General features: G+C 40.2%; 55 protein-coding genes and 1 riboswitch (1 of these 56 running past the window's edge). Of the genes, 35 read left to right on the top strand and 20 right to left on the bottom strand.

Annotated elements, in window-relative coordinates; all coding sequences use genetic code 11:
- On the bottom strand, positions 1-127 hold the beginning of the coding sequence (locus FC85_RS08240; protein WP_057865055.1) for a nucleoside hydrolase. Its footprint begins 830 nt before the window's first position; the window shows 127 of its 957 coding nt (coding positions 1-127); the start codon lies at positions 125-127; the stop codon falls past the left edge of the window.
- Between the two features lie 153 nt (positions 128-280).
- On the opposite strand from FC85_RS08240, the gene FC85_RS08235 reads away from it, so the two are divergent.
- Positions 281-1,360: a PrsW family intramembrane metalloprotease gene (locus FC85_RS08235; protein WP_057865054.1), complete on the top strand. Its 1,080-nt coding sequence runs from the start codon at positions 281-283 to the stop codon at positions 1,358-1,360.
- Between the two features lie 11 nt (positions 1,361-1,371).
- Entirely contained in the window at positions 1,372-2,382 is a 1,011-nt protein-coding gene (locus FC85_RS08230) for an NAD(P)/FAD-dependent oxidoreductase (protein WP_057865053.1), read from the top strand.
- A gap of 314 nt (positions 2,383-2,696) precedes the next feature.
- Here FC85_RS08230 and FC85_RS08225 read toward each other — a convergent pair whose 3' ends face one another.
- The gene (locus FC85_RS08225; RefSeq protein WP_057865052.1) at positions 2,697-3,494 is read right to left on the bottom strand and encodes an ion transporter; all 798 of its coding nucleotides are present in this window, start codon (positions 3,492-3,494) and stop codon (positions 2,697-2,699) included.
- A gap of 14 nt (positions 3,495-3,508) precedes the next feature.
- Positions 3,509-5,644, bottom strand: coding sequence for an LTA synthase family protein (locus tag FC85_RS08220; protein WP_057865051.1), 2,136 nt, complete (start codon positions 5,642-5,644; stop codon positions 3,509-3,511).
- A 279-nt stretch (positions 5,645-5,923) separates the two neighbouring features.
- Between FC85_RS08220 and FC85_RS08215 the strand changes: the two genes are divergently transcribed.
- The 3 genes from FC85_RS08215 to FC85_RS08205 all read left to right on the top strand — a co-directional run bounded on the left by FC85_RS08215 (position 5,924) and on the right by FC85_RS08205 (position 7,995).
- Positions 5,924-6,580, top strand: a complete 657-nt coding sequence (locus tag FC85_RS08215; protein WP_057865050.1) for a histidine phosphatase family protein — start codon at positions 5,924-5,926, stop codon at positions 6,578-6,580.
- A gap of 407 nt (positions 6,581-6,987) precedes the next feature.
- Complete coding sequence (locus FC85_RS08210; RefSeq protein ID WP_057865049.1) at positions 6,988-7,416, top strand: GNAT family N-acetyltransferase; 429 nt, start codon at positions 6,988-6,990, stop codon at positions 7,414-7,416.
- A gap of 204 nt (positions 7,417-7,620) precedes the next feature.
- Positions 7,621-7,995: a hypothetical protein gene (locus FC85_RS08205; protein ID WP_057865048.1), complete on the top strand. Its 375-nt coding sequence runs from the start codon at positions 7,621-7,623 to the stop codon at positions 7,993-7,995.
- On the opposite strand, the gene FC85_RS08200 is transcribed toward FC85_RS08205, so the two are convergent.
- The 3 genes from FC85_RS08200 to FC85_RS08190 all read right to left on the bottom strand — a co-directional run bounded on the left by FC85_RS08200 (position 7,992) and on the right by FC85_RS08190 (position 13,108).
- Positions 7,992-9,032 carry an acyltransferase gene (locus FC85_RS08200; protein ID WP_225427567.1) on the bottom strand — a complete coding sequence of 347 codons (1,041 nt, stop codon included), beginning with the start codon at positions 9,030-9,032 and terminating at the stop codon, positions 7,992-7,994. The genes FC85_RS08205 and FC85_RS08200 overlap by 4 nt on opposite strands.
- A 292-nt stretch (positions 9,033-9,324) precedes the next feature.
- A complete protein-coding gene (locus tag FC85_RS08195) occupies positions 9,325-9,798 on the bottom strand; it encodes a C40 family peptidase (protein ID WP_057865046.1) in 474 nt (157 codons plus the stop codon).
- A gap of 598 nt (positions 9,799-10,396) precedes the next feature.
- Positions 10,397-13,108 (bottom strand): MMPL family transporter, encoded by a 2,712-nt coding sequence (locus FC85_RS08190; RefSeq protein WP_057865045.1) that lies wholly within the window; start codon positions 13,106-13,108, stop codon positions 10,397-10,399.
- 298 nt (positions 13,109-13,406) lie between these two features.
- Here FC85_RS08190 and FC85_RS08185 point away from each other — a divergent pair, with 298 nt between their 5' ends.
- The 9 genes from FC85_RS08185 (at position 13,407) to trxA (ending at position 21,949) form a co-directional block, all read left to right on the top strand.
- Complete coding sequence (locus tag FC85_RS08185) at positions 13,407-14,387, top strand: linear amide C-N hydrolase (protein ID WP_057865044.1); 981 nt, start codon at positions 13,407-13,409, stop codon at positions 14,385-14,387.
- A gap of 162 nt (positions 14,388-14,549) precedes the next feature.
- Positions 14,550-15,209 (top strand): glycoside hydrolase family 73 protein, encoded by a 660-nt coding sequence (locus FC85_RS08180; RefSeq protein WP_225427566.1) that lies wholly within the window; start codon positions 14,550-14,552, stop codon positions 15,207-15,209.
- A gap of 200 nt (positions 15,210-15,409) precedes the next feature.
- A complete protein-coding gene (locus FC85_RS08175; RefSeq protein WP_057865043.1) occupies positions 15,410-15,940 on the top strand; it encodes a hypothetical protein in 531 nt (176 codons plus the stop codon).
- Positions 15,941-16,018: 78 nt separating this feature from the next.
- Positions 16,019-16,702 carry a response regulator transcription factor gene (locus tag FC85_RS08170; protein ID WP_057865042.1) on the top strand — a complete coding sequence of 228 codons (684 nt, stop codon included), beginning with the start codon at positions 16,019-16,021 and terminating at the stop codon, positions 16,700-16,702.
- Positions 16,692-17,684 carry a sensor histidine kinase gene (locus FC85_RS08165; RefSeq protein ID WP_057865041.1) on the top strand — a complete coding sequence of 331 codons (993 nt, stop codon included), beginning with the start codon at positions 16,692-16,694 and terminating at the stop codon, positions 17,682-17,684. Before FC85_RS08170 ends, FC85_RS08165 begins: the two co-directional genes overlap by 11 nt.
- A 91-nt stretch (positions 17,685-17,775) precedes the next feature.
- Positions 17,776-18,537, top strand: coding sequence for an ABC transporter ATP-binding protein (locus tag FC85_RS08160; protein WP_057865040.1), 762 nt, complete (start codon positions 17,776-17,778; stop codon positions 18,535-18,537).
- Positions 18,537-20,456, top strand: a complete 1,920-nt coding sequence (locus FC85_RS08155; RefSeq protein WP_057865039.1) for an FtsX-like permease family protein — start codon at positions 18,537-18,539, stop codon at positions 20,454-20,456. Before FC85_RS08160 ends, FC85_RS08155 begins: the two co-directional genes overlap by 1 nt.
- Before the next feature lie 427 nt (positions 20,457-20,883).
- The gene (locus FC85_RS08150) at positions 20,884-21,642 is read left to right on the top strand and encodes a TerC family protein (RefSeq protein WP_057865038.1); all 759 of its coding nucleotides are present in this window, start codon (positions 20,884-20,886) and stop codon (positions 21,640-21,642) included.
- Positions 21,620-21,949, top strand: a complete 330-nt coding sequence (gene trxA / locus FC85_RS08145) for a thioredoxin (protein ID WP_057865037.1) — start codon at positions 21,620-21,622, stop codon at positions 21,947-21,949. The genes FC85_RS08150 and trxA overlap by 23 nt, the downstream gene beginning before the upstream one ends.
- Here trxA and FC85_RS08140 read toward each other — a convergent pair.
- Positions 21,946-22,335: a hypothetical protein gene (locus FC85_RS08140; protein ID WP_057865036.1), complete on the bottom strand. Its 390-nt coding sequence runs from the start codon at positions 22,333-22,335 to the stop codon at positions 21,946-21,948. The genes trxA and FC85_RS08140 overlap by 4 nt on opposite strands.
- A gap of 90 nt (positions 22,336-22,425) precedes the next feature.
- Between FC85_RS08140 and FC85_RS08135 the strand changes: the two genes are divergently transcribed.
- From FC85_RS08135 to FC85_RS08120, 4 genes are all read left to right on the top strand, one after another.
- Complete coding sequence (locus FC85_RS08135; protein ID WP_057865035.1) at positions 22,426-22,971, top strand: GNAT family N-acetyltransferase; 546 nt, start codon at positions 22,426-22,428, stop codon at positions 22,969-22,971.
- A 603-nt stretch (positions 22,972-23,574) separates the two neighbouring features.
- A complete protein-coding gene (gene nhaC / locus FC85_RS08130) occupies positions 23,575-24,975 on the top strand; it encodes a Na+/H+ antiporter NhaC (protein WP_057865034.1) in 1,401 nt (466 codons plus the stop codon).
- A gap of 206 nt (positions 24,976-25,181) precedes the next feature.
- The gene (apf, locus tag FC85_RS08125) at positions 25,182-25,799 is read left to right on the top strand and encodes an aggregation-promoting factor (RefSeq protein ID WP_476737548.1); all 618 of its coding nucleotides are present in this window, start codon (positions 25,182-25,184) and stop codon (positions 25,797-25,799) included.
- Positions 25,800-25,955: 156 nt separating this feature from the next.
- Entirely contained in the window at positions 25,956-26,519 is a 564-nt protein-coding gene (locus tag FC85_RS08120) for a GDSL-type esterase/lipase family protein (protein WP_057865033.1), read from the top strand.
- 18 nt (positions 26,520-26,537) lie between these two features.
- On the opposite strand, the gene FC85_RS08115 is transcribed toward FC85_RS08120, so the two are convergent.
- On the bottom strand, positions 26,538-26,954 hold the full coding sequence (locus tag FC85_RS08115; RefSeq protein ID WP_057865032.1) for an OsmC family protein: 417 nt from the start codon (positions 26,952-26,954) through the stop codon (positions 26,538-26,540).
- Positions 26,955-26,968: 14 nt separating this feature from the next.
- A complete protein-coding gene (locus FC85_RS08110; RefSeq protein ID WP_057865031.1) occupies positions 26,969-28,618 on the bottom strand; it encodes a peptide ABC transporter substrate-binding protein in 1,650 nt (549 codons plus the stop codon).
- Between the two features lie 519 nt (positions 28,619-29,137).
- Between FC85_RS08110 and FC85_RS08105 the strand changes: the two genes are divergently transcribed.
- Positions 29,138-29,578 (top strand): GNAT family N-acetyltransferase, encoded by a 441-nt coding sequence (locus tag FC85_RS08105; protein ID WP_057865030.1) that lies wholly within the window; start codon positions 29,138-29,140, stop codon positions 29,576-29,578.
- A 484-nt stretch (positions 29,579-30,062) separates the two neighbouring features.
- Here the strand turns inward: FC85_RS08105 and FC85_RS08100 are convergent, their stop codons facing one another.
- Positions 30,063-31,034 carry a GMP reductase gene (locus FC85_RS08100; protein WP_057865029.1) on the bottom strand — a complete coding sequence of 324 codons (972 nt, stop codon included), beginning with the start codon at positions 31,032-31,034 and terminating at the stop codon, positions 30,063-30,065.
- 131 nt (positions 31,035-31,165) lie between these two features.
- Positions 31,166-32,455 carry an adenylosuccinate synthase gene (locus tag FC85_RS08095; RefSeq protein WP_057865028.1) on the bottom strand — a complete coding sequence of 430 codons (1,290 nt, stop codon included), beginning with the start codon at positions 32,453-32,455 and terminating at the stop codon, positions 31,166-31,168.
- Positions 32,456-32,687: 232 nt separating this feature from the next.
- Between FC85_RS08095 and purB the strand changes: the two genes are divergently transcribed.
- The 5 genes from purB (at position 32,688) to FC85_RS08070 (ending at position 37,128) form a co-directional block, all read left to right on the top strand.
- Positions 32,688-33,983 carry an adenylosuccinate lyase gene (gene purB / locus FC85_RS08090; protein WP_057865027.1) on the top strand — a complete coding sequence of 432 codons (1,296 nt, stop codon included), beginning with the start codon at positions 32,688-32,690 and terminating at the stop codon, positions 33,981-33,983.
- Positions 33,984-34,260: 277 nt separating this feature from the next.
- Positions 34,261-35,049, top strand: a complete 789-nt coding sequence (locus FC85_RS08085; protein WP_057865026.1) for a hypothetical protein — start codon at positions 34,261-34,263, stop codon at positions 35,047-35,049.
- A 126-nt stretch (positions 35,050-35,175) separates the two neighbouring features.
- The gene (locus tag FC85_RS08080) at positions 35,176-35,430 is read left to right on the top strand and encodes a hypothetical protein (RefSeq protein ID WP_057865025.1); all 255 of its coding nucleotides are present in this window, start codon (positions 35,176-35,178) and stop codon (positions 35,428-35,430) included.
- Positions 35,431-35,900: 470 nt separating this feature from the next.
- On the top strand, positions 35,901-36,350 hold the full coding sequence (locus FC85_RS08075; protein WP_057865024.1) for a LytTR family DNA-binding domain-containing protein: 450 nt from the start codon (positions 35,901-35,903) through the stop codon (positions 36,348-36,350).
- 4 nt (positions 36,351-36,354) lie between these two features.
- Positions 36,355-37,128: a LiaF transmembrane domain-containing protein gene (locus FC85_RS08070; RefSeq protein ID WP_057865023.1), complete on the top strand. Its 774-nt coding sequence runs from the start codon at positions 36,355-36,357 to the stop codon at positions 37,126-37,128.
- A gap of 225 nt (positions 37,129-37,353) precedes the next feature.
- Here the strand turns inward: FC85_RS08070 and FC85_RS08065 are convergent, their stop codons facing one another.
- Positions 37,354-37,620: a type II toxin-antitoxin system YafQ family toxin gene (locus FC85_RS08065; protein WP_147008510.1), complete on the bottom strand. Its 267-nt coding sequence runs from the start codon at positions 37,618-37,620 to the stop codon at positions 37,354-37,356.
- A 1,323-nt stretch (positions 37,621-38,943) separates the two neighbouring features.
- On the opposite strand from FC85_RS08065, the gene FC85_RS08060 reads away from it, so the two are divergent.
- On the top strand, positions 38,944-39,795 hold the full coding sequence (locus tag FC85_RS08060; protein ID WP_057865022.1) for an alpha/beta hydrolase: 852 nt from the start codon (positions 38,944-38,946) through the stop codon (positions 39,793-39,795).
- Here FC85_RS08060 and FC85_RS08055 read toward each other — a convergent pair.
- On the bottom strand, positions 39,773-40,429 hold the full coding sequence (locus FC85_RS08055) for a YczE/YyaS/YitT family protein (RefSeq protein WP_057865021.1): 657 nt from the start codon (positions 40,427-40,429) through the stop codon (positions 39,773-39,775). The two genes, FC85_RS08060 and FC85_RS08055, sit on opposite strands and share 23 nt — an antisense overlap.
- Before the next feature lie 132 nt (positions 40,430-40,561).
- On the opposite strand from FC85_RS08055, the gene FC85_RS08050 reads away from it, so the two are divergent.
- Positions 40,562-41,182, top strand: a complete 621-nt coding sequence (locus FC85_RS08050) for a hypothetical protein (protein ID WP_057865020.1) — start codon at positions 40,562-40,564, stop codon at positions 41,180-41,182.
- A 492-nt stretch (positions 41,183-41,674) separates the two neighbouring features.
- Here the strand turns inward: FC85_RS08050 and FC85_RS08045 are convergent, their stop codons facing one another.
- Positions 41,675-41,881 (bottom strand): hypothetical protein, encoded by a 207-nt coding sequence (locus FC85_RS08045; RefSeq protein ID WP_057865019.1) that lies wholly within the window; start codon positions 41,879-41,881, stop codon positions 41,675-41,677.
- Positions 41,882-42,036: 155 nt separating this feature from the next.
- Here FC85_RS08045 and FC85_RS08040 point away from each other — a divergent pair, with 155 nt between their 5' ends.
- Both FC85_RS08040 and glpK read left to right on the top strand, forming a co-directional pair.
- Positions 42,037-42,279 (top strand): hypothetical protein, encoded by a 243-nt coding sequence (locus FC85_RS08040; RefSeq protein ID WP_057865018.1) that lies wholly within the window; start codon positions 42,037-42,039, stop codon positions 42,277-42,279.
- Between the two features lie 190 nt (positions 42,280-42,469).
- Positions 42,470-43,990 (top strand): glycerol kinase GlpK, encoded by a 1,521-nt coding sequence (gene glpK / locus FC85_RS08035; RefSeq protein ID WP_057865017.1) that lies wholly within the window; start codon positions 42,470-42,472, stop codon positions 43,988-43,990.
- A gap of 527 nt (positions 43,991-44,517) precedes the next feature.
- Here glpK and FC85_RS08030 read toward each other — a convergent pair.
- The gene (locus FC85_RS08030; RefSeq protein ID WP_057865016.1) at positions 44,518-45,471 is read right to left on the bottom strand and encodes an L-lactate dehydrogenase; all 954 of its coding nucleotides are present in this window, start codon (positions 45,469-45,471) and stop codon (positions 44,518-44,520) included.
- Positions 45,472-45,824: 353 nt separating this feature from the next.
- Between FC85_RS08030 and FC85_RS08025 the strand changes: the two genes are divergently transcribed.
- Positions 45,825-46,145: a hypothetical protein gene (locus FC85_RS08025; protein ID WP_057865015.1), complete on the top strand. Its 321-nt coding sequence runs from the start codon at positions 45,825-45,827 to the stop codon at positions 46,143-46,145.
- 580 nt (positions 46,146-46,725) lie between these two features.
- On the opposite strand, the gene FC85_RS08020 is transcribed toward FC85_RS08025, so the two are convergent.
- Positions 46,726-47,160, bottom strand: a complete 435-nt coding sequence (locus FC85_RS08020) for a hypothetical protein (protein ID WP_057865014.1) — start codon at positions 47,158-47,160, stop codon at positions 46,726-46,728.
- A 34-nt stretch (positions 47,161-47,194) separates the two neighbouring features.
- Positions 47,195-48,577 (bottom strand): 23S rRNA (uracil(1939)-C(5))-methyltransferase RlmD, encoded by a 1,383-nt coding sequence (rlmD, locus tag FC85_RS08015; RefSeq protein ID WP_057865013.1) that lies wholly within the window; start codon positions 48,575-48,577, stop codon positions 47,195-47,197.
- A 343-nt stretch (positions 48,578-48,920) separates the two neighbouring features.
- On the opposite strand from rlmD, the gene FC85_RS08010 reads away from it, so the two are divergent.
- Together FC85_RS08010 and FC85_RS08005 are read left to right on the top strand one after the other, a co-directional pair.
- A complete protein-coding gene (locus FC85_RS08010; protein WP_057865012.1) occupies positions 48,921-49,814 on the top strand; it encodes a FlxA-like family protein in 894 nt (297 codons plus the stop codon).
- A gap of 409 nt (positions 49,815-50,223) precedes the next feature.
- Positions 50,224-50,511 carry a helix-turn-helix domain-containing protein gene (locus tag FC85_RS08005; RefSeq protein ID WP_057865011.1) on the top strand — a complete coding sequence of 96 codons (288 nt, stop codon included), beginning with the start codon at positions 50,224-50,226 and terminating at the stop codon, positions 50,509-50,511.
- 139 nt (positions 50,512-50,650) lie between these two features.
- On the opposite strand, the gene FC85_RS08000 is transcribed toward FC85_RS08005, so the two are convergent.
- Positions 50,651-51,499, bottom strand: a complete 849-nt coding sequence (locus tag FC85_RS08000; RefSeq protein ID WP_057865010.1) for an aldo/keto reductase — start codon at positions 51,497-51,499, stop codon at positions 50,651-50,653.
- A 234-nt stretch (positions 51,500-51,733) separates the two neighbouring features.
- Positions 51,734-52,216 (bottom strand): GNAT family N-acetyltransferase, encoded by a 483-nt coding sequence (locus FC85_RS07995; RefSeq protein ID WP_057865009.1) that lies wholly within the window; start codon positions 52,214-52,216, stop codon positions 51,734-51,736.
- Positions 52,217-52,469: 253 nt separating this feature from the next.
- Here FC85_RS07995 and FC85_RS07990 point away from each other — a divergent pair, with 253 nt between their 5' ends.
- The 4 genes from FC85_RS07990 to thiE all read left to right on the top strand — a co-directional run bounded on the left by FC85_RS07990 (position 52,470) and on the right by thiE (position 56,332).
- Positions 52,470-53,327, top strand: coding sequence for an oxidoreductase (locus FC85_RS07990; protein ID WP_057865008.1), 858 nt, complete (start codon positions 52,470-52,472; stop codon positions 53,325-53,327).
- A gap of 41 nt (positions 53,328-53,368) precedes the next feature.
- Positions 53,369-53,476, top strand: a riboswitch (TPP riboswitch).
- Positions 53,477-54,038: 562 nt separating this feature from the next.
- Positions 54,039-54,827, top strand: a complete 789-nt coding sequence (thiM, locus tag FC85_RS07985) for a hydroxyethylthiazole kinase (protein ID WP_057865007.1) — start codon at positions 54,039-54,041, stop codon at positions 54,825-54,827.
- A gap of 15 nt (positions 54,828-54,842) precedes the next feature.
- Complete coding sequence (gene thiD, locus FC85_RS07980; protein ID WP_057865006.1) at positions 54,843-55,676, top strand: bifunctional hydroxymethylpyrimidine kinase/phosphomethylpyrimidine kinase; 834 nt, start codon at positions 54,843-54,845, stop codon at positions 55,674-55,676.
- On the top strand, positions 55,676-56,332 hold the full coding sequence (gene thiE, locus FC85_RS07975) for a thiamine phosphate synthase (RefSeq protein ID WP_057865005.1): 657 nt from the start codon (positions 55,676-55,678) through the stop codon (positions 56,330-56,332). The genes thiD and thiE overlap by 1 nt, the downstream gene beginning before the upstream one ends.
- A gap of 412 nt (positions 56,333-56,744) precedes the next feature.
- On the opposite strand, the gene FC85_RS16135 is transcribed toward thiE, so the two are convergent.
- A partial coding sequence (locus FC85_RS16135; RefSeq protein ID WP_235807832.1) for a transposase occupies positions 56,745-57,671 on the bottom strand: 927 nt, incomplete at its 5' end.

Raw genomic sequence — 57,671 nt, 5'->3', positions numbered from 1 at the left:
CGTAAACATTGCCATAAGAACCAATGATGCCAATTAGGTCAACGTCTGGATCAGCAACCGCATAAGCAATTGCCATTGCGTCATCAATCCCGGTATCAAGATCAAGAATCATTTTTTTCTGAGCCATTAAAAATTACCTCCGTTAATGTTGTTATATCAATAATGAAAACCCTTTACCTAATCATAACCGAAATTGACGTGAAACTCAATTCCAAATCTAACTTGAAACCGGCAATTTTGTAAGTTAACCTTAGAGTATCAAGACTTAGGAGTAATTTAAATGAAAAATAGAACAAGGAGATTGGGCAGAAACTTTTTCTCACTGGTTTGGACCGGTGTCCGTCGAAATTATGACAATTTAGATGATAATATTGCCAAACGATTGGGCGAAACGGATGCTGATAACCCGGTTGAAATTCATCTATCGCGAATGTTTTCCGAAGTGTTTCAGCGACACACAAAAGATCAGGCAGATCGGTTATTTATTGTGGGAACCCGGACAACCACACCGAGTTTAAAAAAAGTATCCAGTCGGCCGGTTAAACCATGGTTTTTTTCGCGGATTTTTCTGGTCCTGGCAATGAGTTTTGCAATGCTCATGCTATTGTTGTATATTTTCAAAAGTAATAAGGCGATTCCCGGACTAATTTTTATTGGTTCATTGGCAGTCCCGTTTTCGCTACTGATGATGTTTTTTGAAATTAATGTTTATCAAAATATTTCGGTGTTACAGATGCTGACAACCTTCTTGATGGGTGGGATTTTGTCGCTGTTGGTGACAATGACATTTTACATGATGCTGCCAATTCGAACCTCGGTCAGCATTGAGTCGGCACTGATTGTCGGGGTGGTTGAGGAATTAGCAAAATGTGTTGTGATAATTATTTTTATTAATTCGTATAAACTCAATTACATCTTTAATGGCGTCTTAATTGGGGCGGCAATTGGGGCCGGCTTTTCAGTGTTTGAAAGTTCGGGTTATGTTAGTGAATATGGGTTGGCAACAATTTTCACCAGGAGCTTTCAGGCAATTGGGACGCACACAATTTGGGCAGCAATTATGGGTGGTGCGATCATTCTCGGTAAAACCCGGAAGAAGCCGTTTGTGCTTAAAGACTTTTTCACCAGGCCTAAATTTTATGTGTTCTTTTTAATTGTGATTGCACTTCACACATTTTGGGATTGGGATATTCCCAATACTGGTTTGGAAGTCTCACTGCTTCAAGAAGCGATTGATGTCGTGATCGGCTGGTTTCTGATTTTTATCATGATTGATGCCGGCTTGCGTGAAGTCAAGACACTTCAGGGGCAACAAATTATTATTCATCGCAAAAAGAAAAAAGAAATTAAGAAACGTTAGGAGGCTCTTTCATGGCTGAGACAGATTCAAATTATGATATTACGATTATTGGTGGCGGACCCGCAGGGATGTTTGCCGGGTTCTACGCTGGATTAAGAAACGCGAAGACTCAGATTATCGAAAGTTTGTCGGAATTGGGTGGTCAGGTAGCTGCATTATATCCGGAAAAGACGATTTTAGACGTTGGTGGCTATCCACAGATCAAAGCGAGACAATTAGTCGATCAATTGGAGAAGCAGCTTCAAGACGCTAAGACGACTGTTAAATTAAACCAAACGGTAATTGATGTGGCTAAAGACGAAAATGGTTACCAAGTGACGACCAACAAAGGGACAACCACAACTAAAGGAATTATCATTGCTACTGGTGTTGGGGCGTTTAATCCTCGTAAATTAGCGGTTAAGAATAGTGATGATTTTGAGGGGAAAAGTCTTTTTTACAGTGTGAAGAACCTGGCCCAATTTAAGGATAAAACAGTTTTAGTTGCTGGTGGGGGTGATGCGGCCATTGATGAAGCACTCCTATTGAAGTCAGTTGCTAAAAAGGTTTATTTGCTGCATCGGCGTGATAAATTCCGGGCAATGGAGAGTAGCGTTGATAAATTAATTCAGTCGGCGATTGAACCGGTCACGCCGTATCTTATTAATGGGTTGACCCAACTGGATAACGGTCAAGTAAAGGTTGAAGTTAAGAAGATGAAGACTGATGACATGAAGGATTTAGTTGTCGATAAAATCGTGGTCAACTATGGGTTTATCGCTCAGGATGATGCTTTGAATAAGTGGACGAATCATCCGGAAACAAGTCGGGGAACGATTAATGTCACGGCGAGTGGCTTAACGGATCTGGACAATGTGTATGCAATTGGGGATGTTTCAAAGTATGAAGGAAAGCAGCCCTTAATTGCAACAGCGTTTGGGGAGGCACCAATTGCGGTAAATGCCATTATGAAGCACATTTATCCGGACAGACGTGGGCCGGTACATAGTACATCAATGCAGAGTGCAAAAAGCCGCGGTTAGCTTCCAGAATATAAGGCACTTAGGCGATATCCCTGGTCTGGGGATATCGCCTAAGTGCCTTATATGGCCGAAAGCTGCGGCTCTTTTGCACGTTTCAGCCATATAGAATCAGCGATTTGCAGTTGAAAAAATTGAGACCGGTGCCTTATATGGCCCAAACATGCGGTCCAAATAAGCGAGCCAACTAAAAGCGGGGCTGGACAAAAACAATTTGTCTCAGTCCCTTTTTGTGGTATCACAATTATTACCGAGTGAAAACGTGAGGAAAAATCAACCCTTACAATCTGGAAGCTAAGCATTTTTTCCTCACTTTACTATTTTGAAACTTTATGTTGCTTGTGTTTCCTTCCCGATTCCCTTTGTCGGGTTTGTTCAGGCCCCAAACTCTTTTGTAATTGACTAACCTGTTTGGAAAGTTGTGAGACTTGTTTTGATAAATGTCGTAAGGTTTCTTTTTGCTCGTCCTGGCTGTCTTCCTTAGTGAAGAAGTCAGTAATTGTAGAAGTTAACAAACCTAGAAAACCGATACCGCCGAGCATCAAAACAGCAGCGACAATCTTACCACCATCTGTCTTGGGGGTGACATCACCGTAACCAACAGTTGTCGCGGTGGTAATGGCCCACCAAAGTGAATTTTCAAGTGAGTCATGTTCGAATGAGGCGAATAACAGTGAACTGAAGATGAGAATCACCAGACTAATTGATAGTAAGTAAATAAAGCCGGTGTCATACAAAAAACGATGAAGGGACTGGGTTAGCTTTCCTGACCAGCCAAGTTTCCAAAGCAGATTGTAATACCGGATAATTGCGACAATTCTTGCAATCCGGAAGAAGATGAAAATGGGGTGGGAAGGAATCAATGCAATTAAGTCAAATAAGTTGGAAATTAGAAAATCTTTCTTGGATTTAGCAGACATAAATCTGACCAGATAATCGATCAGAAAGAATCCCCAAATTAACATAAAAGTCCATCTGAAAAGGCCACTGTGAATGGTAATTGTGCCAACCAGATCAAAAATTGCCAAGGCAAATGAAGCAAGTGCCAACGTGACAACCAGCAAGTTATAAAACAAAATTATTAATTTTTGGATGTCTTGATCGAATCGATCCATATTGTCATCCCCGTTTAACGTTTACTGTCGTTATTGGCATCTGGATTGGTAATCTTGATTCGGTTGGAATCAGTTGACTTATGATGAATTTCAGGCGCGTCAGTCTTGTAATCTTTTTCGGTGTTGCCCTCTTTAGAATACAAACTGGTTGACTTTTTACCCTTTTTGGCAATGATTCGTTTTTCTTTTTCGTATTCATCGGCGTAATTATATTTACGAGGATCAACACTTTCAAATCCTTTGGGGTGGTAAAAGCGCAGCAGGTTTTTTTCGTTGAGTGAATCGGATAGCGATAGTTCTTCAGTGACCCGATCCTTATCTTTTTTGACCTGGGCTTGCTGTCGCTTAGTAAGTTTCATTAATTGACCGGTCCGATTGGAATAAATATCACCGCTGACTGATGTGAAACTTGGGCTGACCCAATCCTGGTTTCTAAAGGCAACAACTTGATCATGTTGCTTAGAGAAAATATCGGTTCCAAATTGAACATACCGTTTTGTACTTAATCCTAACAGATGCATGATCGTTGGTAAAACATCGATTTCGCCAGCGTATTTCTTTGAAACGTAACCGTCTTTGCGGCCGGGAAGGTTAATCATAAATGGTACCCGTTGAAGCTGGGCATTATCGTAATCATCCCAGGTGTCTGGATCACGATTCAGGGCTTTAGCCAAGTTCTTATTTTCAGAATCAGAAATGCCATAATGGTCGCCATACAAAATAATCATTGAATTCTTTAATAAACCGGTTTTTCGGAGATAATTGTAGAATTCATGGACAGCTTGATCAAGATAGTGAGCGGTTAGGAAGTAATTATCGACGACCTTATCTTGAGTGTCGGTTGTCTTGAAATTAGTATCTTCCTTATCAAGATCATAGGGAAAATGGTTCGTGACGGTAATATATTTTGCGTAAAATGGCTGTTGAAGGGCCTGAAGGTATTTAACCGAATCTCTGAATAATAGTTTGTCCTTCAAACCATAACCCAACGAGCGATCTCCCGAGGTGTCATAGTAACTGGCATCAAAGAAGTACTGATAACCCATATTTTTATAAACGTTGTTTCGGTTCCAGAAGCTGGCGATGTTACCATGAAAAACAGCACTGGTATAATTGCGCCGTTGTTTAAGAATTGCCGGAGCGGCCTGAAAGGTATTGTCACTGCCAAGCTGGGCAAATAGAGAGCCTTGTGGCAAGCCGTACGTACTGGTTTCCAACATGTTTTCAGCATCGGATGTTTTACCTTGACCAACTTGGTGGAAAAAGTTCTTAAACGCGTAGGTTGAGTGACTGCGGTAAAGCTTGTTTAGGAATGGGGTGACTTCACGGCCATTAATTTTTTGACCGATTAAAAATTGCTGGAAACTTTCCAAATGAAGAATAATGACGTTCTTACCTTTAGCAATGCCATAGTATTTTTTATTAGGTTTTGCGTAATGTTTATGGGTGAATTTGAGGACGTCGTTTAACTCGGATTTGGTAGCAGTTGCCCGCATGTCGTTGTTATGCTGGGACTTAATCCCATCGTAAACCGTAAAGGCGTCCAGACCCAAGTATTTGACAATATAGGTCCGGTCAAAAGTCCGGGTAAGCAATTGTGGCCGATCCATTTCACCTAATGATAGATTAACCGCGAAAAACAAGAGTGAAAATGAGGTGACTGCCAAGCCGATTCGCCGGTTTAACGGTCGACGATCAATTTTAATTTTGCGGGTAACCAATAGGCCGATAATAACGACTAAATCAATCCAATAAACGATATCATGAATATTGGTTAGCGCCAGGGAACTGCCACTAAGTCCCTGGTTGACTTTGGAATACCCGGTCATTGTGCTGACCGTCATAAAATCAGTAAACTCCCGAAAGTAAATGACGTTTAAATAAAGTAAAACAGTATTTGCAATAGCGATCAGGAGCGCAACCGGGTAAAAGATCCGGCTGCTTTTAAAGTAAAGGGCGATTCCAAGTAGTAGACAAGTGGTTGCCAGGGGATTAATAAGGACGATAAAGAATTGAAATGGGTTGGTGATTCCCAGCCGAAAGTCAACAAAATAGGCGACCATCGTTTTTACCCAGAAACAAATTACGAGTAAAACCAAGAATCCCCGACGGGTACTGCATTTTTCAAGAATTGAGTTAACGTATTTCAAAACGACGACTCCTTGTAGTATGACTGTTTAGAATGGTTTAGACTAATCGATAAATCAATCATATCGGTTAATTCGGTGTGGTTTGGAAATGTGGGCATTTGATTTGATCAGTTAGTCTTTGCACACTTTTATTATCATATCAGATAAATTTGAAGAATAATCTAAAGTTAAGGGATTTTGTGCGAATCTTAAAAGACACTTGCGAATAATCCAACTTTTACATTTGGAATACGATGGATTTGGTATACTAAAACTATTAAAAGCAAAGGATGTGGCGTTATGAGTAAATTTACATTGTACATGGTTCGACATGGACAGACTTATTTCAACATCTACAATAAGCTTCAGGGATGGAGTAATTCGCCGTTAACGAAGAAGGGTGTTCAAAATGCTGTTGACACTGGTGAAAAGTTAAAAAATACAAGGTTCGCTGCTGCTTATTGTAGCGATACGACGCGTGCGGAGCAAACTGCTCAAATGATTTTGGATAAGAACGTTGTTTCGGATGTCAAAGAGCCGATTGTTGCGCCATATTTTCGCGAAGAATTCTACGGTTACTATGAGGGAAATGATATGGACCAGGCTTGGTATTTGGCGGGGGCTCCTCATGGTTTGCCAACCTTTAAGGATATTGTTGAGAAATATTCGATTGGTAAAGCTAAGGATTATTTAAAGGAAGCGGATCCGTTTCACCAAGCGGAAAATAATGAGGAATATTGGCAGCGGTTGGATCAAGGATTTGATTTAATTAAGCGTAATGACAAGATTAAGGATGGCGACAATGTTTTGCTGATTAGTCATGGTAATACGTTGTTGAGTGTTGTCGAACGATATGGTGAGGGGCAATTTGACATTACAAAGCGTCCGGCGAATGGTTCGATTACAAAGTTGGAAATTGATGGTGACAGGGTGAGAGTGACGGCGTTTGGAAAGTAGCAGAGTGTGAAAGCAAGCGGTTAGATCCCAGAATATATGCCCTTTAACCGAATATTCCTGGTTTTGGAATGTTCGGTTAAAGGGCATATATGGCCGGGATCTGCTTGCTTTCACACGTTTCGGCTAGGTAAAAAGCTCATGAATATTCCCGGTTTTGGAATATTGGTTGGAAGGGCTTATATGGCCGGGAGCTGCGGCTCTTTCACACGTTTCGGCTAGGTAAAAAGGCCATGACTATTCCTGGTTTTGAAATGTTCGGTTAAAGGGCATATATGGCCGGGATCTGCTTGCTTTCACACGTTTCGGCCAGATAAAAATTCCAGACAGTTCCTGTCCTCGCATTAGTCATGTTTTTATACGTTTCGCCCAGATTCATTTAGATATTAAACAAAGTAGGTAAAATACTCTTGGAATTTAAAAAATCAACTCAGCTTAATACAATTTATCATGATGCACGAACAATTCGCCGCCACGTTTTTGTCGAAGAACAGGGAATTGCTGAAAGCCTGGAATTTGATGGTAGTGATGACGGTGCCACATTTTTTGTTGCGTATGAAAATGGTCGACCAGTTGCAACGGCTCGAACAACCGCCACGGCGGCCGGCGTTCATATCCAACGGGTTGCAACGGAGAAAGCTGCCCGCCATCAGGGTTATGCAAAACAATTGCTGCAATATTTATTGGCCGATCCTCAGTTTAAGGGGACAAAGCGATTTTACTTGGGTGCCCAGCAAACGGCTGTTGGATTTTATGAAACGCTGGGGTTTAAAGTGTTTGGAAAACCGTTCATTGAAGTTGGCATCAAGCATGTTAATATGGAAAAAGTGATTAGATAAGTTATCTATAAGTCCGTTTGCCTCATCTTAAATGATTGGGTAAACGGGCTTTTCCTGTATTACAGCGTCTAAAAGTGACAATTTTGCGAAAGAGTTGTGATGATTTTGAGAAGGTTTTCGAGGGGCCTTGAAACATTTCCACGTGTCTTGTAATCTACAGATATCATTATTTTTCTGATATTCGCAAGGAGGCCTTTAAAAAATATGAAGAAATCATTAGTTGCCATTTTCATAACCGCCACGTTAGTCTCTTCTATTGCAGCAGGCGAAGTTAGACATGACACGACTGTTAACGCGAGTTCAAAAACGTATCATCTAACCAACCATAGTCAGACATTTAAAAACGAAAAGACTTATCACCCTAATCAGGCCAACCCCAAAGTTTATCGTGCAACCCTCCACGACGATGGTGAGATGGTAAGTTACACCCCTAAGACGACGTTAAATGTCGGCGAAACTTATCACGTGCTCCGGAAAACAGCGGTGAAAGATCATTCAAAAAAGATTGCAACGTTCCTATATATTGCTGAAAAAGCGGGATGGGTAAAGAGTAACCAGCTTGATGAAGGTATCGGTTAGCTAACCGATTTGAATATTGAAATAATTGCAACTTGTAATCGATGCCATCCCCAATGAATAGTGAATGCTGACGCGAATGATAAGCACCAAGTTCCCACGTAAACGGCTAAGATACCAAGCAAGGGATGTTGAATGGTTAAGGACTTTCCAAATGACAGCCAAAGAAGCTGATCCCAAAAGACGTTCGATAGGAATGCTTTATAAGCGAAGTTGGCAAATAAATGAACCAGGTTAGTCATGTAATGGTGACGGTCGATTTGGTACCTGGCAATCGCGGCAATTAATAAGATAGCTGACAAGTCATAAATCAACATGGATGGCTTGTAGTAGGGTGCGTTGGTCAGCTTAACGGGAAATTGAAATGAAAATAGTTCTTGGTTGGTCCAGTAAAAACTGATTAAAAGTGCCAGGATCAATAGTGGCCACCAACGTTTGAGCCAATAGTTAAACCAACAGCGAAATTGCCAAGCCAGGGTGCCAAAAACGCCGAAAATAATAAAGCTTAAAAAGAACCGGTCCAGTAAATACCAATCATGCATGTGTGGGCCGTGAAAAACTTGCTGATCATAGAACAACAGCCAGCTGACAGCAATGACGGTTGTTAAAGCAGCCATTGTGATCCCACGACGCGAGCTTTTAACGCTAAAATGACCAATTTCCCAAAATACCGGCATCAGCACGATAAATTGCAGCATCATTGTGTTGTACCATAAATGAGGCGCGGCGTTACCATTTATAAATTGCCAGCAAAATTCTGCCAAATGGTGATAGTGATTGACCTGTTGCAGCCAGGGCATAACGAGCAGGTAAATACTTGTCCACCAGATTGTCGGAACAAAGGAAGCGTGCCATTGCTTTCGAAGATAATGAGCATATGTAATGTCACTGTTAATTGTGGTCCGGGTAGTTGTGTAAAGAATGCCGAAGATGAAGGCTGGTGCCGTAAATTTAACCAGGTTGTAGGTGATCCCGATCCGCATCTGGGTTTTTATTGTCGGATTAGTCTGCAGACACAGGCTAAGAATGGTTTGGAGCATGACTGCCGTACAAGCAATCAATTTTAAGTAATCACCGATATCTGCCGATTCATTTGAAAGATCATTTTGGTTTGTCACAATATCACTCGATTCTATCTAAATTAGGCATGGTTATATTGTAAGAGAAAACGACTGTTGGTTGCAACGAGCTGCTTATCGGTAGCTACCTTTATCTCACGATTTCACTTTGTCATAGTCGTGATGATACAAAAATGGCTGAGACAAAATTACTTTTGTCTCAGCCATTTTTGTGATAGTTAAATTGAGTTGTTGATTGTAAATTATGTGTTAATCAATCTTGATCAAAATCGGTAACGTGAGCACCGCCAACGTAATGCCACCATGGGGCCTTGACATTTTCAGTAATGACGCCACGATTTTGAGCATCGATCATTTTACCATTACCAACATAAAAGCCAACATGTGAAATGGCAGAAGCGTTTGAACCAAAGAATACTAAATCGCCCTTTTGAAGGTTACTATATGAAACCTTCTTAGCTGCATTGTATTGTGCTTGGGCAGTTCGTGGAATTGAAATTGAAGCACCTTTTTTGTAAACGTAGCTTGTAAAGCCAGAACAATCAAATGATGAAGGACCAGTAGCACCCCAAACATATGGTTTGCCAAGGTTTTGCTTAGCGACGTTATACACAGCAGAATAATCAGGATCAGCATCTGCTTTGGATGCTTGAGCATTCACAAATCCGCCAGTCAATAATGAGAAAAATGCAACTAATGTCAAAAGAACTTTATTATGTAATTTCATGCTTTTCAACAACTCCCTATCAAATTTACAAAGATAATCTTAACAATTGTATATTGCAGGACTGTGACAAACAATTTGCAATGCAGTTAAAAGCAAATTATGGCATGAAACATTGTACGCAATCGTTTGAAATGGCGGCTTGTAAACGTTAGCCTCAAGGCTTTTATTTGTGCGTACAAATAAAGAATAATTGATATATTTGAGACATTTTAAATTGAAATAAAAGCAAAATAACGGATTTTGATGGAAAAACTACCGATTTTTGACTTGTAAAGTTACAATGCCTTTACAAAATCTTATGAATTTTGGCTAAAATCAAGTTTGAAACTTTGAAAATAGTCGCAAATTAACAACTAAATTGAGAAAAAATGTTCAAATTCAAGTGCTGGTATCCCAGAGAGAACTGAATGTTAAATGCAGTTTCGGTTAAGTTGAATCAGACAATCAAACTTAACTGCGTGTGATCCTGGATCCTATTGAGTGAAAAAGTGAATCAAAAAAAGGCGGTCGGTTTCCAAATTCTGAGGAAACCGGCCGCCTTTTTGATCTTGATTCTAAGGTTATTGCGACAGTTATATTGCCTTTCAGCGACTGTACACTATTTATTCTTTAATAGATTCTTTTTGTTGGGAAGCGTGATTGCCAATTTGCCCATTGATGATACGATCATCGGCAGAATAAGATAATAAACACAGCCGGTAAAGATAACAATGAGGGCAATTTCAATCATTGCATAAGAGGCACCAAAGGTTAACGCAACTGCGAGAGCAACGACAACCAGCATAATGTAGCGCATCATCTGTCCCCAGCTAGCCATTGTTGGTCTGATCCATTCCAGCAAAGATAGTTCCGTGTATCTAAATGACAGCCCCAATGCGATAATCTGCCAAGCAGCCACAGCCGTTAAAATGGCCACAGCAATCAATGGCACTTGCCAGTCAAACTGTTTAATACCAGCAACAAAATGCATCGTTAAGTAAGTCAGTTGAAAACCGGTAATGGCGGACATAATGAAGGCAACCGTCCAATACAACGGTTGTAAAATTGAGCGGCTGACAGCGAAAACAGTGAGTAAAACGCCAGCAATCAAAAGAATTAGTAAGGTTCCAAAATGATGGTTCATCTTTGACTGGTTAATCGATTGAATCATGGGCTCACCTGTAAAAGCAACTTTTGCCTTTGATAAGGGTGTGCCTCTTAGTTGTAAGCTAACCTGATTTTGCAACTTAGTCATTTGTTTAAGATTGGATTTACTTGAAGGTGCATTTTTAAGGACAACTTGGATTGTCGTAATCTTTTTGTCCTTACTGGTGTAATTTAACATGGTTTGCAGAAAATCGGTATCGGATAATTGGGCTTTTGTAATGTAATAAACGTTAGCTGCGCCTGATTTTTGCAGCCCATTCAGGTAATCGTAAATGCCATTCAATTGGTTGGTTGACGAATCGACTTGGTTGCTGACCTTTTTTAGCTGCTTTTGAACAGCACTAATTTGTTGACTGTAACTTTGTAAATTGTTGTAGCTGTTTTGACCGTAGTTTTGGATGACATTTCCTTCTGAGGCCAATTGTCCCAGTCCGGATGAGACGGATTGAAGTGATTGGTTCAGTGCGTTGATTTGACGTTGGTAACTTTGAACCCGCCTTGAGGCATTTCTTTGGACTGATATGTTTGAGTTAGCTGCGGCACTGTTAACCTGTGAAGCAAGGTTGCTGCTATCCCGGATAATCTGATTACTTCGCTGGACTAATTTTGCCATATCTTTAACTTGTTGTTTTAGAGCAGCTAAGTTGAGCGACTTTGAGTTGGTCTGGATACCATTTGAAGCTTGAGATAACTGGCCCGTGGCTTGTTTAGTGCTAACACCAATAGCGGCCAGTTGGTTTGATACGTAGTACTTATCAATTGGCATGCCACCAGGTTGGGTTAATGAATAAACGGCGCTAACCCCTTGGGTATGTTGCAGCTTATTGGTTAACGCATCAATGTGTTGCAGATATTTTTCGTTATCAAGTGGCTGATTACTCTTTAAATAAATGGTTACCGGAGTTGCTTTACCTTGAGAAAAGTGGGCTTGAAGAACACGAGCCCCTTTAGTCGCTTGATTGGTTTCCGTTAAGTTGGTCATTGGTGAAAAGTTCAAACTATTGTGGTAGAAATAGATAAATGGCAGAGTAATATATAAAACGACTAAGAAACTAGCGATCGGCTGCCATAATGAGAAATCAGTTGCCCGCGTCCAGTAATGGGAAACAAGTGGCTTGGTTGGTGCACTGGTTGGCCAAAAAATACTTTCACCTAAAGCAGCCGTGAAGACCGGATTCAAAGTCAGGGTAACCAGTATCAGAACAGGGTAGGTAATGGCCAAGGCCCATAGAGATTGAATTTGATCAAAATTAATAAAACCACAGAGTGCAAAAATAATGGTTAAGGCACCGCCAACCACGATGATTGGAAATCGCAGATCGGCAATCGTTTGTTTAGTGGCGTAGCGTGATTCTTTTTGTAGGGCAATCACATTACGTAATTTTCGATAAATATAAATATTCCAAATTGTTCCCATGACCAGTGTCGCAATGCCGATCTCAATGGGAACGTATTGGGAGAATGGCAACTTAAAGTGTTGGGCAAGCAACGTTGAGAGACTATAAGAAGTTACGAAGGCGATAAACAGGTTGATAAAAGAAATAAGCGGCGCTAAGACAGCTCGGAAATAAATCCCGATAATCAATACTGAGGCAATAAAAAGGGTAACTAACACTAATTGGGTTACTTGAGCTGTTTTTTGATTATTAACGTCACGGACAATCTCGGGACTTGTGACGTAAGATTTAAGCCCTTTAACCTTAACTTGGCCAACTAATTGATTCACTAAAACGCGCAAGGTGTTGGTCTTAGCATCAATATCCAGTGAAATCATCTGAGTTGAGCCATCTTTAGATAGCAGTTGCGCCTGGCCGGCAACATTGGTACTTGGTGTAACAATCCGTTTGATGCTGTAAAGTGACTGCTGTTTTTTAAGACTGTCAATTGCTTTACTAATCTTTTGCTGCTGTTGCGTTGTCAGTTTACCATTCGGATTATGATAAACGACAGTCACTGTTGAGGTATTTCCTAAGTCGTAGCCCCACTGTTGACGTAGCTGATCAGCTTTAGCCGGTTGGGAGTTCGTGGAAAATGTTGGTTGGCTATATGATTGCAGTGTATTAGTAATATTTGGAGCGGAAATAATTGCAATAAAGACGACAATCAGCCATACTAACAGCGTGAATATCCGGTTTTTGTGTAATTTTGTAATAGTTTCTTTCATTTTCCCTAGTCCCCTAATATGTATAGAAGCAAATTATTTTAAATAATTGCAAATTAAAAAAGCCTTTATAGTAAAAGTTTATCATTTATTGCGGGTTTTAATGACCGAATTTCTAAAGTTTTTAAAAAAAGTTAGGGTGTTGTGAATTTTTTGATCATTGCGATTAAAAATTGGGGCAAAAGAGTCTCTTACCATGGACCGAAGTGAGATTCAAAAATTGTTTTTCGGAGTGGGTAAGATAAGGAAACATTGAATCATTAAGTGAAGTGACATGCTTATTTAACAAAAGGGGGATCTTATGTGTACTAGTATTTTTCAAATTGGCCAGATTGATGGCGCACACGTTTTGGCTCGAACAATGGATTGGCCGCGATTGGGAGCTCGACCCGTTTTTTGTCCACGTCAGTTTAAGTGGCAGTCGATTTATGATAATCGTACTTATACAACCAAATACGCGCTGCTGGGTTCCGGCGGTCAGCATGATCATGAAATTGATGTGTCGGATGGGGTTAACGAGCATGGTTTGGCTGTCCAAAAGCTTACCTTTACAAATGGCAGTCAACTGGTTGAAGAACCTGGAGAGGGAAGGATCCATCTAGCCCCATTTGAATTATCTTTCTTTCTATTGTCTAATTACCGATCCGTGCAGGAAATTATCGATCACATTGAAGAGATTGAATTAATGGCGGACAAACATAGTCTGGTTAAATATGGTCACAGTGAGTTGCACTTTGCCGCGTGTGATCGAACCGGCCGAATTGTGGTCGTTGAACCAATCACAACGCCAATTGAGATTATTGAAAATCCACTTGGTGTCTTGACCAATAGTAATCATTTTGAACGTCAAATTGACAGACTCAATAAGTATTTAGATTTTACGCCAGCATTTGCCAATCATAGGGTGCCTTTAAATACACCCCGGGTAACAACTGGTAACGTGTCAGGAAAATCGATTCCGCCAGGTTCTTATTCACCTGGTTCAAGGTTTATTAGAGCTGCTTATTTGAAAGAACGCATTGATTTGCCAAATAATGAAATTGAAGCGGTTGATAATTGTTGGCACTTGCTTGATTCGGTTAATGTCCCGAAGAGTAGTGCGCATCAACCCACATATTCCGTTTACCGAGCGGCGGTTTGTTGTGAAAGTCGAAACTATTATTATCAGCCCTATCATGCAAAATCAGTGGTTAAAATTCAGCTGACAGATGAAATGATCACGTGGGATCACCCAAAGTTTTTTGATGTTCCTGATGAAACACGGTTTATTGAACTGGTATAAGAATGAGAGTGGGACGAAAGGCGGCAGGAAGTTGCCTTTTGGCGCTCGTTTTCACTCGGTAATAATCATGATTACACAAAACGGGGCTGGATAAAATTACTTTTGCCTCAGCCTCTAAGAATGTGATAAATGAGTTGAATCTAATCCATTAATTGGAAGATAATGAGTGTATTAAATGAATTGAAAATGGTGATTAAATCAGTTATGCGGAAAAAGACTTGGCCAGTTATTTTAATATTATTGATCACAATTTGCGTCATTGGCAGTGGGTTTGTGGTTAGAAATTATTTGGGCTTGCAGTTAGGAAATTCAATTAATGCTGTGAAATCAAAACCTTCGGCATCAGGAACACCATCTGTTCGACAGGAAAATACGTTTATTAATGAAATGGCCACGCCGGCAATTAAATTATATCGAAGAGACCGCCAAGTCCTGCCCAGTGTGGTGATTGCTCAAGCTTGCCTGGAGTCTAACTTTGGGACATCGCAGTTGTATCGGGATGCTAATAATATTTTTGGCGTTAAGGGAACTTATTATGGGCAGTCAGTGTCGTTTAGTACCAGAGAGGTTGAAGGGGGCAGGTCTGTTATGGTTATGGCGCAGTTTAGAAAATATCCGAACGTCAATGCGGCAATGATTGATCATAATCGGCTGGTAACCAACAAATTCATTACTAAAAAGAATATTATGAGCTATCGTCAATCTGCAAGTATGTTACAGGAAAATGGCTACGCAACGGATCCCGGTTATGCTAAAAAATTGGAGCGGATTATTGTTAAGTATCATTTGAGCAGTTTTGATTTAAAGGCAATCAATGATTAGCGTGCGAGCATTGATTGCTTTTTTAGCATGATAATTTCCAATCGACTGTTCATTGATCCAGGTTATTTGCGTGATCATATGTAGGTGAAAAATGTTTTAACTGGATAGTGATTCAGATACAGCGAGATATACTGAATTTGCTGTGCATTGAACGTCATTAAGTATGGGATAATAAATAGTAAGAATAGGGGAAATAAGGCATGTTTCAGATTTGGTTGTTAGTTTTAGCATTGATTCTTTTTACGCGTAATGTGGTTCATTTTAAAAAGATCTCTCGTTTAGAGACAGTCATTATCCCCGTATATTCATTGGTGGCCGGCATTATGACTATTCAGAATGATCCACCAGCATTAGTGCCATTAGTGGTGACGATTCTTGTTGGAATAATAGTGGGATGGTTCCAGACAACGGGTTTGGCAGTCCGGATAACTGGTCAAAAAGATAATAACAGTCGACCTGTCATTGAGATACGGCGTAATTGGCAGTATTTGTTGGGATGGTTTGTTATCTTTGCATATGGAATGGGATTTGCGGTGCAGTCCGGCGAAAATGTAAATGTATTGTCCGAGTTGGGCAGTGAAGTACTGAAAGATCTTTTTCTCTGGACGAATTTTTCACAAACTGCAAGTTGGTGTATTCTAATTCAATCAGCGTCTGCCAGTATCATCTATATTTTATTAGTGATTCATAAGGAACCATTGGCTAAGGCCGCAATATCAAGAAAAAAATAACGTAACGTGGTTTTTCTTGGCTAACAGGCCTGTTTGATATGCGTTAAACTGTTAGTAAATTAATTGTGGAGAAAAACGATGCAGAAAATTTTTATTATTGAAGATGACCAGACAATTCGAAATGAAATGGTTCAGTCCTTGAAAAAGTGGAATTTTGAAGCGTTTTGGGTTCAAGATTTTCAGCATATTGATTCAGAAATCAAACAGCGGATTCCTGACCTGATCGTTATGGATATCACGCTGCCATTTTATGATGGTTTTTATTGGACTCAAAAGATTCGAGAATTCTCTCAAGTTCCGATTATGTTTGTATCGGCAGCAGAAATGGATCCAAATGCGATTCGAGCGATTTCCATTGGCGCTGATGACTACTTGACCAAGCCGTTTTCAATTGCCGTTTTTATTTCTAAAATTCAAGCCATTTTGAGGAGAACAAGCCAAGTTAGTCGTTTAACAGATACAATTGAATTTGGCAAATACACACTAAACATCATTACCAATGTATTGAATGCAGAAAATCAATCTGTTAAATTAACGGCAACTGAGGCAATTATTTTAAAACTATTATTTTTAAATCCAGATCAGGTGATTTCAAAGAAGAAAATCATCAAGTCAATTTGGCAAAATGGTGATTTTACTGACGAAAATATCCTGAATGTCAACATGAGTCGGCTCCGAGATAAATTAAGTCGGATTGGATTAGCTGATCAGATTGCGACCGAGTATGGCAAGGGTTATAGGTTATTAAGTCATGAAAAATAAACCAAGGTTGATTTTTAGAATTATTGTGTCTGAATGGGGGATTCTGGTGGCCTATCTCCTATTTGTTCTCCTGTTTTATTTTATCTGCGTGCTTTATAAGGTCGATTTGGATGTTGTCGGCGATTTGGTTCGCTATACGTTGGCACCATTTTTGATTGTCGTTGGTTTCAGAGTTTATCAAAAAGTGATCGATGTTAAAGCAATCAATATTTTGGTGAAGGACGGAAATTTCCAACAATTCCAGCTTCATGGATTTTATGGCAGATTATATTCGCAAGCCCTCAAAAAACTAATGAAGCAACAGTTGACTGAAACACGTGACTTGCAGGAATCCCTTAAAAACCGGGAAGACTATCTAACTTTGTGGAGCCACGAGATGAAAACGCCGCTTACGTCACTACTGATGATTGCTGAAAACAATGCCACGGTGCCGAGTGAAGAAGTATCTGAAAAAATTGAATTGGTTAATTACCAACTTAAACAGTTGCTCACATTCGATCGATTGGATGACTTCAATAATGATCTGGACTTTAAAAAAATTGATTTGGCAGAATGCATAAAAAAGGTGATTCAACAAAATGCGTCATTTTTCTTATCACATCATGTGATGCCCGATATTCATGTACCAACTGTTAACGTCCTATCTGATTCAAAGTGGCTATCGTTTGTATTAGAGCAAATCATCACCAATGCGGTTAAGTATTCTGACAAAAACAGCACGGTTCAAATTGAATACAACAATAATGTTCTTAAAATTAGTGATCAAGGAATTGGAATTGCCAAAAGTGATTTGCCACGGATATTTGATCAGGGATTCACCGGAAGTAATGGACGGACGCATGGCGAAGCAACCGGGATGGGATTATATATGGCCCGAAGAGTTGCCAAAATCCTTGATATCAAAATTGATATTTCTTCAACGGAAAACGTTGGGACAACCGTTAAACTTATTTTTAATCCTAAGAAAATAACAACAAAATAACAAATTGTAAGATTCCTTAATGCATTGTAACTACAAAGCTTGGGGGATCCTTTTTATACTGGGTTAAGAAATGATCTTTAGGAGGAGAATAATGAGCTTATTAAATTTAAAACATATTAAAAAGGTTTTCTCAGAAGGTAACGAAAGTGAAGTTCAGGCATTAAAGGATGTCAGCTTTTCAGTTGAAAAAGGTGACTATGTTGCCATTATGGGAGAGTCCGGTGCGGGAAAATCAACGTTGTTAAATATTATTGCAACTTTGGATCAGCCAACTAGTGGTGAAATTCGATTAAATGGGGTCGAGCTTAGTCATTTATCTGAGAATGAAGCATCCAAATTTCGAAGAGAGCATTTAGGATTCGTTTTTCAAAGCTTTAACTTACTTGATACTTTTAACAATCGGGACAACATCTATTTGCCATTGGTATTGTCCAAAAAATCTCATCAATTCATGGAGAATAAATTAGCACCGCTAAGTCAAACCCTTGGCATTGAAAACCTGTTGGAGCGCCAGCCATCTGAAATTTCCGGTGGTCAAAAGCAGCGAGTCGCAATTGCCAGAGCATTGATCACCGATCCCAGCTTACTGTTGGCCGATGAACCAACGGGTGCCCTTGATTCAAACAATACCGAGAAAATTTTGAGCGTCTTTGAACGGATTAATGAAAAGGGGCAAACAATTTTAATGGTTACCCACAGTGCTCAGGCAGCCAGTTATGCACAAAGGACGCTATTCATTAAGGATGGCAAAATCTATAACGAATTGTATCGTGGGGATCAAAGTCGCAGTCAGTATCTTCAAAAAATTATTGATAGTCTGACGGCTCTGGAAAGTAATGGGGAGGTCAGATAATGATTCAATTAAAACTTGCCGTTCACCATTTAACCAAAAGTAAAAGTCAAAGTCTCCCGTTTATCCTCTCAAATTTGATGTGGGTAACCACTACTTATATTTTCCTGTCGATGATCTATAATACCAACATTAGAGAGAATGAATATGGGGCAGTCGCAAACTATGTTCTTAAATTGGGTTTGATATTTGTTATTTTGATCGCTGCCTTATCAACGTTTTACGCTGAGCGGCTGCTTAGTAAACAGCGAACGCAAGAATTAGGGTTATACAGCATGTTGGGTCTCACGAAAAATAATCTTCGCCAAATTATTTTTCTGGAAAATAGTTTGTTTTACATTATCTGTACGATTATTGGCGGTATCCTTGGCATTACATTTTCTAAATTAGCATTTATGAGCTTGAAAGCTCTTTTCGGGGCAGCATCGCTCCATCAAACCTTTACATTGATACCTTTGGTTTATGTTGCCGTGATTTTCGCGGTTATCTTTTTGATGATTATCCTGTTTGACTTTTGGAGATTAAGGAAGGTAAACCCAATTAATTTGTGGGCGAAAGCGACTAAACCGGAAGCAGAGCCCAAATCGCATACGTTACTTGCAATCATGGGAATGATTGTTTTAGCACTTGGCTATTATGTTTCAGTGACTGTTAAGCCGACCGGTGCCGCGTTTGGGCAGTTTATCCTTGCAATTATGCTTGTCGTTGTGGGATCGTATTTAGTATTTGTTACAGCAAGCATTAGTTTATTGAAGGCACTTAGGAAAAATCAAAGTTATTATTACAAACCAAATCACTTTATCTCGGTCTCGAATATGCTTTATCGGATGAAACAAAACGGGGCGGGGTTAGCTTCGATCAGTTTGTTATGTACGTCAATTTTGGTTGCATTGATTGCCTCGGTTTCACTAGTTGCGGGGCAAAAAAATCTCATTAATCTTTGGAGTCCACGAGATGTTCAAATTGTGGCTAAAGCACCACTTTCCACCAGTGCAAAACAGGGAATCAATGAGCTTGCCGATAAACATCAGGTGACCATGAGTGATCCCCAAACTGTCACTGTGACCACACCGGTGATGGGCGTTTTGAAAGGCAATCAGTTTAAGGCCCAATTTAATACCAAAACTGAAAGCACATTTTCGTCACTGGATCTTCAACAGTACAATCGCATTCAGCATACGCATTATCACCTTAGGTCCAATGAGATACTTGTGTATGCACCGGGAACCAATTATTCACAACAGACTTTGAACGTTCGGGGTAATCGTTATCAAGTCAAAAAACAAGTTCAGAGCTTCCGCGGATCGTTTGTCTATGGTCACGTGATTTATAAGCCAATTTTTGTTGTCGCCGCAAACCAAAAGATTGCCCGCCAAATTAATCCGCAGCCAAATGTTTACGCGCAAGGATTTAATACCCGTGGAACCAAACGGCATCAAAAACAATTTGCGAGCGAGGTTCAACGATTCTTGAAAATTGATCCAAGTAATTTCACGTCAAAATATGTGATGGGTGACTTGCTAAAAGCGATGTTTGGCAGCCTGCTATTCATGGGCATTTTAATTAGTATCGTGATGGTTTGCGCGACAACCATGATTATCTACTATAAGCAAGTTTCTGAAGGGTATGCTGATAAGCATAATTACCAAATTATGAGTAAAGTCGGGTTGAGTAACAAAGAGACTAAGAAAGCAATTCGAAGTCAGGTGCTGACGGTCTTTATGCTCCCAATTATTGGAGCTGTTTTGAATTTGGGATTTGCGCTGCCCGCGATTAAGAGTGTTCTGTCACTTTTCTCCATGTATGATTTGAAAATTTTACTGACGGTAAGTTTTGTCACGATCGGGGTGCTGATCATCAGCTATCTGCTGATCTACTTGGCAACCACCAATATCTATCGAAGAATTGTCGAAAAAAATTAATATCCGGGGCTGAGACAAAAGTAATTTTATCCAGCCCCGTTTTATGTAATCATGATTATTACCGAGTGAAAACGTGCGCCAAAAGGCAACTTCCTGCCGCGTAACCAAATTATCCAAACATTCAAACTCGGAATATTCGGATAATTCGATTACGCTCTGAAAGTTAACCGCCTTTCATCCCACTCTCAACTTGCTTTCAAGATTGATTTCTAATCATGACGGGGGCAAGTTTTTTGCTTTATGGTTTGGTTGGGTAATAATCACGAGAACACTGACGAAACTAAAATAATGTCTGCAGAGATCAATTTGGTCGGATCAGGGCTTAATTGAAACTTCAGCGATTTGCCCGCCCACACTTTTACTAAATTATGGTAGAATTAATTAGATAAAAATTCAGACATTGAGAAGGAAGAGTGGTAGTAAATTGATGGATTGGGTGTCAAATTTGTACGGCCCGTTTTTTGATCTACACAACTGGAGTACTGTTATCGAGAGTGGGAGTGATTGGCTGATTATTTTATCGCTGGTTACAATTGAGTGCTTGCTTTCAGTCGATAATGCCGTAGTCCTTGCTGCACAAACGCAAGCGCTCCCAACCAAATCTCAACGTGAAAAATCGTTGTTTTATGGGTTATGGGGCGCTTATTTGTTCCGATTCCTAATTATTGGTGTCGGCACATACCTGATTCATTTCTGGGAGATCAAAGTGATTGGCTCCCTGTACCTAATGTACTTGGTATTCAAATTTTTTACCAAGACAAAGGTCGTTCATACTAAGAAATTAGCCAACGAAAAGAAACATGGCATTTCACTGTTCTGGTCAGTCGTGATTCAAATTGAATTCATGGATGTTGTCTTTTCAGTTGATTCGGTTCTGGCTTCTTTGGCCATTTCGCCTAATCCAGTTATTGTGTTAATAGGTGGGATGATTGGTATCTTGGCAATGCGTGGGGTTGCAGAAGTAATTATGAAGTTGATGGGTGTTATCCCGGAATTACAACCAATGGCTTATATTTTGATTGGGATTATTGCTTTAAAATTATTCTTGTCAATCCCACTGATTGATATTGAAATTCCGGCACCTTTGTTTGGTCTGATTGTGATCGCCGCGGTGATCATTACACTGATTATTCATTATGTTCGTAAGAATAGGGGGACTTCCGATGAGCGTTCAGATAACTCGTAATAATTTACAACAAGAAGTTGATCATCAGCTAACCGTTATTGATTTTTGGGCGCCTTGGTGTGGCCCTTGCAAAATTTTGGACCCGATTTTAGCCGCATTGGAGAAAGATTATGGTGATCAGATTCACTTTGGCAGGATGAATGTGGACGGTAACCAGGATATTGCTGAAAAATATCATGTTTTAAGTGTTCCAAGTTTGGTTATTTTTAAAAATGGCAAAGCTACTGAAAAGGTCACTGGTGTTTATCCAAAGGAAAAGCTGGCAAGCTATTTTGATAAGAAAGTTGCTGAAATGACCGCAGGCTAGCGAAACTTCTTGATATCTTTATCTTTAATAACGTCAGCGAGTTTTCGGTCTAGAATATCCAAGCCTTGGAGTGGAAAATTGAAGATTGGTGCCATCAAATGACGACGATTAGGATCAGGGACAACCTGGTTCTTTTTTAGTTTGGGCAACATGGTTTCTAGATCCTGTTTAGTTAATTTAAGTTGACGGGCGTAAAAAAGAACGCGTTGGAATACCAGATTTTTAAACCACAGGTAATAAACGATGCAGGCGGCGGCAATATACCAAAAAACTGACCAAGTCATACCAATTTTGTGGGGTGATAAGAATCCCAGCGTAATTGCCAAGATAGCAAAAACACAATATGTTAAAATAGCTGTTATAGTAAGTTTTACTTTTGTTGACATAGAGAACCAACTTTCCAAGTGAGATTTGTGATATTATTTATCTATAATTATAAACGGAAACGAAGAAAATAGGATAGTGAGGTCAAATCAGTGAATTTTTCAATAGAGACAATTGAGTCCAAGGACTTTCCGGCAGTGCGGGGGATTATCGCGGATAGCTATAAGAATGATGAGCCTAATACTGATGGTGATGAGGTTGATATGATCGACCGCTTACGATCATATGACCAATACAACTCGGATTTTGAAGTGGTTGCCAAGGATCATGATCATAAGGTGTTGGGCCATTCTTTAATGGTACCGGTTAGGCTTCGTTCGCAGAAGCGTTCGCTTAAAATCGCTTCAATTGTTGAAATTAGTGTGCTCCAAGATTGTCAAAATCAAGGAATTGGCCATGCGTTGGTAAAGGAATTGGAGACGCGTGCACAATTAGCAGGTTATCCGGCGGTTGCAGCCATTGATAATACTGATTTCTTCTATGAAAACAACTATGTGGCTTCGGAAAACTTTAATATTTATTCAACGTTACCGGTGGATTTGGGTGCCAATCTGATTAAGCCACTATTTGATGGCAGCTTGTTTAATAGAAGCGGTAAGATTTATTATCCGGAGGAGTTCTTCGGGGGCAGAGTGTGAGAACAAGCGGTTAGATCCCAGAATATAACGAGCTTAACCAAATATTCCCGGTTCTGGAATGTTTGGTTAAGCTCGTTATATGGCCGGGATCTGCTTGCTCTCACACGTTTCGGCTAGGTAAAAATCCCAGAAAGCTTCTAGATTTGGAAATATTGGCTGGAAGGGCTTATATGGCCGGAATTTGCCTTCTTTCACACGTTTCGGCTAGGTAAATATTCCCGGTTCTGGAATGTTTGGTTAAGCTCGTTATATGGCCGGAATCTGTTTATTTTCAAAAAGAATGGTACAAGCTAATTATTTACAAAATTTACAATGAAAAACAAACTAATTAAATAAAAGAATTGTTTTCAAACCAGTAGTCACTTTATCTGGGGGTCAGAAAGCCGGTGGTTGATGCGAACCGGTCAGGGTAACGTGTGACGAATTATTAACTGATGGAATAACTAGAGCCATTATCCGCTAGTGAGGAGCCGATTTGGCTTGAATTTGGGTGGTACCACGTTAAAAGCGTCCCTATTTATAATCAGAAAAGATTGTAATAGGGACGCTTTTTTTGAGTTGAATCAATCAGGTCAAACTTGATCGTTAAGAGGAGAATTTATGATGAGTAAAGAAAATTCAGCACCGCGGATTGGATTAATTGAGGGAATTATTGTTTTAATCGGGATGTTGATCGTTATGGGAGTTAGTGTGATTAAAATCCAAATTTCACCTCAAATTCCGATTTTGGTTGTTATTTTATTGTTGATCCTATGGGCCAAAGCACGTGGTTTTTCGTGGAGTTCGGTTAACCAAGGGATTATTGAGGGAATCTCGACGGGAATTATCCCAATGTTTATTTTTATTTTGATTGGTGCGTTGATTAGTTCATGGATTGCCGCTGGGGTCATCCCTTCATTAATGGTCTTTGGTTTTCATTTAATTAGTGCAAAATGGTTTTTGCCGTCAGTCTTCTTAGTCTGCACGATTGTTGGGACAGCGATCGGAAGTGCCTTTACGGTTATTTCAACAATTGGGATTGCGTTTATGGGAATGGGCGTTACGATGGGGATTAATCCGGCAATGGTTGCCGGGGCTATTATTTCCGGGGCAATTTTCGGGGATAAAACATCGCCGTTATCGGATTCAACTAATCTGGCATCAGCTGTGGTTGGTGCGGATTTGTTTAGCCATATTCGAAACTTGATGTGGTCAACCATTCCGGCTTTTTTGACATCGTTGATTGTTTTCTTTCTAATTGGAAACACAAGTGCCAAATTGAATGCGGCAGCGATTGATAAAACGGTCCGCGTTTTGACAACTCACTACAATATTACGTTGTGGGCTTTCTTACCAATTATTTTAATGTTTGTGTGTGCCTGGCGAAAGATTCCTGCCATCCCAACACTATTTATTAATATTGTGGTAGCTGTTGGGATGATTTTTATTGACAAACCAAGCACTCAAATTAAAGCCATTGTCAATGTGCTGACGAATGGTTTTGTATCAAAGACCGGTAATCAAAGCGTTGATAATCTGCTGACCCGCGGTGGAATTGTCAGCATGATGGTCACCATTGCCCTAATTATTTCAGCACTGGCATTGGGTGGCCTTTTGATGAAATTTGGAGTGATTGAAGCAGTAATGGGACCATTGTCTCGAAGATTAAGGTCAAACGGGTCATTGATTCTGGCTGTCATTTTGAGTGGAATTGGCGTCAACTTATTTGTTGGCGAACAGTACCTTTCTGTTATCTTGCCAGGAAATGCTTTTAAAGAAACATTTTCAAAAGCTGGATTGGCACCGGTTAGCTTAAGCCGGGCTTTGGAGGATGGTGGAACTGTCATTAATTATTTAATTCCTTGGGGGGTTGCAGGGGTATTTGCGGCTAATACGCTTGCTGTGTCAACAATTAATTACCTACCATTTGCTATTTTTAGTTTGACTTCACCAATCTTTTCGATCCTCAGTGGCTATACTCGAATCGGTTTGAAATATTTGAAAACGGATGAAAACGACCACTAAAGTTAGATCGGAGTAACGGTTATAAAAATCCTTTCATAACTACTTGTTTAACAAATATTACCTAACCGTTACAGACATTACACATGCTCCGTTATTCTTAACGCCTGTGATATTTGCTGGTAACAACGTAACTATACACTTGTATTTGTTGATCGATGAGGTCACAAAAATCTATGACACAGACACGTATATAGGAGTGTGTAATTTTGAAAAAAGTACTATCTATGATTCTCGCAACTTCCGCTGCAGCCGTTGGAATCTTCTTCGCAGGATTCTCATATGCATCAGCTTCCACAGTAGTCACAGTGAAGTCAGGCGATACCGTTTGGGGACTAGCTCAAAAGTATAACGTCTCATCCAGTGCAATCGAAAATGCAAACAACCTCGCAAACGCAAACGTCATCTCAGTTGGCCAACGTTTGACTATCCCTGATGGTTCAAGTCAAGTAGCAGCAACTACTACGACAACACCAAAAGCACAAGCAAGCTACAGTTACAGTCAAGCACAAACGACTCAACCAAGTTACAGCTACTCAAACAATAACGCAGCTGCCAACACAACATCAAACTATTCAGCAAACACTGCTTCAGCATCAACTGGCGGTGACAGCTCAGCTAAAGCTTGGATCGCTAATCGCGAATCAGGTGGTTCATATTCAGCAACTAACGGCCAATACGTTGGTAAATATCAATTATCAGCTTCATACTTGAACGGCGACTACTCAGCTGCCAACCAGGAAAAAGTTGCTAACCAATACGTTCAAAGTCGTTACGGTTCATGGTCAGCTGCCAAGTCATTCTGGCAAGCAAATGGTTACTACTAAAAAGTAGCTTTCTAAAGACCCTTTAAGTAAGTTTAAATGCAAAATAAAAAGATGGATTAATGAGAAACTCTCATTGGTCCATCTTTTTTTGCGTTGGCACGGCAGGTTATGAGCAGTAAACTGGTAAATAGCATTTGTTGTGAAAGAGGTGATAGATTGAAAATTCAATTAACGGGTGATAGCATTATTGCGCGACATGAAGGACTAGTCGAACCAATGATTAATTGCCTGCTGAAAAATAAATTTCCCGATTTGATCATTTATAATACAGCGGTTTCTGGAAATAATACATGTGATCTATTAAGACGGTTAGACAGTGATGTTTTATCAGTCAGGAACGTTGACAAAATATTTGTTCTAATTGGAATTAATGATGCAGCTAGAAATAAGCAGGTTTCACTAGATCGTTATACGCAAAATCTAGAAAAAATCATCAATCAATTATTAAAAAGGTATTGTCAGAGACAGATTTATTTTATGACACCACCGGCTGTTGATGAACGTAAGCAACGCTATCGGGATAACCAATTAATCGCAATGTACATTGATAAACTCGAACGGATTGTAAAACAAGCTAATTGTCATTTTCTCAACTTATTTGAAATCTTAAGTCGTCATCCTGACTTTCCCCAAATTATGCAAGGGAGCTTAGATGATGGATTACATTTTGGTGAAGGTGGCTATCAAATTTTGGCAGAGTTAATTGGTCAGTGTCTCTAACAACAGCATATTCCTAAACTAATCAATAATTGTTTCAATTGGAACCGCTCCTGATAAAGTCTTATGAACGGTACATTCTTTTAAAACCTGATGAATAAAATATTTTTGGTGTTGATTATCGAGATTTGTTTCTACGTGAATTTGAATCTTGATTTTTGAAACGTCTGAACTTTTATCTTGATACAGACTGGTTTCGCCACTTGTTTTAACTTCGAATTTTTTAATTTCAAGAGATGGATCTTTACGGGCAATATCATTAGCTGTAATTGCTAAACACCCGCCGACTGCAGCTAATAAATATTGAACAGGGTTGGGACCGGCATCAGTCCCGTGACCAACTATTGGTTCGTCGACAATAAATTGATGTTGGCCGGTTTGAGTTTGGACCTGTGCGCCAATGTTTCTGAGCTTTGAGTGAACAATGTATTTTCCCATAATGCCAAATCCTCCTATTTTGCTGTTAGATATGCTTTAGTGTAATTAAAGCCGCCTTCTTCTGTATTAACTTGGACACCCTTTAATTTTGGATTCTGTAAATAAGTTAATCGAGAGAAAAAGAGTGGTGTCACACCATTATCTTTCAAAATTATTTTTTGGGCCTGCTGCAGGTCCTGCCAACGTTTATCAGCATTGGTTGAGTCGACGCCGTTTGCTTGTTTAACTGCGTTGTCATACTTGGAATCTTTATAATGTCCCCAGTTATTGCCGGAGTCGGAAGTAAATAGGCTTAGCAAACTGGATGGGTCGGGATAATCGGCTCCCCAGTTGACCAAATAGATGCCGAACTCACCTCGCATTGCGTTTTTTATAAAGGATGACACCGGTTGGATGACCAATGATAATTTAATTCCGGGCAGGTATTTTTGAACTTGTCCCTGGATGTATTGGGCTGTAGTTCGCTGGGTACCACTATCGAATGTGATTAATTTGACTGTCAAAGAATTCTTGTTAATTTCCTTTTGAGCTTGTTGCCATAGTTGACTCGCCTTCTTAGTATCGGTTTTTGTAAGGTTGTCGGCGTCTGTAGCAAAATCCGTCCTGGTTTTAGGATTACTAAAGATACCTTTAGCAATGATATCGGTGGCCTGAGTGCTGCCATCTTGCAGAACCCGACTGGTCAGGGACTTTCGATTGATAATCAATGAGAGAGCCTCTCGTAATTTTGCATTTTTAAGCGTTTTTGTCTTAAAGTTATAGCCTAGATAATTGACCGTTGATGATGGTTTACTGTTGAATCCTTTTTTGCCCTGATAATTTTTTACGTATTGACCATCAATTGGGGTCTGATCGACCTTGCCGCTTTCAAAAAGATCAACGCCGGTACCGGTTGTCTTGACTAATTGATAGTTTATTTTTTGTAACTTGACGGTTTTCTTATCCCAGTACTGATTATTTTTTACTAACGTCCAGCTGTTTGCAGTTCCCGTACCACTAAATTTTGTTAGTTTAAAAGGACCGTTATAAATAGTATGGCTTGAGTTGGCCGCAAATTGACTACCTGCTTGTTTGACGTACTTTTCATCAAGTGGTTTGAAACAGATTGTGGTTAATTGTTTGGTGAAGTAGGCCGTTGGTCGTTCGAGCTGAATTCTCAGCTTGTATTTACCCAGCGCCTTGACACCCAAGGTGCTGCTGTTGGCTTTTTTGTTAATGATTTTTGCAGCATTTTTAACGGCGTTATATTGATATAAATTGGAAGCCGCAATTTTTGCTGTTACACCTCTCCGCCAAGCGTAAATGTAATCCTGAGCAGTAACAGGATCACCATTTGACCATTTTGCTGACTTTCTCAGTGTGATATCATAAGTTCGACCATGATCAGTGATCTTAGGCAAACTGGTTGCGCCAGTGGGAACTGGCTGATTCTTTGAGTTCAATTGATATAATCCTTCATAAACATTTTGAATCAGTTGAGAAGAAGTCGCATCGATAACATTTGATGGGTCAAGTGACGTGACTTCCTTGTTTGAAACCAAAGTTACCTCTTGTTTGGAAGCTAATTTAGTTGAAGTTGTATTTGATACTGATCTTTCGCAACCACTAAGAATAAACAAACTGAGGATAGCGAGACCAGCAACTGTTAAATATCGTGTTTTCATTGAATTTCCTGCTTTCATATATAATGGATTGATGATGATTAATAATTAACCAACACATGAATGCAGTGTCCCCAGTAATCCCGCCTTGCCAAAGTGCAAGCCATTTGATAACCTTATGCGATCTATTTCGACTCATTGAAGTTTCTCCCTTCCTTTAATAGAATTGAATAAAAAAATCGTCCACTGCAAAATGCAGGGACGATTATACGTGGTACCACCCAAAATTCATAATTAAAATGAGATTAATTATCTTGTTGAGCACCAAAATGCTCAAAGGGATATCGTACCTCAACGAGTTATCAGCTTTCACTAACAACATGGCTCCGGATTCATCTTCGGTCAACCTAATTATCTGTTCTTACACTATCAACAGTCGCTTAACTAATTTTCGATGACGTACTCTTTCCTTCAATGCCGATTTCTAATTCAAATTTAACAAAGTTAGTATAAGCAGTTTTAAAAGGATTGTCAATTAGTAAATGTTCTGGGCTGTCACAACTATCAGGAGAGGAGCTAATTTTGAAAATTAGAGAATATCACCTTAAAGACAAAAATCAGGTTATTCAGATGATGACAACGACAATTCAATCCGTTAACTCAAAGGATTATGATCAATCGCAAATTAATGTTTGGTCAGCGATTGATCCCAAACGCTGGGATGCTGGGCTTACAAATTATCTGGCGTTGGTTGCCATTCAAAATAATCAAATAGTGGGGTTCGCTGATATGGACTTGAGTGGTTATTTGGATCAGTTATTTGTTGATCGAAATTATCAACGACAAGGGATTGCTCGTCAATTAGTAACCACGTTGGAGAAGCGAAGTCCGGCTGCTTCTTTTTCAAGTTTTGCATCGATCACAGCTAGACCTTTTTTCGAAGCTGTGGGCTATCACGTGGTTAAAAAACATATCGCAGAACTGAGAGGTGAAACCTTTATTAATTATTTCATGATAAAATAATTGTCATCTAAATGAATTGACGGCTTAATTCTCTCGGTTTCGCTGAACATTTAGCCAAATAATATACAGCACTACAAGAATAATTATGGCTAACGTGTAAATTAAGGTGAATGATGTACCTATCTTAAAGATCACGTTAATCGTGACCGATATCATCAAACCAGTCATGATCAGAAGAATGAGGCCAACAGTCAAATGATGCGCTCGAAACGATAGGATACTTCTGATTAATAGGTAACAAGTAGCCATGATGCAGACAAATGGTGCAATTAGTAATTGAATATTTGATGACTTGATAGAATCATCTTCCTAGTACCTTATTTGAGGTCATTTGAATTGCTATCTTTAATTAAAACAGGTAGATAAAAAAATAAGCTTTGATGATTTCATTCTAAATCATCAAAGCTTATTTCTAAATAATATCTATTTTGATAGTTTCTTTAAATAACAATGAATCTGACACATCACTAGTTATTTTAAGCGATTAGTCACCATTCAAAATTGAATTTTTAACAATCACGTAATCAACTGTTCGAATATCTTTTAGTTCTTTACCACCCGCATAGGAAATGGATGATTGAAGATCTTGTTGCATTTCGTTTAATGTATCAGAGATCTTACCGCGGAACGGTACTAACATCTGACGGCCTTCAACATTGCGGTAAGCGCCCTTTTGACGTTCGGAAGCTGAGCCCCAATACTGTTTATATTGTTTGCCATCGATGGTCAGCATGTTGCCAGGTGATTCCTCGTGGCCGGCTAATAGGGAACCGATCATTACCATTGAAGCACCGAATCGGACTGACTTAGCGATATCGCCATTGTAACGAATACCGCCATCAGCGATCATTGGTTTTCTGGCAGCTTTTGAGCAAAGTCGTAGTGCAGCCAATTGCCAACCGCCAGTTCCAAAACCGGTCTTGAGCTTAGTAATACATGCTTTACCGGGACCGATGCCGATTTTAGTTGCATCAGCACCGGCATTTTCAATTTCCCGAACGGCTTCCGGAGTGCCTAAGTTACCGGCAATCAAGAAACTGTCTGGTAATTTTTCTTTAATATAGTGGATCATTTTAATTACCCAGTCAGAATGACCGTGAGCCACATCAATGGTAATATATTCGGGTTTGTTATCTTCAGCGACGAGTTCATCAATAAATTTGTATTCATCATCCTTAATCCCAACACTAATTGAAGCGAAAAGGTTTAACGAATGCATCTTTTTGATGAAAGCACCACGGGTTTCAGGTTGAAAGCGGTGCATAATATAGAAATAGCCGTTTTGGGCAAACCAAATTGCCAAGGGCTCATTCATGACCGTTTCCATGTTTGCTGGAACCACTGGGATCTTAAACGTCTTTGGGCCGAACTTAATCGATGTATCAGCATCGCTTCGGCTCTTAATGATACATTTATTTGGAACAAGTTGAATATCTTCGTAATCAAAAACTTCCATTATTGTTACCTCCGAAAAGTAAGCGGGGTTCATTAAACATCAACCTAATACCAGAAGTTCCCAGAAGTATTAGGGATTTAAACTTAATTTGATAAAATGTGAACGGCAATGTTGAAAAGTAACACAATTGGTTACTTGTTCCACACATCTGCCACAACATTGGTTTGTTCACGATCGGGACCAACAGAGAAGGTTGCAAATGGCACCCCAACTAATTCTGAAACGCGTTTTAGATAATATTGTGCGTTAGCGGGTAAATCACTCAGCTTTTTAACTTTTGTGATATCTTCATCCCAGCCTGGTAACTCTTCGTAAACGGCCTCGCATTTATTCAATTCTTTTAATGTTGCTGGATAATCGTCAATTTCTTTACCATCCAATTTATAAGCAACACAAATTTTTAGGGTCTTAATCCCGGTTAAAATATCCAAGCAGTTAAGTGATAGGTGGGTGAATCCGGAAACTCGAGCCGAGTGGCGGAGAACCACGCTGTCAAACCAGCCGATTCGACGGGGCCGTTTCGTAACGACACCATATTCGTGGCCAACTTCTCGAATATGATCACCAGTCGCATCCTTTAATTCGGTTGGGAAAGGACCAGCACCCACTCGGGATGTGTAGGCCTTGCAAACACCGATGACATTGTCAATTCGGTTCGGGCCAATTCCGGTTCCGACTGCGGCACCACTAGCAGTTGGATTAGATGATGTCACAAATGGATAAGTGCCGTGGTCAACATCAAGCATGACGCCTTGAGCACCTTCAAAGAGGACATTTTTATTGTCATCTAATGCGTTATTGATTAAATAGGAAGCATCAATAACGTAAGGTCGAATTCGATCAGCGTATTTGTTATATTCATTAAAGATTGTGTCGAAGTCCAAAGGTTCTGCATCATAAATCTTAGTGAGCAGTTCATTCTTGATTTCGAGATTACTTCGCAGCTTTTCAGCGAATGTATCCTTGTCGATCAAGTCAGCAATCCGAATTCCAATCCGTTCGTATTTATCCATGTATGCAGGACCGATTCCCTTATTGGTTGTCCCAATCTTGGAATCCTTCTTTTTTTGTTCCTGCAGACCGTCTAATAGGATATGGTATGGCATGATGACGTGGGCCCGGTTGGAAATTCGCAGATTATCTGTGCTGATTCCATCCTGCTTTAATGAATCAATTTCATTAATGAGGGATTTCGGGTTAACAACGACACCGTTACCAATCACACTGTATTTTTCCTGATCAAAAATACCTGATGGAATCAGTTGTAAGTGGTAACTTTTGCCATTTAATACAATGGTATGGCCAGCATTGTCGCCGCCTTGATAGCGAGCGGTAATATCGGCATCTTGGCCGAAGAAATCGGTAATCTTACCCTTTCCTTCGTCGCCCCATTGACTTCCAACAACCACAATAGATGACATATGAACACCTCTAAATTTTATTGCCAGGTCATCAACCCAGCATTTTTAATTTTACCAACATCGAACTGAATAATCAACCAAAAGGTTAATGTTTATAAATGCTAAAACGTTTAATATTCGACTTTACGAATAGAAACGAACAAAACGCCTTCAAACACCGGAAAATCTGGTCAAAACATGAACTATATGCTATTATTATCTTGTCATTATTTAGTAGTAGAAAGGAATCAATATGATAGATAGATATTCTTTACCGGAAATGAAAAATATTTGGTCACTGCAGAACCAATACGCGTCATGGCTAAAAGTTGAAATTGCCATTGACGAAGCCTGGTCGAAGCTGGGAAAGATTCCAGCGGCCGACGTTGATAAGATTAAAAAGAATGCGACATTTGATGTTGATCAAATCGCTAAAATTGAAGCGGTCACGCATCATGATATTGTGGCATTTACGCGGGATGTCTCCAAATCCCTTGGCCCTGAACGAAAATGGATTCACTATGGTGTTACCAGTACTGATGTCGTAGATACTGCTTATGGGGTTCGAATTAAACAAGCCAATCAAATTATTAAAGCTGACATTGATCATTTTATCGATGTAATCGCCAAGCAAGCTAAAAAATATAAAGATACGGTCATGATCGGTCGGACTCACGGCGTTCAAGCTGAGCCGACAACCTTTGGTTTGAAGCTTGCCCGTTGGTATTCAGAAATGAACCGAAACAAACGCCGATTTGCGACTGCTTCAAAGGAGTTGGAAGCGGGCCAAATTTCTGGAGCCGTGGGAACTTTTGCCAACGTCCCACCATTTGTTGAACAATACGTTTGTGATGAACTGGGACTTCACGCACAAGAAATTACCAGTCAAATTTTGCCACGTGATCTTCACGCAGACTACATTGCCACTTTGGCACTAATTGCGACGAGTTTGGAAGAGTTTGCGACAGAAATTCGTGGCCTTCAACGTTCTGAAATTCATGAAGTTGAAGAGCACTTTGATGCTGGTCAAAAGGGATCTTCGGCAATGCCGCATAAACGTAATCCAATTGGTTCGGAAAACATTTGTGGCTTGGCCCGGGTTGTTCGTGGCCATATGATTACGGCTTACGAAGATGTGCCGTTGTGGCATGAACGGGATATTTCCCATTCGTCTGCTGAACGGATTATTATTCCAGATACACTGACCTTGTTAGACTATATGCTGCATCGTTTTTCTCGAATCTTGGAACGGCTGACTGTTTTCCCAGAGCGAATGAAGAAGAATATGGGATTGACTTACGGATTGATTTACAGTCAACGGGTGATGTTAAAGTTGATTGATTCGGGGATGACCCGTGAACAGGCATATGACTTGGTTCAACCACTTACTAAGAAATCATGGGATGAGGGATTGCAATTCCGTGATTTGGTTGAGGGTAAAAAAGAAATTACTGATGCATTGAGCGAGGAACAAATTGCTGATGCATTTGACTATCATTATCATATCCGCCATGTTGACGAAATTTTTGCCAGAGTTGGCTTGGAATAGCATCAATGATAAATAAGGAGGGGCTGGGACATTAGTCATTTATCCCAGTCTCTGTTCGTACAAACACGATTGTTACCGAGCGAAAACGTACGCCAGCAAGCAGACCCCGGCCATATAAGCCCCCTAACCTAACATTCCAAGATCGGGAATATCAGGTTAGGGGGCTTATATTCTGGGGTCTAACCGCATACTGGCCCACTCTGTTTTGTTTAAAACATTTTTTTGCAACTTGTCACTGGTTCCGTTATGCTAAAATAAAATTGGAAGGGGAAACGTTATGCGAAAGAAAAAGATTCAGATCGGAATCGGATTATTGGCACTAACTGGTTTGCTGGCAATTGGTAGTCTGTCGGTAAGGGCTGATTCAGCAACTGACTCACTTTATCAGTATTATCGGGTTAATCGGACCTTCAAAGTTTGGACTGCCGGCATTAAAGCCAAGCATTGGATTACCTTGCCTAAAGGAATGATCGTTCAGGCGGCCAAACAAACTCAGTTGTCCAGTAATGGCAAGTCGATGAATGTGGCTGAATTTAATTTCAGAATGATCAGTTACGCGACTCGAAAAAATAAGTTACACATGAAAAAGACTTGGCGGAATTGGACCGATGCGACCACTCGGACACCACAGTATTTGACAGCTGTTAAGCCGCCGAAAGTTTTATTGACCGACCATCTTTCAGCATCGCGGCAAAGTGGGTTTCTTTCTAATCGTGCGGACAATCGAGGCAATATGGTAATTGCAACGGTCGATGGGTATTTGGAATATTATCAAAAGCTTTATCCGACCGGGGATTCCAATTTCAAGCCGCAATCCTATGCCAAAATTACGAAAATTCGGCAATCAGGTAACGTTAAGTACTTTTATTATCGACACCACATTAAAGGACTTAAAGATCAAGCCGTTCGCAAATCTGGAAAGTACCGCTACCGGCTAAAAGAAGTCAATCTAAACAAAAAGGTAACCCTGCAGTATCCATCTGTGAATGATGGGTTACCAAGTACTTATTTTGTTTATACTTTAAGTAATCAGAAGTATTATGTCCCAACCGGTGAATTCAAATAATGATCCGAGTAGCGGGCAAAGTATGGTATGAAGGATTTTTGCCATAGAAAAAGCTTAACTATTCCAAAAAATTATCAAGCTTGTCTTTTTCTGGAAGCATTAATGATATGAATTGGAGCCGATTATTTGAATACTGTAAATAAAGTCAGACCGGCGATATGGTTATCTCGTTTTGTGTACATTGCATTTTTTATTTGGCTGGTTGTTGATTTCTTCGTGTTGGATTTAAATGCTGGAGTACCTGGACTTTTACTCTTGTTAATCGGATTTTGGCTATTTTATTTAGAAAATCAATTGGAAAAATTAGATCCGAAATATGCGGATACTTTTTGGTGTCCAATTTGGCGCTTCCTTTTATTCCCTTGGTTTTTGATCATGTAGCCTTGATACTGTAAATACATCAGATTAAAAGATTTATGCCTACAATGAAGTGGTGGGAGTGCCCAGTGGGTAGTGACGTTCAATAATTTCATAATAAAAGTTCGTATGGCACTTTAGTGAGTGCCTTGGAATAATTTCGGGACTGGGACAATAATCATTTTGCCTAGTCCTTTTGTATCATTACGATTATTACCGACTGGAAGATGTGAGATGAAGGATAATTTTCGGCCGAGTAATTGCCATTTGTCCTACTCGGCTTTTCACGTTAGCGTTAGGATCCTTTGCCAGTCCCGGTAAAACAGCGTAGTACGAATCATTAGGCAGTTGTCCCTGCACTTCAGAAGCCGGCGATGACGCTTGTGACCAATAAATAACCACTTACCCAGATAAATTAACCGCTTAAGCAAATGATATTTACTTCAGGATCCTGAAGTGGTGTACTTAATCCATAGGCGAGAGAGGGCGTTGAGATGAAGGTTCGAATTGAAATTGATGATCAGCTAACCGAAAAAGAAATCGTGATTAAAGCGCCAAGTTATGATTCGGAAGTTCAGAACCTGTATCGGATAATTCAAAAACAAACTGAACAAACACAGTCTTTAGTATTCTATAAGGACAACTCAGAGTTCTATCTGGATTTTGACAGCATTTTGTTTTTTGAAACTGATGATCGCCAGGTTCATGCTCATACCACTGATGATGATTATCAAATCCATTTCCGGCTGTATGAGTTGGAAAATAAACTGCCGGATCAGTTTATAAGAATTTCCAAGTCGGCAATTATCAATCTAAACAACATATTCTCTCTCACTAGATCAGTTTCGGGAACCTTGGTAAAATTTCAAAATTCCCATAAACAAGTGTATGTATCGCGGCGTTACTATAAGCAGTTGAAAGATCGGCTGCAAAGAAGGGGCTAGTAATATGTGGAGAGCAGGTAAACGGCGGTTTGTCGTTGGTTTTATCTTTTTGCTGGGTGCAATTAGTATCTTGGCGGCTAAGATGGGGTGGTTCAGCTATCATCTGAGTGCGTCAACGATTATTTGGACAATTTTATTGGTGATTGTTTTGGTTTCGTGTGTCGCGGATTTTAATATCTTTGGTTCGGTCTTCTCACTGGCGTTTTTGAGTATGCTATACGCGGGGCCATTGGGAATTACGCATTTGGTGCCGTGGACGATCCTGCTAATCGCGTTGTTGATTAGTATCGGTTTGTCGATTATTTTGCAGCCACTGACGCATAAGCATTATTGGCATCAATTTACTAAGCGGTACAGAGGCAACTGGGTTTCGTATAACTTCACGGGTGGTGATAAAGATGAGGCTGACGAAGACGAACCAGATGGTAAGATTACTGATGGTGATCAGTCCCACCCGATTGTTAACATGAAAATGGGAAGCAGTGTTCGTTATATTCATAGTGATGATTTTAAGCAAGCAGATATTTATGCGTCAATTGGTGATTTGAAGGTTTATTTTGACGATGCTAAGATTCAAGGCGATGCGGCTACAATTAATTTGGATGCAAATATGGCAGATGTCGAATTATATGTCCCAAAGAATTGGCGAATAGTGAATCAGATTGATCCGTTTATGGCCGATATTGATGTCACGAATAGAAGCGAAGGAATCGATGGCCCAACAGTAACGTTGAATGGCAGGGCGAAAATGGCGGATGTGGATGTGTACTTTGTATAAAGAGTGCTGCAACAAGCGGTTAGTCTCCAGAATATAAGCCACTAAAAGCCCCTATCCCTGTTTTGGGATAGGGGCTTTTAGTGGCTTATATGGCCGGAGGCTGCTTGTTTCAGCACGTTTCGGCAAAGTAGCCAGGTTTTTTAGTGGCTTATATGGCCGGGATCTGCTTCATGTCACACGTTTCAGCGAGGACCCCCGTTCCAGTTTGGAATATGCCAATCGAGGCTATATTTCTCCATGGCGACCAGTGTCTAAAAATTTAACCGTATCACCAACGATCGTATAAATAAGTAACCAATTTCCTTTGATAAATAAAGCCCGTTCTGATTTTTTTGCCTTAATGACATGGTCATCGTGACGGTCATCAACAGGTTCGCCGTTTAACAGCTGATCCGCAATGGTTTTAAATTCTGTTTCGGTATAGCGACCAGCCCGGATCATATTTTGATAGTGTTTCTTAAAACGAGACTGATATTTTGGCTTATATTTCAAAGTTAATGACTTCCTTCATCGGATTTGTTGAAGTTGGTAGGATTCAGTTAGAATTCATTTTTACATATTAATCATACATAATTAAAAGTTAAAATTCCAAATATGACGGTATATCGATGTGACGAAAGAAGATATAATCCGTTAATTGTGGATAAAAAAAGGGTCAAGACGGGGGAACGCCTTGACTCTATCGTATCAATATTCTGAGGGGAATATGAATATGAAAAGTAATAAATTAATGGGGGATTAATCTATCACTCAATTATTGGGGGGTGAGAAGAAATAATGTTTATCTCTTCTTCATGCTTCTTAATATACAGGGTAAATATTAACAAAAATGGACGAAAATGTGACTTTTGTGTGAAGTAGGGAATGACTTTTAGTAAACCCGATGATATCAAGGCAGATAAAGGGATCTCGGCTATTAATAATTTAAAATTAATTTGTTTTATCAATTGATTTTTGTAATGAAAGAGGTTATTGCCTAAAAGTGTGTCATTAATAAGTCAATCTAATTAATTAATCAGTTAAATTGAGATAGTTAACATACAGGACAATAAAAGCCGAATGAGCCAACCAAATAAAAAGGATCTCGGCTACCGGCAGATTTAGGACATAAAAAAAGATAAGGTGTGGGGGCACCTTATCCTTACTAATATCTTTATTGAGGGGGGAAATGAAAGTGAAGCCAAAATTGACTTTTCTGAATCATTTCTATGTTTAAGAAAGTCGTTCTTTGACATCTCTTTATACTTATACAATACCGTAGAGATTTTGCGAAAATGTGCTTAAAGTGTGAAGATTTTGTGAACTTTCAATTAGATATTCTTCAATTAAGGAGAATCAATGCAATTCATCCATAAAAAGCATTTTTTGAAGGGATTATGTGTCTGCTTTGATCAATTATAAGTTAAACTAATAGTAGCGTAATTATTTTGAGGACCATTTCTGAATGTGTTAGTTGATCATGAACCAATTTCCCCGAAATAAGTACTTAGGCTTTTTCACTGATTGCTTCAACTCACAAAAAAAGATAAGACACGGGGATGTCTTATCTTAAGATACCTATATTCTAGGGGAAGAATATGAATACAAAAGTAATAAATTAAAGGGGGATTTAATTTATTGCCAACATGAAGTAAAAGTTTTACCTCATGCAACAGTTCTTTACTATAAAGATGACTTGTTGCCAAAATGTGAATAAATTGTGAAGATTTTGTGAACTTTACAAAAAAGTTAGAAAATATGTCTGATAAATCATATAAGCTGTAAAATTAATTACACGTGCACTAAGCAATTAATTATTGAAAGGAGATTGTTTCAATGAGCTTTATGGCAAGGCGGTTAATCAAACAATTCAAAAATGAAGATTATAAGAAAAATGTTGCTCACAGTTTTTTACATCCCAATCAAAAAATCAATCTTTTTCGGGATGGTAAGAAAAAATATCAAATTAATCAGATAAATTCTGGTCAACTTGTGACGATTGATTTGGTCAAAAATCCTACCAATCAGATCATTTATTTCCATGGTGGCGCCTTCACTGTTCCAATGAATACTGATCAATTAGAAATGATTAGTAAAATTGGGACGGCTGCAAATAGTCGAATCCGAATTTTTGATTTTCCGTTACTGCCAAAATATAGTGCCGCCGAAATCATGGATTTTGTAATGGCTGCCTTTAATAAAGTAACTGCCGATCCGCTGCCTATTTTTTTAGTGGCTGATTCTGCCGGGGCTGCTCTGGCTGTTCAGTTGTTTATGAAAGTACCAACGAAAATTAAGGGTGCCTCGTTAATATCGCCATGGTTGGATATGCGACTTGATGAAGCGGAATTTGTTGAACGGGAAAAGTCAGATGTGATGTTGGATTTAAAAACATTAAAATTGATTGGTGATCAGTTTGCAGCTGGGCTGCCAAGTGATTGGCAGGATGTTTTTAATCCTGATAATTTAAATATTGGTGATCTTCAAATTTTTTATGGTGATAATGAATTATTGACGCCATGTAACTTAAGATTTATTCAGGCATTAAAAAAATCCGCCAGTGTTATGCCGGATGTCACCAGCTTTAAAGACGGATTTCATGATTATACATTATGGTTCAAATTACCGGAAACTCGAAAAACAGTTAAGGAGATTGCAGCTTTTATTAAAGATCGACATGGTGCTTGAGAGCTGGGAAGGCATGGGTGTCCGACCATTTCATCATGGCACCTTGGAAAACAAGGGCGAAAACGGTTCCGAAGTTAGTCGCGTATATATTGCCGGTGATTAGGAAACAGGCCCCTGTAATAATAACTGGTGGAATGTAACTAAGCCATTGTGAGATGACGGCACTACCATGCGTAAATTTAAACCGAATGATGTAAGCCAGGTCGTCATTGGGATGCATAATTAAATTGGCACGAGAATACATTGAAACGGCCATTGCTACACAGAACAGGCCAATGATATCGAGAATGACCCGCCACCAGAAATCGTAAGTTGGAACGCCGAGTGAATCAAAAATCCATTCTGAAAATTGGACCAAGTAACTGAATGGTAAGGTAAACAATAAATTCGAAAAGAAGCGACGTCGATCAAATTGACCTAATAATAGCTGATTCGATAATGTCACAATAATCCCGTAAAGAAATAACGTTGTTCCTAATGGGATATTAACCATTTTGGAGAGATTAACCGCTGAACCGGTCCAAACGGCACTTCCAAGGTTGCTGGAAATTGCCAGTGCGTTACCGGCAGCGTTGATAAAAATTGATAAACATAGATAATAGAAGCGTTGTTTAAAATCCTTCATTTTTGCCATAATATAAAAAAGCTCTCCTTAATCTCAATAGCTACCATTGTATAATACTTATTTTGCTTTTGAAATGGTGACGATCAAATTAGTACGTTTGTCGAACTAATCGTGTTAATATACCTTGTAGAAGGTGATCTTGTGCAAAAAACATATTCGGAAGTAGAAGCAGAAAAACACTTTGATAGTAATCGCCTTTGGTTTGGCCGCTTTCGAACAACGCGTTCGTTTAATAAGCTGACAAAACCGGAAAAAGTGGCTGCGGAATATATTACACGGGCGTTTGTCGGTTTGTCTTATAAGTATGAATTACGAGGGCCGAGGCGTTATACGGCTAAGTCAGTTAAACATGTTATCTTAGACTTATTTCCAGAAAAAATTGCAGCAACAAATGTTTTTTTTACGTCGGTTATCCCAGTTTTACGCCGTTACATTGTCTTTTTAGGTGTTCAGCATAAAATTAGCAACGCTAAAACATTGGTAAATGCGTTGGATTCAATTAACCCCAGTGAGCTTTTGGCGCGAAATAAAGATACATCAAATTGGGATTTGCATAAGAAAAAAGGCATGCAAATTCTGATGGGATATACAAGGGATGCGGATCCAAAAACAGTGAGTATATATGAAGACATCTATAATATGGGTGTCCCTTTAAGATTTTGTTTCGATTTTAGTGTTAACAAGCCCCCCAAGGATATCATTATGCTAACGGAGAGTTTGCGTAAGCGGTTTGAGCAGGCGTTGTATGAGAAAAATAAATAGAGTGCAAAACCAAGCGGTTAGCCTCCAGAATATAAGCCACTAACCCCCAGATTCCTGTTCTGAATCTGGGGGTTAGTGGCTTATATGGCCGGGGGCTGCTTGGCTTTTGCACGTTTTAGCTAAATGGAATCAGTGACTCACAGTTAAAACGCCATCTCCAAATGTTTTATATGGCCGGGATCAGCCCTTCTTTTGCACGTTTTAGCTAAACAAAATCAGTGATTCACAGTTATAACGCCATCTCCAAACATTTTATATGGCCGGGGGGCTGCTTGGCTTTTGCACGTTTCAACTAAATAGAATCGACAATTCACAGTTAAAAAGCAAGCCCATATCAAAATTCCAGTCGGACTTATATTCAACTTACTAACCGCAAATGTTCCAACAAAGGCATCAACTGAGTCCAAATAAAAATGGCTTAGGATCAACCAATGTTGTCTCAAGCCAATTAGCTGTTTTACAGAATATATTCGAAGCTTTGACTACACATAATTAACCTAACACGGTAACTTTAACAATGTCGTCGAGATTGATGACTGTTACCTGTTTGCCGGGTCGATTGATAAAGGCCTGATTATCGTTAACTGCCGCAACGGTACCGGTCATTTTTTGGTCTTTCAATTCAATCATTACCATCTTATGTGCTTTATACGCATTCATTAATTCATTCGATATTTCTTTTGACGCGATAGTCATCATTCTCACCTCGGTATGATAAACTTAAGTATAGTTCACAATTATGTCGATTGTAAATATTTTTTCGTAGGATAAAAGACTTTTTAACTTTAATGATAACAATTTTTACTAATTTGCGCTAAAGTAGACATATACGTGTATTGAAAGGGGTATTAGAGATGACTGAACGCCAATTGATTCAAGAAATTCTAAATACCGTTGATGTTATTTATAAGTTTGTCAACACCGACGATGACAAGAAGGAGTATGAGATCGTAATTAACCGTCAGGACGGTGATAATCGACCGCTTGAAGACGTTAATAAAGAGATCAAACATTATTTTACAGATGCCAATTTTAGTTATGATGAAAAGCTGAACACAAAAGACGGCGATGATATTCACGTTGACGTCAAACGTTAATTGGTCTAGTTTAATTATGCTTCAAAAAAGTTAATAATCCAACAATTTGAATTGATTTGCACATTATGGTATAGTTCATAATGTGCATTTTTAATATGAAAATAAGTTATCATTTAATAAATTATTTCGGATTCGTGTTACTATTTTTAAAATAATATGAAATCGGTTTCGTTTGATTGGAGTGAAGACAATGGCAAGTTTAACAGATCAGCCAAAATATTTATTGTCAATTGACCAAGGGACGACAAGCACCCGGGCAATGATTTTTGATCATAATGGTCGAAAAGTAATCGAGGCATTTAAGCCGATAAAACAAATTATTCCTCATAATGGTTGGGTAGAAACTGATCCAAACGAAATTTGGACTTCGGTTTTAAATGTGATTTCATCCGCTTTTATTGATGCCGGCATTCATCCGGAAGACATTGCCGGAATTGGGATTGTTAACCAACGTGAAACAACTCTTATTTGGGACAAGGAGACTGGTGAGCCAATTTATAACGCAATTGGTTGGCAGTCTAAGCAAACGGCGCCACTGGCTCGTAAATTAAAGAATGATGGTTATTCAAACCTGATTCACAAGAAAACTGGTTTGATTATTGATTCGTATTTTTCTGCCACTAAGATTCGGTGGATTTTGGATCATGTTGATGGTGCTCAGGAGCGGGCTGAAAAGGGTGACTTGTTATTTGGAACGGTTGATACTTGGCTAGTCTGGAAACTTTCCGGCGGTGAATACCATGTAACCGACTATACCAATGCCAGCCGGACGATGTTGTTTAATATCCATGCACTCCGGTGGGATGACGATATTTTGAAGTTATTAAATATTCCACGGATAATGCTCCCTGATGTTAAAACATCGAGTGAACTGTATGGGACAACGAAGAACTATCAATTTTACGGAATTGAAGTGCCGATTTCCGGGATTGCTGGTGACCAGTCGGCTGCCTTAATTGGTCAAATGGCATTTGAGCCTGGAATGATTAAGAATACCTATGGTGATGGTGCCTTCATCATGATGAATACAGGGGACAAACCAGAGCTGTCGGATGATAATTTGTTGACCACCATTGCCTACAATATCGATGGGAAGACAACCTATGCATTGGAAGGTTCAATTTTTGCGGCGGGAACAGCTGTGACTTGGTTAGCCGATACGTTGGAATTGATCGATAATGTGCCGGAGTCTCGGCAGGCGGCAATGAATTCGACTGACGATGATGAAGTGTATGTTGTTCCGGCATTTAACGGATTAGGGGCACCCTATTGGGAACAGGATGTGCGTGGTGCCGTATTTGGATTAACTAGGGGAACAACTAAGGATGACTTTGTCAAAGCGACATTACAATCAATTGCTTATGGAACTAAGGATATTATTCAAACAATGGAAGCCGATACCCATATGCATATTCCGGTTTTAATGGCCGATGGTGGAGCTTCTCGAAACAGCTATTTAATGCAGTTCCAGGCAGATATTTTAAATATCCCAATTCAGCGGGCAGCGGATGAAAATACAACGGCGTTTGGCGCGGCTGTATTGGCTGGCTTGGGAGTTGGTTATTGGAAAGATCTGGATGAAATTAAGGCGTTGGTAGATAAGGGCCGGATGTTTGAGCCAAATATGGAAGCAACGCGTCGTGATAAATTGTATCGAGGGTGGCAGGCAGCGGTGGATGCCACGAGGTCGTATAAGTTGACAAAAATATAAAGAGTGCTGCGACAAGCGCTTAGCTCCCAGAATATAAGCCACTAATGCCTAAATTCCAGGTTTTGGAATTTAGGCATTAGTGGCTTATATGGCCGGGAGCTGCTTGTCACAGCACGTTTCAGCAAAATAAAATCGGTGATCAGCAGTTAAAAATCAAGCTGCAGGTGCCTTATATGGCCGGGAGCTGCTTGTCTTTTGCACGTTTCAGCAAAATAAAATCGGTGCTTAGCAGTTAAAGATCAAGTTGCAAGTGGCTTATATGGCGGGGGCTGCTTGTCTCAGCACGTTTCAGCAAAATGAAATCGGTGCTTAGCAGTTAAAGATCAAGTTGCAAGTGGCTTATATGGCCGGGGCTGCTTGTCTCAGCACGTTTCAGCAAAGTAAAATTGATAATCTCCACAGAGAAATCCACCTGACTGGAATCAATTGTCCTCATATATTTTGCCACAACAAAAACGCCTCTAGGGGAGGAAAAATCATATTCCCCCAAGGGCGTTTTTATTTTGAAAATCGACTAAGCCGATAATCTATTTAGCAGCTGCTTCCTTTTCCATTCCGGCGATTGTATCTTCAAATCGGGTCCGGATGTAATTGGCAGATGCTTTTAACTTTTCATTTTCATCATCAGTTAATTCGAGATGATCTTGTTCAATGATGCCGTCACGACCAACAATGGCTGGGTATGATAGGTAGGTATTGTATTCCTCATGCCAGTTGGAAACAGGAATTTCAGTTCGGGCGTCACTAATGATGATATTAGCTAAGCGGACGGCAGCCGATGCAATTCCGTAGTTGGTGTAATGCTTGCCATGGAAGACAGTGTAACCACCAGCTCGGGCAACTTCATCCAATTTAGCTAAATCAATGTTGCGTTCCTTAGCAATCTCAGTAATTGGTCGGCCGAGAACACGGACTGTTGACCAAGCAGTAAACTGAGAGTTACCATGTTCGCCTAAGTTATAGCCGGCAACCGAACGAGGATCGATTCCTAATTCGGATGACACGGCACGACGCATTCGTGATGAATCAAGCAAAGTACCAGTTCCCATCACGTGATTCTTTGGTAGACCGGTAAACTTTTGGTACATCGTGGTAATAACGTCACACGGATTAGTGATATCAACTAAGATCCCGTTAAACCCAGATGCTTTTAATTTTGCACTAACGTCTTTGACCGCGTTTTTGGTAAATGGTAATTCAATAAAACGATCATGTTCTTTGTTATCTTTTTGAAGCAAAATATTTCCAACGGCGGAAATTACAACATCAGCATCTTTAAGTGCTGAATAATCGTTAACCGTAATGTTGGTATGGACTGGTAAGTTAGCCATCGCGTCTTCAAAATCAGTAGCGTCCGCTGTGACTTTTTTCTCGTTTGGATCAATTAAGACTAAGTCGTCCGCAAATCCTTCTGCAACTATGTAATGAGCAACCGTTGAGCCAACATGACCCATTCCAATAACACCAATTTTTCTTGTCATAATATGCACCTCACATCTTCTTGTTAGTATTATCCGTGTTGATAATCAGTATAACATTAGTTCTAATCATTTCAACAGTAAATTTTAATCTTATTAATATTCTTGTGAAACACTTATTAGTTGTATCAAAATCAAGGATGGCAGGAAGTACTTTGAGATCGACCAGCTAAACACGAGCAATGACAAATGAGAGATGTGGTGGGATTAGCTATATAAGACCGTTGCTCACACATGCACATCTTTGCATTATGGATATTGCTAAAACGTCCGCTCAAAAGCGATTTTCTTTCCATTCTACAGAAGATACGGTTATAATTAATTGTTAAAGTAAACGTTACGGAGGGATATTGGTCATGAACAATTTATTTGACGTGTTAAAAATGGTTAGCTTTAATCACTTGGGGTTTGATTCTTCACAGGTTGTGATTACCGATGTTAATGGGAAGCCTAATGGATTATTAACTGATTTATTTCGCGATGTCACTAATAAAGTCAACTTGTTCATTGACCTGAGAAGTGCGTATTCTGCCGGGGATGTTTTGTCTGAATTGCGGAACACAACGCCACTACCGGATGATGTACTGGACGAATACGGTAAAATCTTGAAGGAACCGTTGCTGGGAATTAATTTTGCGCCGCAAAAGGGCCAGATGGAATTGCTGGTGAATGGGTAAAACCAGAGTGCTGCGACAAGCGTTTAGCTCCCAGAATATAAGGCACCTAACTCAATATCCCAGGTTTGGGGGATATTGAGTTAGGTGCCTTATATGGCCGGGAGCTGCTTGTCACAGCACGTTTTGGCAAAGTATCCAAAACAATCATCCAAGGTAAGAGGATATTGCGTTAGTGGTTTATATGGCCGGGAGCTGCTTGTCACAGCACGTTTCGGCAAAGTAGCCCAAAACAATCATCCCAGGTTTGAGGGATATTGCGTTAGGTGCCTTATATGGCCGGGAGCTGCTTGTCACAGCACGTTTTGGCAAAGTAGCCCAAAACAATCATCCAAGGTAAGGGGGATGTGTTGCGCTAGTGGTTTATATGGTCGGGAGCTGCTTATCACAGCACGTTTCGGCAAAGTAGCCAAAACAATTACTCCTAGTTGATGAACTCAAGTTTGGACTTCAAGAAAATATCTTAAAATGGAAAGTCTAGATGATTCACTTATATCTATAAAGCGGCTGATACCAAGACATCGTGTCCTGTTATCAGCCGCTTCATAAACATATTGATGATTTAACAGTTAATTATTTGAAATTACTTATTTTCTTTCCAGTATTTAGCTTCAATCAACAGTTCCTTTGATCGTTCATCAGCTGGAACGTAACCTATTTTAAACAAATGCTTGAAGTACATCATGTTGTAGATGAACATCCAAATAATATTTAAACTGTTTGAGGCAATGGGGAAGGTGATATCTAAAGGTTCGTTGACCTGCAGTGCAATTCCCATCCCAACAATGAGTTCAATTCCAAAAATACATAAAAAGTTGTACCAATCCGAACGGAATATGGGGACTAGCCAGCCAAAAATCAACGCGGTAAACGAAAAACCGACTTTTGCGATTCGGATTTGGCCCGTTTCTTTATTGACGACTGTCGCAAAGTTGGGCGGAATCGGAATCATATTTTGCTGATTATTATTGTTGTCGTTATTATCATCGTTATTGCCGTTTCCAAAAGGATTTTGCATCGTCGACTCCTTTCTTCAATAAATGATTGAAATGTTACTTTTTTCTGAATTTAACAACGCATTCACAGCGTGCGGTTTGTGGCATTAAATCAACTGATTGAATGTATTCCACTTGATATTTCTCACTCAATTTTACTAAATCTTGAGCTAAAGTCGAAGGATTACATGAAATATAAACGAATTTCTTAGGCGTAATGTCCAAAATGGTCTCAATTAAGGAGTCAGCTAAACCGGTTCGGGGTGGATCAACAATTAATGCAGTTGGTTTCCAACCGGCGTCAATCCATTCCGGAAGTAATTTCTCAGCTTCACCGACTTCGTAAATTGCGTTAACAATCCCATTTTTGACAGCATTCATATTGGCATCATGAACGGCATCTGCAATGGTGTCCATTCCGCGAACCTCACGAACTTGATTGGCAACTGAAAGACCGATTGTCCCAACACCTGAATAGGCATCTACCAGTTTTTCCTTACCACTTAGATCAAGGGCCTTGAAAGCTTCCTTATATAATACTGATGTCATTTCCGGGTTAACTTGCAGGAAAGCTCGGGCAGATAAGTCAAATTTCAGACCGTCCAGGACTTCGGTAATTTTTTCCTTACCGGCCAAGTGAATGGTCTCGTTACCCCAGACCATTGGTGTCTTGCCAGGATTAATATTTTGCATGACAGAAACGACTTCTGGTAGTTCTTGTTGAATTCGCTCTAATAATTGATGCTTTTTTAATAATTTTTGACTTTGTGTAACAAAGGTGACCTGTACTTCGTCCGTTGCGGTAGCCGCTCGAACAATCACTGTTTTAATAATTCCGGCATTTTTCTCTTCGTCATAAGCTGGGATTTTTAAATCTTGGATCATATCAACAATTGCCCGCATCACTTTCATCGTTAGCGGATATTGGAGCGCGGAAGTTTTCATGTCGACAACTGTATGGCTGCGTTCCTTATATAAACCAGCAATTATCTGATCACCATCTTGACGAATTTGAAAGGTGGCTTTGTTTCGGTAATGAGTAGGATCGTCCATCCCAATGGTTGGTCGTAATTTATACTTTCGGTAACCGGCTGGTTTAAATTTTTCGAGTGAGTCACGAATCACGTCCCGCTTAAATTCCAACTGGGCTGGATAAGCTAAATTTTCAAGTTCAAAGCCCCCAACTTCATTGGCATAATCGTCGATTGGCTCGATCCGGTCCTTACTTTTGGTTAATACTTCTACTAATCGAGCGCGAATGAAGTTTTGCTGATCAATAATCACTTCAACGCGAACCTTCTCGGTTGGCAGCGCACCAGGCACAAAGACTAGTTTTCGCTCGTAATAGCCAATTCCTTCGCCGTTGATTCCCATTCGTTTAATTTGAATCGTAAATTGTTCACCTTCGTTAACGTGAACGTTATTTTTATTATTAGTCATTGAACCGTCCTTAATTTAGTTAGTTATTAAGTATGATAGCACAGAGTGGCATTGGTTAGCATGTGGACTGACTGAAAATGGGATGTGGTGGGCCATAACCTGGTAGCAATCCAAGAAGAAGCAGGTTAATTACATTTCACTAACTAAGTTTTAATTTTTTTCAAAATAATTTAAAATAATTTCGTTAAAAATCCAACCAGTTTACGTAATTAATTTATGTACGCGGGTTGGGTTTTATTTTGATTAAGAAATAAAAAATTAAGAAAGGAAATTTATCACTCACTTATTTGTTATACCAGGATAAATTCAACCGCCTACAAATAATTTTTTTGGAGGACTTTTTATGAGTAAATATGTTTTATCTGCGTTGGTTGTTCCAGCGATGCTATTTGGTTCAGTCAATGTCCAAGCTAAGACGGCTGTCTTGAAGGCAAAGGTCAATCGGGTTCAAGAAGGGGCAAACTATGTTTCTGGTAAGGCAACCCGTGGCGCCAATATTAAGATTACCAGTCACGGTGTTACATACGTAGCCGGTAAGGCTAACAAGAAGGGCAAATTCGAGATCAATGCGCATCATTCGTTTAAGGTGGGCAAGTATCGAGTAACCATTTCCAAACGTGGATACAAGGTGAAAGCTTTTCAATTTAAGATTAACGCCGATGAACCGACCCGGGATGTGGCGGTAACCACTAATACCAGCCAAGTGGATAGTTTGAACAATGAAATTTCAAAGTTGGACCAACAGATCGCTTCATTAACTAGTCAATTAAATGAAGCTAAAAGTGATCAAAGCAAAGTTGATGCCAAGCAACAGCAGGCTTTAAAGAATCAAGTTGCCAGTTTGACTAGTCAATTAGGAACGGTTCGTGGATACGCTTCTACAGTTTATAATCAAAGAGCTGTAAGCAATAGTGAATTAACTGCAGCAAACTCCAAGATTGACGATTTGCAAAAAAAGGTAACGGAATTAAGCAATGATCCGCTTATTTATGATATTCCAGCTAAACCCAATACAAATGCACCAACTACTGTCATTGATATTCCCGTTCAAAAAAAGGTTGATACAGTAACGAGTCAAGTCATAGAAATTGTACCGAATACGGGGAAAGACACAGTAAGTAATCCACAGCAAAGTTCCCAAGTCAGTTCCAAGGATGATTCGAAGAAGGTGACAGGTGAGACACCAAGTGGCGAAAACGATCCGCATGAAGCCGTAACTGAAACATTACAAGATTAAATTGTAAAATTGTGCGAAAAACTACCGACTGAATGGATATGTTAGCCACTATCTCTAGGAAGCTGATAAATATTTTGAAGGTTCAACAGCTTACCGACTTAATGTTGAAAAAGCAAATTATTATCGAAATAAAATTGCTTACGATGATGAATTTATTCAGGAATATACTCACTTACTTAATACTGGCGAATAAGGTGAAAACCATCACGTCAGCAAAGTAGTTTAGCCTACAAGGTGCATCTGCAAAAACTTTATATGCAGATGCGCCTTTTGAGTACCTATTTTGATTGAAAAATATATCATACGTCATATAATATGGTCAACAGATGACTACCGAATCTTTCATAAAGAAGATTCAGAAAACGTTAAAAAATTAGATAGGTTAAGAGTCGTAGAGGTGGATATTACGATGAGCGAAACCACCGACATGATCAATGAGCTAAGCAGAGAGGATCCGCAGTTTGCTAAAGGAATTCAACATTATCGTCAACAGTACCGATGTGCGGATGCGATTGAAAAGTTACGAAAACGTGCCAAATTAACGCAGACGCAACTTGGCGACCTGGTCGGTGCTCCCCAGTCAGCTGTCGCTCGTTGGGAGCGCGGGGATGCCAACATTACTATGAAGACTCTCGAAAAAATTGCAGAAGCTACCCATACGCAGTTAGATATTAAATTTGTAAAAGATAACGAATAGTTATTCTTTTTGATTGTAAGCAAAAAAGCTGATTGTTATGTGATATGTTCTGACAGAGTTAAAGTAAAGGCTTTAGCTCTGGAAAAGTGTCGCATAACGATCAGCTTTTTATACTAGTTGGAAAAATATTCTATCGATTTTACCACGTTGCCGTATCTGGATCAGTTGCCAAGCCAGCTTGACCATGGAAACCATCAATTGTCTTCATATCTTCATTCGATAAATTGAAATCAAAGATATCAGCGTTTTCCTTGATGTATTTTTCATGAACCGACTTGGGTAGTGGCAAGAATCCATGTTGCAACGACCAACGAAGGACCACTTGAGCCGGTGTCTTACCGTACTTTTTAGCAATGGGAGCCAATTCAGGAATTTTGAAAATGCCACCCGTACCAAGTGGACTGTAAGCTTCCGTTAAAATATCGTGGTTATTATTGTATTCAATAACACCTGGTTGCATGTCCGATGGATTAATAAACATTTGGTTAACCATTGGTTTTACCTTGGCGGTTTCGAGTAGGGCATCCAAGTGTTTTGGTCGAAAATTGGAAACCCCAATCGCTTTTGCGGTGCCATGATTATAAAATTCTTCCATTGCCCGCCAAGATTCGGCGTTAGCTTCCTGCCAATTATCCCGGAATTTAATCGGATTGGGCCAATGAATTAAATAGAGATTAACATAATCCAGGCCTAATTTTTCCAGTGACCGACCAAATGCTTCCTTAGTTGCTTCATAACCATGGTCAGCGTTCCAAAGTTTAGTGGTCACAAATAGGTCATCTCGGCTGACACCACTATCTTTGATGGCTTTACCAACGCTTTCTTCATTGCCATATGCCGCGGCTGTATCAATGTGTCGATAGCCGGCGTTTAGAGCAGCCAAAACGGCATGATAGGCTTCATCGCCATCAGCTGACTGCCAAGTACCAAATCCAACTTGGGGGATTTTGACACCATTGTAAAGTGTGTACGTATCTGTTAAGGACATTTTGATTCCTCCTATTTCATATTGTATTTTATGATAAATGAAATTTGGTTGGTCAACAAGCAATCACGCTTTTGAATTATTATGGGCTGATGCGTAATGAATTTGCTCACCGATTTGAAACGTGTTTTGGGAAGCAACTCCGACCGTACAAGGGTTACATACGTACCAAAAGCAGGAATGAGATAAACTTTCCAGCAAACATGTGGCTTTAATCGTTTATTTTGCCGCGTTGATTTAAATATCCAAAGCAAAGAATAAATCCATCGATGAATGCTCGCCATTATTGAGCGGGTGGCCTAAATTTGCAAAACCATATCGTTGATACAAATGAACAGCAGTCTTCAAATTATGGTGGGTCTCCAAATAGACTGTTTTATAGCCGGCTTGTTTCGCAAAATCAACCGCTGCATCCAATAATTTATAACTTAAATGATGCCCCTGAGCCTCTTTAGCCAAATACAGTTTCTGTAGCTCAGCGACACCGTGTTTTGGATCGTACTCAGCAATCCCATCACCACCCAGGACTTCGCCGCTATCAGTCAAGGCAACAAAGTACTGACGCTTAGGCGAAGCATCGTAATAGGAACTTAAATGATCGAGTTCGGCATCAAAATAGGCAGTTCCGGGGATGTCTAGACCAAATGATTTCAAGGAATGGCGGATGATTTTAGCTAGGGCTGCGTCATCGGTTTTACTAATCGTTCTGATTTCTGTCAAATGGAAAACCTCTTTTCACATGAGCTGTCAAACAGGTGCTTATGTATTAATGAGTTGACCGCTAGTGATCAGGTAATACAGCGTTTTCTGGTTCAATTAGGGCTGGTCAACTTATTTTGCTTACCATCATACGCTCTCAACCAGCTTATGACTACTATTAATTCATCAACTTAAAGCTGTGATTAGCAGGCATGTAAACGGTCTACGTGATATACTGGACTTAATTTCACAATACCTTCTAGGAGGGATTCTTATGAGTCGAAAAGTAGCGATTGTCACAGGGGCATCATCAGGGATTGGTAAGCAGATTGCCAAGAACCTTTATCGAAACGGGATGGACGTTTATGCGCTGTCTCGCAGAGTCTACCAAATGAATGAGCTGGATGATTTAGGGATTCATACGTTACATTTGGACGTCACTGACCACGATGAAATTGATCGAGTAGTTAGTGAGATTGTTGCAGAAACCGGTCGAATCGATGTACTGGTGAACAATGCCGGTTTCGGCTCGTTTGGTTCGGTTGAAGAAGTTGAACTATCGGAAGGCGAATACGAGTTTAAGGTTAATGTTTTTGGTGTGATCAAAATGATTCAAGCGGTTTTGCCAACGATGCGTAAACAAAAGAGTGGCCGGATTATTAATATGTCGTCAATGGATGGCAAGGTTGCCAGTTTACTAGGAAGTTGGTACGTTGGTTCCAAGTTTGCAATCGAAGGAATGAGCGACGCCATGCGTTTGGAATTGAAGCCATTTGGAATTGACGTTGTCGTTGTCGAACCAGGTGCGATTCAATCATCTTGGAAGGACATTGCATCTGAAAGGATGTTAGACGTTTCCGGAAGTGGTCCATATGCGAATATGGCACGCCAGTCGGCAGACTTTTTTGCCTTCGCGTATAAATTTGCTTCAACCCCACGTCGGATCGCTAGAATGGTTGATCGGGCAGCATTTTCACGGCGACCGAAGACGCGCTATGTTGGCGGTGCTGGGGCAAAGCCAATGCTTTTGGCACGTAAAGTGATGCCCGATCGTTGTTTAGACGCCTTGACTTTGGCACTGACAAAATATGCCCAGAAGGTATTGAATAAACAAACAGCGTTTAATCGTTAAAATTCAATTGACGTGACCGATTGAATCATGTATAAAGAAAGTAGAAACACTAGGGGCGCCACCGGTAAGTGGCTGAGATGAGTCTGTTCGACTTGATCCCTTAGAACCTGTAAGTCAATGCTTGCGGAGGAAAGTGTGAATGGATAACCAGAGAAGTGTCACGGGTGGGCCATTTTAATGTGGCCAGCTGAATGACGCCTCATTTTGAGAAGCACGGTCAGTTATCCAATTGTCCAAAGCACAATCCAAATCAGACATTTAATAGTGGGACTGCAGGCAAATCGGTGTATTTGCGGCGGTCCTTTTTTGGTAAAAAGAGTGTCAAAGCAAGCGGTTAGATCCCAGAATATAAGCCCCGCCAGCTAATATTCTGGTTCTGAATATTGGCTGGCGGGGCTTATATGGCCGGGATCTGCTTGCTTTGGCACGTTTCAGCCAAGTAGCCAGTCCAACACCCAATATTCCGGGCTTAGAATATTGGCTGGGAGGGCTTATATGGCCGGGAGCTGCTTCTTTGCACACGTTTCGGCCAAGTAGCCAGTCCAAAAGCTGATATTCTGGTTCTGAATATTGGCTGGCGGGGCTAATATGGCCGGGATCTGCTTGCTTTGGCACGTTTCGGCCAAGTAGCAACCGTTTTGATTTTCGAAATTTTTAATTAACTAACCATTCCGCATACTAAATTTAGAGTACAACAAGGGAGAAACAAACATGAAAATTGATTTATTGGATACGCTACGGGAAAAGAATCCGATTGCTTTTAACATTTCAAATTTTGTGACGGTTCAAGATGTTGCCAATGGGATCAACGCTTTGGGCGCTTCGCCAATTATGTCCGAAGAGAAGAATGAAGCCGAAGCAATGGTTAAAATGTGTGATTCAGTGACTGTTAACTTAGGGGCATTTACGGAATCACAACTCGTTCAAATCGATGCCGTGACGACATTTGCGAATAAGTATCGTAAGCCGATTGTTATTGATCCGGTTGCTGTTGGTGCGGTTGACTACCGGAAAGAACGATGTAACGAACTGCTTGATCAAATTGATGTTGCCGTTATTCGTGGAAACGCTGGTGAAATTGCGGCATTGGCTGATGTTGAATGGAATGCCAAGGGAATTGATGCCGGTGAAGGTTCAGCTGATCTGGAAACCATCGCCAAAACATTAGCTAAGAAGCGTGACTGTGTGGTTGTTGAAAGTGGTAAGACCGATATTATTACTGACGGCAACGCGGTTGTCCGGATCTTTAACAATTCGGATCTGTTCAAACTACACGTCGGTTCAGGTGACATGTTATCCAGTACAATTGGTTGCTTCTGTGGCGTTGATGATGATTATTTTGAAGCGGCCCAGACTGCCACGGCGGTCTTTGATGTTGCCGGTGAAGTCGTTGCCAAATCAATGAAACAACCATTAGCTGGTTCGTTTGGGGTTCAATTGATCGATGAGTTACATTTAATTGATGTGAAAACAGTCGAAAAGAATGCTAATTTTGAATAGAAAGGATTTTTAAAGATGCCTGATGAAGCGATTAATAGTACCATTCAAACGTTAACAATTGCCGGAACCGATAGTGGCGGTGGCGCTGGGGTCATGGCCGATATTAAAACCATGCAGGAGCGTCATGTGTTTGCTGCCGCGGTTGTAGTGGCCGTGACCGCCCAAAATACGATTGGCGTGCAGGACTTTATGGCAATGCCGAAAAAGATGATTGACGAGCAGTTTGCTTCGGTTGCTTCGGATTTGAAAATTCGAGCTTGTAAAACAGGGATGTTAGCAGATGTTGCCACCGTAGAAGCGGTTGTTGAAAATTTGAAGAAGTATGATTTAGGTACGTTAACGGTTGATCCGGTCATGATTGCCAAAGGCGGTGCTCGACTGCTTTCTGAAGATGCTATTAGTACGGTCCGAGATAAATTATTACCACTGGCTGATATTCTGACGCCTAATTTGCCCGAAGCTGAAGAATTGACCGGAATTAAAATTGAAGATCGGGATCAGATGGTTGTTGCAGCCAAAAAATTGCAGGCAATGGGGGTTAAAAATGTATTAATTAAGGGCGGTCATCAAACTGAGTCCGACAGATCCGCCGACTTTACACTTTTGGAAAATGGCCAATCGTTTTGGATCAGTGCGCCACGAATTGATACGGTTCGAACTCATGGGACCGGTGATACATTGTCGTCGTGTATCACCGCTGAAATTGCCAAGGGTGCCGATGTACAAACGGCTATTCGAACGGGTAAGAAATATGTTCAGGCTACGATTGCGGATGGTATTCAGGTTGGTCATGGCCATGGCCCGTTGAACCACTGGGCAAAAATAACTGATGAAGAAGGGGTTAAATGATGGGGTTACCATTTGAAAGTGGGATGCTGCGCAGCTATTTTATTGCCGGCACCCAAGATATTAAGGATAAGCATAAGACGCTGGAAGAAGTTGTTAAACAAGCTTTGGAAGCTGGCATTACTGCCTTTCAATATCGTGAAAAGGGACCAACATCATTAACTGGCGATGCCAAAGCCAAAATGGCTCAAACTTTACGCGAGTTATGCGCAGATTACCAGGTGCCATTTATTGTCGATGACGATGTTGCCTTAGCAGTTCAAACCAATGCTGATGGTGTTCACGTTGGTCAAAAGGATGAGCGGGTGACCCAAGTCCTCAAGGAAATTGGCGAAACGATGTTTGTTGGTCTATCTTGTGATACTAAAGCCCAAATTGAAATCGCCAATCAAACAGTCGGGATTAGTTACATTGGTAGTGGTCCCGTCTATCCAACGGGATCCAAGGCGGATGCGGATCCGGTGATTGGCGTTGATAGTCTAGCAAATCTTGTCAAGGCCAGCCAGTTGCCGGTTGTCGCGATCGGTGGGATTACAGAAGAAAACATCCAAGAACTACCCAAAACCGGGGTTGCGGGAACTGCGGTAATTTCGATGATTGCTCAGAGTGAGGATGTCTTTCGGACGGTTAAAACCATGAATACCACGTTTGAAAAATAGTTGGATTTAACTTAAACCAGAGTGCGCCAGCAAGCAGATCCCACTCGGTAACAATCGTGATTACACAAAACGGGACTGGACAAAATTACTTTTGTCTCAGCCCCGTTTTCAAGTAAAAAATGGTTACTAAATTAGTTATGGGAATTGATTGCTTTACGTCCCCAGTGCTGCGCCGTATCATGGACGTAGTGAACTACTCGGTCATAAATGACCGAGCTTCTGGATCAAAGGGCTGCTAAGCGCCTCGCGATCTTAGAAAACGTTTAAGCTATGCAACGGCCAACGCCGCTGAGATCAATTAGATCTTAATGACTGTTTCGCACCCGTTTTGCACGCTCAGGGTGATACGCCAACAGTAACTCTTGGAGCCTTAAGGACGGCTAGGTTCTGCCCCGCCCGTTGATCAAATCAACTAATTCATTGTTACTAATGCCTTGGCCGGAATTACCTTCGGCAATTTGTCTTTAGTGATACCAGCCTTTTTTGCGACTTTAATTTTTGCTTGCCGTTCCAAATACTTAATGTGTTTTTTTGGCTCTAACGCCCAGGTCAAAATATTGCGACTGGCGTTTAAATCACGATCAATTAACTTTCCAGTATACTTAGACACCCATTGGCGTTCGCCGTTTGGATCGTGTTTCTCCTGGTACAGAGTGCCGAATTCAACCTGGCTGGTCTTGTAACTATCAACCTTCAAGAGCGTCTTTCCTTCACGGTCAGCTACTTGTTTGAGCAGTAAGGATATTTCGTAAGGTTTGACTTTGGCCAGTTTCCGATTCTTCCCATGGTTAGCGGCTTTTGACCACTTTCGATTTTCTTTTCGCATTTCCTTAGCGTCTAATTGCTCAATGGCGATTAAATCGTAATGATCAAACATCTGCCGGGCAATCTGGCGATACCGTTCCGTAAGTATGCCTACCCGCCGGGCAGAATAGTAACGGATTTGAATGCTCAATCTCTCAAGTTGTTGACTATCGGTGCTAAGGTGTTTTTCCTTTTTAGCCCGGCGACCCTTGAGTCCGTTAATGATTGTTTCGTATTCATCTGCCTTAGCCCTGACATCAATCAGACGCCGGTTAGTGAGTTTAAGCTGACCAAGATAGATTTTCTCATCATCGGAAGTGTGAAAGACCTTGTTGTCCTTCATATTCCAGTCAGCACCAATCATGCTAATGGACTTCTTCCGTTCAATTTGGTCTTTGAGTACTAATTGCAGTTCGTAAGTCCCATCATCTTTGCGTTTGATTTTCGAGGTCGTAATCTTTGCCGTTGCTAAGTGCTTAATATTCTCAACCACTTGAATTTCGCCATAATCTTGAATCTTAATCCAGTGCGGTGA

The sequence above is a fragment of the Lentilactobacillus diolivorans DSM 14421 genome, assembly GCF_001434255.1.
Lineage (GTDB): Bacteria > Bacillota > Bacilli > Lactobacillales > Lactobacillaceae > Lentilactobacillus > Lentilactobacillus diolivorans.
Note: the sequence above shows the minus strand (reverse complement) of the source record. Positions and strands in the feature narration are given on the sequence as shown.

What these genes read in the sequence shown, in the direction of transcription:
- FC85_RS08235 (WP_057865054.1), top strand. Translation starts at nt 281, where the DNA reads ATGAAAAATAGAACAAGGAGATTGGGCAGAAACTTTTTCTCACTGGTT.
- FC85_RS08230 (WP_057865053.1), top strand. Translation starts at nt 1,372, where the DNA reads ATGGCTGAGACAGATTCAAATTATGATATTACGATTATTGGTGGCGGA.
- FC85_RS08225 (WP_057865052.1), bottom strand. Translation starts at nt 3,494, where the DNA reads ATGGATCGATTCGATCAAGACATCCAAAAATTAATAATTTTGTTTTAT.
- FC85_RS08215 (WP_057865050.1), top strand. Translation starts at nt 5,924, where the DNA reads ATGAGTAAATTTACATTGTACATGGTTCGACATGGACAGACTTATTTC.
- FC85_RS08205 (WP_057865048.1), top strand. Translation starts at nt 7,621, where the DNA reads ATGAAGAAATCATTAGTTGCCATTTTCATAACCGCCACGTTAGTCTCT.
- FC85_RS08200 (WP_225427567.1), bottom strand. Translation starts at nt 9,032, where the DNA reads ATGCTCCAAACCATTCTTAGCCTGTGTCTGCAGACTAATCCGACAATA.
- FC85_RS08195 (WP_057865046.1), bottom strand. Translation starts at nt 9,798, where the DNA reads ATGAAATTACATAATAAAGTTCTTTTGACATTAGTTGCATTTTTCTCA.
- FC85_RS08190 (WP_057865045.1), bottom strand. Translation starts at nt 13,108, where the DNA reads ATGAAAGAAACTATTACAAAATTACACAAAAACCGGATATTCACGCTG.
- FC85_RS08185 (WP_057865044.1), top strand. Translation starts at nt 13,407, where the DNA reads ATGTGTACTAGTATTTTTCAAATTGGCCAGATTGATGGCGCACACGTT.
- FC85_RS08180 (WP_225427566.1), top strand. Translation starts at nt 14,550, where the DNA reads ATGAGTGTATTAAATGAATTGAAAATGGTGATTAAATCAGTTATGCGG.
- FC85_RS08175 (WP_057865043.1), top strand. Translation starts at nt 15,410, where the DNA reads ATGTTTCAGATTTGGTTGTTAGTTTTAGCATTGATTCTTTTTACGCGT.
- FC85_RS08170 (WP_057865042.1), top strand. Translation starts at nt 16,019, where the DNA reads ATGCAGAAAATTTTTATTATTGAAGATGACCAGACAATTCGAAATGAA.
- FC85_RS08165 (WP_057865041.1), top strand. Translation starts at nt 16,692, where the DNA reads ATGAAAAATAAACCAAGGTTGATTTTTAGAATTATTGTGTCTGAATGG.
- FC85_RS08160 (WP_057865040.1), top strand. Translation starts at nt 17,776, where the DNA reads ATGAGCTTATTAAATTTAAAACATATTAAAAAGGTTTTCTCAGAAGGT.
- FC85_RS08155 (WP_057865039.1), top strand. Translation starts at nt 18,537, where the DNA reads ATGATTCAATTAAAACTTGCCGTTCACCATTTAACCAAAAGTAAAAGT.
- FC85_RS08150 (WP_057865038.1), top strand. Translation starts at nt 20,884, where the DNA reads ATGGATTGGGTGTCAAATTTGTACGGCCCGTTTTTTGATCTACACAAC.
- trxA (WP_057865037.1), top strand. Translation starts at nt 21,620, where the DNA reads ATGAGCGTTCAGATAACTCGTAATAATTTACAACAAGAAGTTGATCAT.
- FC85_RS08140 (WP_057865036.1), bottom strand. Translation starts at nt 22,335, where the DNA reads ATGTCAACAAAAGTAAAACTTACTATAACAGCTATTTTAACATATTGT.
- nhaC (WP_057865034.1), top strand. Translation starts at nt 23,575, where the DNA reads ATGAGTAAAGAAAATTCAGCACCGCGGATTGGATTAATTGAGGGAATT.
- FC85_RS08115 (WP_057865032.1), bottom strand. Translation starts at nt 26,954, where the DNA reads ATGGGAAAATACATTGTTCACTCAAAGCTCAGAAACATTGGCGCACAG.
- FC85_RS08110 (WP_057865031.1), bottom strand. Translation starts at nt 28,618, where the DNA reads ATGAAAACACGATATTTAACAGTTGCTGGTCTCGCTATCCTCAGTTTG.
- FC85_RS08100 (WP_057865029.1), bottom strand. Translation starts at nt 31,034, where the DNA reads ATGGAAGTTTTTGATTACGAAGATATTCAACTTGTTCCAAATAAATGT.
- FC85_RS08095 (WP_057865028.1), bottom strand. Translation starts at nt 32,455, where the DNA reads ATGTCATCTATTGTGGTTGTTGGAAGTCAATGGGGCGACGAAGGAAAG.
- purB (WP_057865027.1), top strand. Translation starts at nt 32,688, where the DNA reads ATGATAGATAGATATTCTTTACCGGAAATGAAAAATATTTGGTCACTG.
- FC85_RS08085 (WP_057865026.1), top strand. Translation starts at nt 34,261, where the DNA reads ATGCGAAAGAAAAAGATTCAGATCGGAATCGGATTATTGGCACTAACT.
- FC85_RS08075 (WP_057865024.1), top strand. Translation starts at nt 35,901, where the DNA reads ATGAAGGTTCGAATTGAAATTGATGATCAGCTAACCGAAAAAGAAATC.
- FC85_RS08070 (WP_057865023.1), top strand. Translation starts at nt 36,355, where the DNA reads ATGTGGAGAGCAGGTAAACGGCGGTTTGTCGTTGGTTTTATCTTTTTG.
- FC85_RS08060 (WP_057865022.1), top strand. Translation starts at nt 38,944, where the DNA reads ATGAGCTTTATGGCAAGGCGGTTAATCAAACAATTCAAAAATGAAGAT.
- FC85_RS08055 (WP_057865021.1), bottom strand. Translation starts at nt 40,429, where the DNA reads ATGGCAAAAATGAAGGATTTTAAACAACGCTTCTATTATCTATGTTTA.
- FC85_RS08045 (WP_057865019.1), bottom strand. Translation starts at nt 41,881, where the DNA reads ATGATGACTATCGCGTCAAAAGAAATATCGAATGAATTAATGAATGCG.
- FC85_RS08040 (WP_057865018.1), top strand. Translation starts at nt 42,037, where the DNA reads ATGACTGAACGCCAATTGATTCAAGAAATTCTAAATACCGTTGATGTT.
- glpK (WP_057865017.1), top strand. Translation starts at nt 42,470, where the DNA reads ATGGCAAGTTTAACAGATCAGCCAAAATATTTATTGTCAATTGACCAA.
- FC85_RS08030 (WP_057865016.1), bottom strand. Translation starts at nt 45,471, where the DNA reads ATGACAAGAAAAATTGGTGTTATTGGAATGGGTCATGTTGGCTCAACG.
- FC85_RS08025 (WP_057865015.1), top strand. Translation starts at nt 45,825, where the DNA reads ATGAACAATTTATTTGACGTGTTAAAAATGGTTAGCTTTAATCACTTG.
- FC85_RS08020 (WP_057865014.1), bottom strand. Translation starts at nt 47,160, where the DNA reads ATGCAAAATCCTTTTGGAAACGGCAATAACGATGATAATAACGACAAC.
- rlmD (WP_057865013.1), bottom strand. Translation starts at nt 48,577, where the DNA reads ATGACTAATAATAAAAATAACGTTCACGTTAACGAAGGTGAACAATTT.
- FC85_RS08010 (WP_057865012.1), top strand. Translation starts at nt 48,921, where the DNA reads ATGAGTAAATATGTTTTATCTGCGTTGGTTGTTCCAGCGATGCTATTT.
- FC85_RS08005 (WP_057865011.1), top strand. Translation starts at nt 50,224, where the DNA reads ATGAGCGAAACCACCGACATGATCAATGAGCTAAGCAGAGAGGATCCG.
- FC85_RS08000 (WP_057865010.1), bottom strand. Translation starts at nt 51,499, where the DNA reads ATGTCCTTAACAGATACGTACACACTTTACAATGGTGTCAAAATCCCC.
- FC85_RS07990 (WP_057865008.1), top strand. Translation starts at nt 52,470, where the DNA reads ATGAGTCGAAAAGTAGCGATTGTCACAGGGGCATCATCAGGGATTGGT.
- thiM (WP_057865007.1), top strand. Translation starts at nt 54,039, where the DNA reads ATGAAAATTGATTTATTGGATACGCTACGGGAAAAGAATCCGATTGCT.
- thiD (WP_057865006.1), top strand. Translation starts at nt 54,843, where the DNA reads ATGCCTGATGAAGCGATTAATAGTACCATTCAAACGTTAACAATTGCC.
- thiE (WP_057865005.1), top strand. Translation starts at nt 55,676, where the DNA reads ATGGGGTTACCATTTGAAAGTGGGATGCTGCGCAGCTATTTTATTGCC.